Origin of the sequence: Streptomyces sp. NPDC048664 (genome assembly GCF_040650555.1) — a bacterium.
Taxonomy (GTDB): domain Bacteria; phylum Actinomycetota; class Actinomycetes; order Streptomycetales; family Streptomycetaceae; genus Streptomyces.
This window is the reverse complement of sequence record NZ_JBEZHK010000028.1, coordinates 1-57,671: the sequence shown is the minus strand read 5'-3', so window position 1 is coordinate 57,671 and position 57,671 is coordinate 1. Positions and strand designations below refer to the sequence as shown.

Here is a 57,671-nt window from a genome sequence, read left to right as displayed (position 1 = left end):
CGGCGCGGGCGCGCGGGTCACCTCCTCCGACGGGATCAAGGTGTCCGTCCAGGACGCCGACGGCATCACCTGCTCCACCGGGGTCGCCTACGTCGGCCCCACCCAGAGCCCCCATCCCCTCGTCGCCTCCGCCGCCCGCCAGACCGGCCCGGGCACCTACGGCTGCGCGGACGCGGGGACGTACTACGTCGTGGTGGAACGGCGTGCCACGGCCGCTTCCCCGTCCGCCTCCGGCGACTGGGACCTGGAGCTCGGCTATGTGTCCGAACCGGCCCCACGGCAGGCCGGGGCGACGAGCCCGCCGGGGGCCTGGGACTCCGCGAGCCCCGCGCCCGTACAGGGAGAGGCCCGTGAGCGGCCGGGCGGCGCCGGCTTCGCCGCGGCGAGCGCCCTGGGGCAGGGGGTGTGGCGGGACGCGATCGAACCCGGGCAGACCCTCTTCTACAAGGTCCCCGTCGACTGGGGCCAGCGGATCTCCGCCACCGCCGAGCTCGGCAGCTCCACCGGCGCCGGCGGCGCCGGCTATGTGGGCACGGCCCTGGCCGTGTCCCTGTACAACCCGGTGCGCGCCCACGTCGAGGACGCCGGAGCCGGATACGGCGGCGCCCAGGCCTCCGCCGTGCTCGGGCCGCTGCCCCCCGTCGCCTACGCCAACCGCCACTCCGTCAGCGACCGCGTCGGCGCGATGCGGTTCGGGGGCTGGTACTACCTCGCGGTGCACCTCGGCACGCCCGTCGCGGACAGGTTCGGCGACGGCCCCTTCGGGCTGACGCTGCGGGTGCGGGTGAGCGGGACGCCGGCCTCCCCGCCGTCGTACGCCGGACGCCCGGTGCCCGGCGGCGTCTTCGAGGTCACCGCCGCCGACCGGGAGGCGGCCGCGCCGCGGCCGGGGGAGAGGATCGGCGCCGGCGAGGGGACGTCCGCGGTGCCGAGCACGGACACGCGGCGGCGCGGCGACGGGGCGACCGCGGCCGGCCGGGGGGAGGCGGCCGGGGGGAGCGGCCGTGCCATGGAACTGGTCGCCGCGGGCGGTCTCGGCACCGGCGCGGTCCTGGTCCTGTGGCTCGGGCTGTGGACGGCGCTCGCGCGTCGGCGGGCGCGCGGCGGATGGGCCGCACGGCCCTCGCGCGGACGCGCCGGCTGAGCCCTCCGCCTCAGCCGCGTCCGCTGTGGGCCAGCGCCCAGAATCCCACCGCGAAGCACACCAGGGCGAGCAGCAGGACCGGTACGGCGACCCTCGCCGGGGGACCCGGACGCACGGCGGGCCGCCGTGCGTGCCGCACGGCCGGGCGCGGCCGGGTGGGCGTGTGGGGGGACACGGCGGCGTACGCGTGGGCGGAGCGCGGCTCGACGGGGGCCGGAGCCGGGACCGGGGCCGCCGGCTGACCGGCCGTCGGCAGGTACGCGTGCCCCGGGTGCGGCGCCTGCACGGGAGACGCGGGGGCCGGAGGCGTGGGGGAGCCGGGCACGGCCCGAGGCGTTCGCGGCGCGGCGTGGACCGCCTCACGTGCCGGCGGTGGCAGGGGGAAGCCCCCGCTGTCCGACGGGTCGGGTGCTCGCCGGGGCGGCGGTGTCGGATCGGACGGGGGCCTGGGCGGTACGACGAAGGGCACGGGGGTGGGCGGGGGCGAGGCGGGCGGGACCGCCGTGCCGTGGGACGGCGACCGGCCGGTGCCGGACGTCAGGGGCGCGCGCGTGGGCGGCGGCGGCACCGGACCGGTCGCGGGGCGCGGCGGTCCACCGCCCGCCCATGTCCAGGAGCCGCCCGGGTACGGCGCTCCCGGCGTCCCGACTCCTCCCGGCGTCCCGACTCCTCCCGGTGTCCCGGCTCCTCCCGGCGCCGGGGACGGTGTGCCGTCCGGGGGCCGGACCTCGTGTGCCCCGGCGGCCGGCGAGCCTTTCGGGGCCGTCCACGGCGCCTGGCCCGGGGCCCGGTGCGGGGCAGGGCCCGCGACGGCCGGCGGAACGCGCAGCGGCCCCTCGGGTCCGAACCCCTCCGGGAGCGGTCCGAGCTGGTCGAACACCTCCAGCTGCTCGCCGTCGCCGTCCGGCTCGGGCACCAGCTCCCGCGCCGTCGCGAGGGCCTTGCGCGCGCCCGTGGCGCTGCGGAACCGGGCGGTGGGATCCGGTTGCAGCAGGGCCGCCACGACCTCCCACAGCGGATCGGGCACGCCCTGCGGCGCCCCCGGTGTGCCGCCCGCCTCGAAGCGCTCGATCAGGGCCCTGGTGTCCGGCTTCGCGCCCTGGAGCAGATACAGCGCGACCAGCCCGACGGCGAACAGGTCGGCGGCGAAGTCGGGCTCGGCGCCCGACAGTTGCTCGGGAGCCAGATAGCCGGGCGTGCCCACCACGTAGTCGGCCTCCGTCAGCCGCGGCTCGCCCAGGCGCATGGCGATGCCGAAGTCCGACAGCCGCAGGCGCGGCCGGGCGGTGCCGGTGGCGTCGAGGAGCACGTTGGCGGGCTTGACGTCACGGTGCACCACGCCCTCCGCGTGCACGGCGGCGAGCCCGGACAGCAGCTGGTCCAGCAGGGTGCACACGACGGCCGGCGGCAGCGGGCCGTAGTCCTGGACGAGATGGACCAGCGAGCCCCCGGCGACGATGTCCATGGTGAACAGGACCTTGTCGTCGTCAGCCGCCCAGCTCGCGGGCGCGAGCACATGAGGGTGGTCGATCCGCAGAGCCTGCTCGCGCACGAACCTCAACAGCGTGTGGGCGTCGCTCTGCTGGAGGACCTTGGCCGCCACGTACCGCCGTCTGCGGTGGTCCCAGGCGCGCCACACCTCACCGACTCCCCCGCGCCCGATGGGATCGACCAGTTCGTACCGTCCGGCGAAGACCTCACCCATGGTCGTACGTCGCTCCCCCTTGCGTACGGCGGTCAGGACTCCCGCGCATCCCCCGGCGCGAGAGTCCCCGGTGGCAGGTGTCGCCTCAGTTCTGGTGGGACTGGTAGTGGGCGACCGCGTCGGAGGTCCGGCCGGCGCCGTACACCCGAAGGAACTCTGCCAGTTCCGGGTGGCTCGGGGCGAGGGTGTCCGCCGCCTCGATGATGTCCCCCGCCGCGGCCACCGACCGCAGCAGCGACTGGATCTCGCGGACCACCCGCTTGACCGTGGGCACGCCCGAACTGCTCGTCGTCTGCGTGGTGTTGCTGAGCACGGAGCCCCCTTGCGACTTCCTGATCTCGTCCATCCGCTCCGTCGCCTCGGCGGCGCTCACGCTGCCGTCCGCGACCTGTCCGGCGAGGTCCTGCAGCAGCTGCACCCGCTGCACCACAGCGGGATTGCCGATCTTGGCCCGTTGACCGCTCATCAGCTGTGACAGCATCGGTGCGGACAGGCCCAGCACACCGGCGAGCCGGGCCTGGTTGAGCCCGAGGTCCTCGATGAGCCTACGGAAGAGGGCCCCGAGCGGCTCTCCGTACCAGTTCCGCTGCAGCTCCCGCGCTCTCGCGGTGGCTTCTTGCTGTGCGGCGTCCATTGCGTCTCCCCAGCGCTTCCCCAAATACCGTGGTTCGCTCCAGCGAACCACGACGAGCATCTTACGGAGAGTGGTCGCCCACCGGGACCCCCCAATCTTTTGCGAGATACGGGGGGTGACCCGGTACTCTTGTGCGCAGCGCCCGTCGGCACCTGATCCGGTCGGCCGGACGCATCCCTCTCGGGGCCTTAGCTCAGTTGGTAGAGCGCTGTCTTTGCATGGCAGATGTCAGGGGTTCGACTCCCCTAGGCTCCACTCGAACATAAGCCCTCTGAACTGCGGAAACGCTGGTTCGGAGGGCTTTTTTCGTGCCCTCGCCGCAGCCGCCGCGTGCCGCTCGCGGGCCGTCTCGCGCCCGGCGCGCCCCGCTCCCGCCGCTCCCGCGGTCCAGGGGTGGGGCGACTCCGGTTCGGGGTGCTCCTGCCCTCTCCGAGGGTTTACCCGATCATTCCATTTCCAGGGCTCTCCCCATCCGGCCAGGGATGGAAAAGCGCCACCTCGATGCCTTTTCGGCCAGCTCCGCGTGCGGGTGCCGTCGGGGTCGCGCCGACGGTCGGGCCGGGCCTGCCGGGAACGCCGCGACGCATCAAGGGATTTGCAGTCGTTGCATTCGTTTGCACTGCGTCCCGGGCGTGGCCGCGGTTCGTGGCGCGCTGTGCCGGTGTCCGGCTCCGGCGGCGGGGCGTGTAAGGGGATAACGCCGATTTTAGGCCGAGTTGGGTGAGGTGTGGCATACAAGACGGGTAAATGGATCATTGCGCTCCGTAAGTGAAGTCTCCACGGAACTTGCACAGATAGTGCGTTGCAAACGTCATCGCAGGGGATGGTGCGAACGCCCCGCATGGCGCGTTCCACGTGAAACATCACCGCGGGGCGGGAGACATGCTCCCGCCCCGCGGGGCGTCGCTCTCGGGCGGCCGAGGACTCAGGGGATCAGGGGCGGTTGTCGTCGTCCGTGGAGCCTTCCTCGGACTGCTTCGCCTCCACCTCGGGGTCCAGGACGCTCGGTCCGGTGCCGTCGACCGACGCCAGCCGGCCTTCCGGCGGGACCTCGGTCGCGGCGGGGGGCTCGACCAGCCAGTCCGGGTTCGCCTGCTTGTCCCACCACTTCCAGGCGGCGAAGGCCCCGCCGGCCACGACGCCCACCAGCGCCAGGCCCTTGGCGAAGCGGCCCGCCCGGGCCCTGCGCTGCCGCTTGCGCACCAGCTTCTGGATCTGCCGGGGTGAGACCTGGCCGCGCAGTGCGGCCAGCGCCGCCGCGGAGCGGGCCGCCGCCTCCTCGCGCGCCGGACCGGCCGCGGCGACCGCCTGCTCGATCCGGGGGCGGGAGTAGTCGGCCGCCTGACGGGCGGCCTTGCGGGTGTAGGCGGCCGCGCCCTGGGCCGCTTGGTCCACCTTGGGCGGTACATGGGTCCGGGCCTGCTCCAGACGCGGAGCGAGGTGGGCGTCGTACTGGACGCGGGCCTGTTCGGCGGCCTGGGACATCTTGGGCGCGAGGCGGACGCGCGCCTCGTCGGCGGCCTGCGACACCCTGGGTGCGAGGCGGACGCGCGCCTCATGTGCGTAGTGCGCTGCCTTGTCCATGGCCGTGTCGGCGTAGGGCGCCACCACTTCCGCGGCATGCAGCACGCTGTCCTTCGCCGAACCGGTCGCGGCGCGCACGCTGTCGATGCGGGTCACGGGTTCCTCCTCCTCGGTGGCGTACGGTAATTCGACTTTCCCGCCTTTTACGGATCATGCCTCCAGCCGGGTCCCCGGGCATGCGACGACGGGCATCCGGGTCACGTCCCGGTCGGGGCTCGCGGTGGGCGGTGTCCGCGGGGTGGAGGCGGTGGACGACGGGGGGTGAAGAAGGTGTCGAGGAAAGCGGTTGAATACGGGCAACAGGGGCTTGTCGACGACAATGCCACGGATCGCCTCGGCATGCTTCCACGACGGGACGACGCGGCCGGATTTCTGTGCGCCACGAGCACACCCGGGCGGCCGCGACGCCGTACGGGGCGCCGCACCGGGGCTCCGGCGCGTGGGGTGTCCACCGTGCGAGGATCGGGGGGTCACAAAGGACAACGGAAGGCAGAACGTGGCCGAGCAGCTCTACGCCACCCTGAAGACCAACCACGGCGACATCCAGATCCGTCTGCTGCCGAACCACGCGCCGAAGACGGTCGCCAACTTCGTCGAGCTCGCCAAGGGTGAGCGCGAGTGGGTCAACCCGGCCACCGGCGAGAGGTCCACGGACAAGCTCTATGACGGCACGGTCTTCCACCGGGTGATCAGCGGCTTCATGATCCAGGGCGGTGACCCGCTGGGCAACGGCACCGGCGGCCCGGGCTACCAGTTCGAGGACGAGTTCCACCCGGACCTCTCCTTCACCAAGCCGTACCTGCTGGCCATGGCGAACGCCGGCCCGGGCACCAACGGCTCGCAGTTCTTCATCACGGTCGCTCCGACGGCCTGGCTGACCCGCAAGCACACGATCTTCGGCGAGGTCGCCGACGCGGCCAGCCAGAAGGTCGTCGACGAGATCGTCGCCACCCCGACCACGCGCACGGACCGCCCGGTCGACGACGTCGTGATCGAGTCGGTCGTCGTCGAGACCCGCCAGGGCTGAGACCGCGAGGAGACCGTGCCCCGCGAGGACCGTGCCCCGCGGGGCACACCGCACGAGGGAACAAAAGCGCCTCGCCCGTCCGTCCAAGGGAGGGCGGGGCACCCCGTCGTACGGAGAGTGAGGGGACCTCATGGACCAGGCGCCCGGCAGCCCGCCGCAGGGCCCGCCGAACCAGGAGCCGCAGGGCTCGCGTGAGCTTCCGGTCTGCTACCGGCATCCGGAGCGCGAGACCGGCATCCGCTGCACCCGCTGCGAGCGGCCCATCTGCCCGGAGTGCATGGTCGACGCCTCGGTCGGCTTCCAGTGCCCGGACTGCGCCCGGACGGGCGGCCCCGGTGGTGCGGGCGCCCTTGGCCGCTCGGCGGCAGGCGACTCCCGGCCGCGCACGATCGCGGGCGGCACCGTGACCGCCGATCCCCGGCTGATCACCAAGATCCTCATCGGGATCAACCTCGCCGTCTTCCTGGTCCAGCTCTCCGTGGGCGACGACTTCACCAACCGGTTCGACCTGGTCGGACGGGTGCAGTGGACCTACTACGGTCCGCTCGACGGCGTCGCGGAGGGCCAGTGGTACCGGCTGCTGACCGCGATGTTCCTGCACCTCAACTATGTGCACATCCTGTTCAACATGCTCAGCCTGTGGTGGATCGGCGGCCCCCTGGAGGCGGCCCTCGGCCGGGCCCGCTACCTCGCGCTCTACTTCGTCTCGGGGCTGGCCGGCAGCGCGCTCACCTATCTGCTCGCGGGCCCCGCGCAGCCCTCGCTCGGCGCGTCGGGCGCCATCTTCGGGCTCTTCGGGGCCACCGCCGTGCTGATGCGACGGCTGCGCTACGACATGCGCCCCGTCATCGCGCTGCTGGTGATCAACCTGATCTTCACCTTCGGCTGGGGCAACATCGCCTGGCAGGCCCATATCGGCGGACTCGTCGGCGGTGTGGTGGTGGGCTACGCCATGGTCCACGCCCCGCGGGAGCGCCGGGACCTGGTGCAGTACGGGGTGTGCGCGCTGGTCCTCGCCGTCGTCGTGATCATGACGGTGGTCAGAACGTCCCAGCTCACCTGACCGGCACCCCCATCACCTGATCGGCCGATGCGCACAGGCCGTAGCCCAAGGTTTTACCCAGCGTTGTCCACAGTCCTCGGGGCGGGATGTGCATGCACGGGAACACAAACGGGCCCCCTGTCACCGTCTGGAGTTTTCCCAGGTGGGACAGGGGGCGAACAGGTTTGCGGAGGCTGGTGATTCCGTCATACCGGCGTCAACGCCCAACGGGTTATCCACAGATCGTCGTTCTTTTTCCACCGGTTGACGCCTCTGTGGACAAGGCTGTGGATAACTCAGCGTGGAGCCGTGGGCGGAGCCGGCCGCGCAGGGGTGCGGTGCCCTACTTCCACTGGGTGGAGACGCCGAACCCCGCCGCGATGAACCCGAAGCCGACCACGATGTTCCAGTTGCGCAGGGCATGGATCGGCAGCGAGCCGTCGGTCACGTAGAAGGTGACGATCCAGGCGAGCCCGATGACGAACATGGCCAGCATCACGGGCGCGACCCAGCCGCGGCTGTTCAGCTTGATGGCCGTCGCCTGCTTGGACGGCGGCGGCGTGTAGTCGGCCTTCTTGCGGATACGTGACTTCGGCACGAGGGTCTCTCCTGTCGATGCGCTGCGTGGCCGCGCAGGGAACTGGTCGGGCTCCGGGGGCGGAGTGCAAGGGGACACGGAACACTCCCCCGGGCGTCCGTTAGCGTAGTGCTTCCGCGGCGCCGAAGGAGATAAGGGTACGTTGAGCAATACCGCCGACTCCCCCGATGAGGGCTCCGTCACCCCCGAAACCGGGTCCCCCGCGTCCCGTACCAGGCGGTTCAGGCCCGGGCACATCCTCACCGCGGGCGTCTTCGCCCTGGCAGGTCTCCTTTTCATCACGAGCTTCAACACGGCCAAGGGCACCAACATCCGCACGGACTCCTCCCTGCTGAAGCTCTCCGACCTCGTGCACGAGCGCAGCCACAAGAACGCCCTGCTGGACGAGTCCGACGCCGCTCTGCGCGACCAGGTCGACTCCCTGGCCAAGCGCACCGGCGGCGGCATCAGCAAGGCCGACGAGGCCCGTCTGACGGCGCTGGAGCACAACGCGGGCACGCAGAAGCTCACCGGCAGGGCGGTCACCGTCACCCTGGACGACGCCCCGCCGAACGCCACCGCGAAGCTGCCCGGCTACCCCGAGCCGCAGCCCGACTACCTGGTCATCCACCAGCAGGACCTCCAGGCCGTGGTGAACGCGCTGTGGCAGGGCGGCGCCCAGGGGATCAAGGTCATGGACCAGCGGCTGATCGGGACCAGCGCCGTACGCTGCGTGGGCAACACGCTGATCCTCCAGGGCCGCGTCTACTCGCCGCCGTACAAGATCACCGCGGTCGGGGACCCGGACAAGCTCCAGCAGGCGCTCGCCGCCTCCCCCGCCATCCAGAACTACATGGTGTACGTCAACGTCTACGGGCTCGGCTGGAAAGTCACCGACGACGGGACGGTGACTCTTCCCGGCTACTCGGGCACAGTGGATCTGCACTACGCGAAGCCCGTGGAGTAGCCCACCGCCCGCCCAGGAGCCGCCGGTGCGCCTGATCGTCCGAACCGTCAGCGAACTGTGCGTGACCGTGGGCGCCCTGATCGTGCTCTTCGTGGTCTACCTCTTGTTCTGGACCGGTGTGAAGGCCGACAGCGCCATGAACGAGCAGGTCGACCAGCTCCAGCGGCAGTGGGCGCGGGGAACGGTGCGCCAGACGGCTCCGGCCCCGGCCCGGGGCACGAACCAGGTCCCGGCGAGTCCCGGCGGGGCACCGGCGCCCTACGCCGCCGGCCGGCCGTTCGCCGTCATGTACATACCCCGCCTCGGTTTCACGTGGAACAAGCCCGTGCTCCAGGACACGGCCGTCTCGACCCTGCGGAAGGGGCTCGGCCACTACACGGGCACCGCGCGGCTCGGCCAGGTCGGCAACTTCGCGGTCGCCGGGCACCGGCGCACCTACGGCGACCCCTTCGAGGACTTTCCCGAGCTCAGGCCCGGCGACGCGGTCGTCCTCACGGACGGGACCACCTGGTACACGTATCGGATCGACAAAGGCCCATACAAAACCGTGCCCACAGACGTTGAAGTAATCGACGCTGTGCCACGTAAGTCCGGGTATACGCGCCCAGGCCGCTATCTGACGTTGACCACGTGCGATCCCGAGTGGGGGCACAGTCACCGGCTGATCGTCTGGGGGCACCTCGATTCCACACAGCCTGTGGAGGCAGGGAAACCGGCGGCGCTGCGCCGTTAGTCTGGTGGTGTACGGCGGGAGTCCGTGCCGTGGTGAGACGGAAGGGTCAGCATGTACGGCTGGATCTGGCGGCATCTGCCGGGCAACGTGTGGGCGAGGGCCCTGATTTCCGTCCTGCTCGTGCTGGCCGTGGTCTACGCGCTGTTCCAGTACGTCTTCCCGTGGGCCGAACCACTTCTGCCCTTCAACGATGTGACGGTGGACAACCAGTGAGCGCGCGCATTCTCGTCGTCGACAACTACGACAGCTTCGTCTTCAACCTGGTCCAGTACCTGTACCAGCTGGGCGCCGAGTGCGAGGTGCTGCGCAACGACGAGGTCTCGACGGCCCACGCCCAGGACGGCTTCGACGGCGTGCTGCTGTCGCCCGGTCCCGGCGCTCCCGAGAACGCGGGTGTCTGCATCGAGATGGTCCGGCACTGCGCGGGCACCGGCGTCCCGGTGTTCGGCGTGTGTCTGGGCATGCAGTCGATGCAGGTGGCCTACGGCGGTGTGGTCGACCGCGCGCCCGAGCTGCTGCACGGCAAGACCTCCCTGGTCGAACACGAGGGCAAGGGCGTCTTCGCCGGACTGCCCTCGCCCTTCACCGCGACCCGCTACCACTCCCTGGCGGCGGAGCCGGCCACGGTGCCCGCCGAGCTCGAGGTGACGGCGCGCACGCACGACGGGATCGTCATGGGCCTCAGGCACCGCGAACTTCCCGTCGAAGGGGTGCAGTTCCACCCCGAGTCGGTGCTCACCGAGCACGGCCACCGGATGCTGGCGAACTGGCTCACGGAATGCGGCGACCACGGTGCCGTCGCCCGATCGACGGGCCTCGCCCCGGTGGTGGGCAGGGCCACGGCGTGACCGCGCTGCGCCCCGAGCGCGAGAGCGGCGCCGCCCAGCGGGGCGCCGCGGAACCCGGACCCCCTTACGGGCAGCAGCCGTACGGGGACGCGGGCGCGTGGCAGCGGGGGCAGCAGGGGCAGGACTGGTCCGGGCAGATGCCCCGGCCCCGGCAGGCGGGCCGGCCCTCGTACGACACGCCGGCGGCCGTCCCGTACGACCACGGCCAGTACGACCACGTCCCGTACGACGACGGTCGGTACGACGACGGCCAGGGGCACGGCTACGGCTACGGCGACCCCGACGCGTACGCCGGCCGTGGCGCGCACGACGGCCACGAGAGCGCACCGTACGGCGGCGCGGCCCACAACGGCCCCGCCTACGGCGGCCCGGCTCACGACCACACGACCTACGACACGTCCTTCCGCGACGCCGCCTTCCACGGCGTCCCGGCCCCCGCGGACAGCGAGACCGTCGCCCTGCGCGTCGCCGACACCGAGGAGGCGCGGGGAGCCGGGCACCGCGCCGGCGGCGCCGCCTCGGCTCCCGGTGGCCGTGCCGAGCGGCGCAGGGCGGCCCGCAAGCACGGCGGCCGGCGTGGGAGCGGACCGGGGACGGCCGAGAACGCCGCCGGCAGGGCCCAGGAGGCGCCCAGGTCCCGGGTGGAGGCCAGAAGGGCGGCCCGCGCCCGCAAGCCCAGCACAGGCGTCCTGATGAGCCGTGTGATCGGCGAGCTGTTCATCACCGCCGGCGTGGTGATGCTGCTGTTCGTGACCTACCAGCTGTGGTGGTCCAACGTGCGGGCGCACGCGGAGGCCGGCAGCGCCGCGCGGCACCTCCAGCAGGACTGGGCGGACGGCAAGCGGGCGCCGGGCGCCTTCGCGCCGGGGCAGGGCTTCGCCATCCTGCACATCCCGAAGCTGGACGTGGTCGCGCCGATCGCGGAGGGCACCAGCAAGACCCAGGTGCTCGACAAGGGCATGGTCGGGCACTACGGAGAGGGCGGCCTGAAGACGGCGATGCCGGACGCCAAGGCGGGCAACTTCGGGCTCGCGGCCCACCGGAACACCCACGGCGAGCCGTTCCGCTACATCAACCTGCTCAAGCCGGGCGACCCGATCGTGGTGGAGACGCAGGACGAGTACTACGTCTACAAGATGACGTCCACCCTTCCGGTGACCTCGCCCGCGAACACGAGCGTGCTCGACCCGATTCCCCAAGGGTCCGGTTTCACCGAACCGGGCCGTTACATCACACTGACCACCTGCACCCCGGAATTCACCAGTACGTACCGGTTGATCGTCTGGGGCAAGATGGTCGAGGAGCGGCCGCGCAGCAAGGGCAAGCCGGACGCGCTTCTTTAACCGCGCACACCACCTGGAACAGACAGGCAGAAGCAGTGGGAGTGACCACCGACCGGGAAGAGTGGACCGGCGCGCCGTCGCCGGGCCCCGGCTCTTCGCCCCGACCCCCCCGTCGCGGCCGCGGCCGCATGGCACAGGCCGTCAGCGTCTTCGGGGAACTGCTCATCACGGCGGGGCTGGTGCTCGGCCTGTTCGTCGTCTACTCGCTGTGGTGGACGAACGTGATAGCGGACCGCAAGGCCGACCAGCGAGGCGACAAGGTGCGCGACCACTGGGCGGCGGAGAAGAACACCGGGCCGGGCGCGCTGGACACCAAGGACGGCATCGGCTTCCTGCACGTGCCGTCCATGCACAACGGCGAGGTGCTGGTCGAGAAGGGCACGTCCACGGAGGTGCTCAACGACGGTGTGGCGGGCTACTACACCGACCCCGTGAAGTCGGTGCTGCCGATGAAGGGCACGACCGGCAACTTCGCGCTGGCCGCGCACCGCGACGGCCACGGGGCGAAGTTCCACAACATCGACAAGGTGCGCAAGGGCGACCCGGTCGTCTTCGAGACGAAGGACGACTGGTACGTCTACAAGGTCTTCGCGATCCTGCCGCAGACGTCGAAGTACGACGTGAAGGTGCTCACCGCCCAGCCGAAGGAGGCGGGCGTGAGCAAGCCGGGCCACTACATCACGCTCACCACGTGCACCCCCGTCTACACGTCGAGGTACCGCTACGTGGTGTGGGGCGAGCTGGAGCGCGTCCAGAAGGTGGACAGCGAGCGGACCCCGCCGAAGGAGCTGAGCTGAGCCGGCCGAGGCGCCGGTGAGCCGGCGGCGGCCCGACGACTGAGCCCCGGCCCCCTCACGGGGGGCCGGGGCTCAGCTCGTGGCCTGCGGCGTCAGGGCCTGCGGGGGGTCACGGCTTGCGGCCGGTCACCCCGCCGAAGAAGTTGACTCCTCCGTTGTCGCCCCCGCCGTTGCCGTTCCCGCCGTTTCCCCCGTTGCCGCCCCCGCCGGCGGTCAGCAGGTTCACCGCGCTGCCCTGCTGGACCTGCGCGCCCGGAAGCGGGTTGGAGCCCACGACGATCGCGTTCGGGTCCTGGGAACCCTGGACGTTGCCGACCTGCAGACCGGCCTGCTGGAGCAGGTTGCGGACGTCCGAGAGCTTCTGGCCCTGGATGTTCGGCACCTGCACCTGGCTGGGCTGGGCCTGCTTGCCGATCTGGATGGTGACCGTGGAGCCCTTCTTGACCTGGCTGCCCGCCGCCGGCGAGGTCTGGAGGACCTTGCCGACCTGGTTCGGGTCGCTGGTGTCCGCGTCGGAGCAGGCGCCCGTCAGGCCGTTGGCCTGCATCTGCTGCTTCGCCGCGTCACAGGACTGGCCCGTCACGTCCGGCACGGTCGACTGCTCGACGGCCTTGGAGACCGTGAGGGTGATGGTGGAGCCCTTCTCGACCTCCTTGCCGAACTTCGGGTCCGTCTCCAGCACCGTGTTCGGCTCCTGCGAGGACTCCTGGGCCTTCGTGACGACCTTGAACTGGTAGTCGTCGCCCTCGAGCTTCCGCGTGGCGTCGTCCGCCTTCTGGCCCACGACATCCGGGACCGACACCTTCGGCGCACCCGTCGACACCACGAGGTCGATCGCGGTGTTCTTGGCGACCTCGGTCTGGGCGGCGGGGTCCTGGGAGCAGACGTTGCCCTTCTGCTGGTTCTCGCAGGGCTTCCTGCTGACCGTGCCGACCTTGAGCTCGGCGTTGGTCAGCTGCTGCCGCGCGTCGCCCAGGCTCGTCCCGACGAGGTTGGGCACCGGGGCCTTGCCGTTGTCGGCGCCGTGGCCGCTGAACATCCACTTGCCGATGAGGATCGCGCCGAGCAGCACCAGCACACCGGCGATGACCAGCAGCACCGTGGAGGTGTTCGACTTCTTGGGGCGGCGGCGGGCCGACCTGTCGTCGTAGCCGTAGCCGCCGTCGTCCTGGTTCATCGGCGGCAGCATCGTGGTGGCGGCGCCACCGCCGTCCGCGCGCAGGGCCGTCGTCTGCTGGTCGTCCGGGTAGCCGCCGTAACCGCCGTAGCCGACCGAACCCATCGCCGCGGTGGCGGCGACCGGCTGGCCGTCGAGGCAGGCCTCGATGTCGGCGCGCATCTCGTCCGCGCTCTGGTAGCGGTAGTCCGGGTCCTTGACCAGCGCCCTCAGCACGATCGCGTCCATCTCGGGCGTGATCTCGGGGTCGAAGACGCTCGGCGGCTGGGGCTCCTCGCGGACGTGCTGGTAGGCGACCGCGACCGGGGAGTCCCCGACGAACGGCGGGCGCACCGTCAGCAGCTCGTACAGCAGGCAACCCGTCGAGTACAGGTCCGACCGGGCGTCGACCTGCTCGCCCTTCGCCTGCTCCGGCGAGAGGTACTGGGCCGTGCCGATGACCGCCGCGGTCTGCGTCATCGTCATCCCGGAGTCGCCCATGGCGCGGGCGATGCCGAAGTCCATCACCTTGACCTGGCCGTTGCGCGTCAGCATGACGTTGGCCGGCTTGATGTCACGGTGGACGATGCCGCTGCGGTGTGCGTACTCCAGGCCCTGGAGGATGCCGATGGTCATCTCCATGGCCCGCTCCGGCAGCAGCTTGCGGCCGCTGTGGAGAAGCTCACGCAGTGTGGACCCGTCGACGTACTCCATCACGATGTACGGGATGGAGACCCCGTCGATGTAGTCCTCACCCGTGTCGTACACCGCGACGATCGCGGGATGGTTGAGCGAGGCGGCCGACTGGGCCTCCCGGCGGAACCGGGCCTGGAACGACGGGTCGCGTGCGAGGTCCGCCCGCAGCGTCTTCACCGCCACGGTGCGGCCGAGCCGGGTGTCATGTGCGAGGTAGACCTCCGCCATGCCACCACGGCCGAGCACCTGGCCCAGCTCGTACCGGCCGCCGAGGCGACGCGGCTCTTCCATAGCTTCCTACCAGCCCTCTCCGTCGTTCCGGACCACACCCGCGTGTGGTCCGGCGGTGTGCTGTCCGGGCATACGCTACCCGGATCGCCGAGTGTGACCTGGTCGCATCCGCCACCCGATACATGACCGGTATCGCAACGTGCACCGATGGGAAGAGGACGTGACAGGGGTCACTTCTTGCTGTTGATGACCGCCTCCATGACGTCCTTCGCGATGGGGGCGGCGAGCCCGCCACCGGAGATGTCGTCCCGGTTGGCCTTGTCGTCCTCGACCACCACGGCGACCGCGACCGGCGAACTGTTGTCGGGGAGCTTGGCGTAGGAGATGAACCAGGCGTACGGCTTCTCCTTGTTGTTCTCACCGTGCTGCGCGGTGCCCGTCTTGCCGCCGACGACGGCGTTCGGGATCTGCGCGTTGGTGCCCGTACCGCTCTTGACGACCGTCTCCATCATCGACTGGAGGATCTGGGCGTTCTTCTCGGACAGCGGCCGGCTCAGCTCCTCGGGCTGCGTCTGGGTGAGCGTGTCGAGGCTCGACGCCTCCAGCTTGTCGACCAGGTACGGCTTCATCAGCTTGCCGTCGTTGGCGACCGCCGAGGCGACCATCGCCATCTGCAGCGGCGTCGCGGCCGTCTCGAACTGCCCGATCGAGCTCAGGGCCGTGGACGGCTGGTCCATCTTCTCGGGGAAGTTGGAGGCGACGGCGCGCACCGGGACGAACTGCTCGGAGTCGAAGCCGAACTTCTTCGCCTCGGCCAGCATCTTGTCCTTGCCGAGGTCCGCGCCGATCTTGCCGAAGACGCTGTTGCACGAGACCCGCAGCGCCTCCCGCATGTTCACGTTCTTGCAGGCGATGCTGCCCTCGTTGTTCAGCGGGGTCGTGGTGTGCGGGAGGATGTACGGCACCGGCGAGTTCGTCGGCTGGTCGGCGCTCGTGTACAGCCCGTTCTCCAGGGCCGCCGAGGCGGTGACCACCTTGAACGTGGAGCCCGGCGGGTAGGTCTCGCGCAGCGCCCGGTTCAGCATCGGGTTGCTCGGGTCGTTCTCCTTCTGGAGCTTGGACCACGCCTTGGAGTCGGTGGTCGTGGAGTTGCCCGCGAAGGTCGACGGGTCGTACGAGGGGTAGGACGCCAGCGCGAGGATGGCCCCGGTCTGCGGGTCGAGCGCCACCGCGGCGCCCTTGCCGCCGACCTTCTTCAGACCGTCGTAGGCGGCCTTCTGGGCGGCGCCGTTGAGCGTGGTGACGACGTTGCCACCCTGGCGCTCCTTGCCGGTCAGCATGTCCAGGGTGTTGCGGAAGAACAGCCGGTCGTCGTCGCCGGTCAGGATGCCGTCCTCGATGCTCTCCAGCTGGTTGGCGCCGAACGCCTGCGACGCGTAGCCGGTGACCGGCGCCCACATGGCGCCGTCCTTGTACGTGCGCTTGTACGCGAAGTCGTTGAGGCTGTCCGGCGGCGTCTTCACCGACCCGGTGATCGACTTGCCGTCCACGATGATGTCGCCCCGGGGCGCCGCGTAGCGGGCGATCTGCACCCGGCGGTTCTTGGGGTCGGTGCGCAGGCTGTCGGCCTTGACGTACTGGAGCCAGTTGTCGCGGACGAGCAGGGCGAGGACGAGGAGCCCGCAGAAGATCGCGATCCGGCGCAGGGGCTTGTTCACGGGCGGACCACCTGGGTCATCTCGGCGTCGGGGTTGGAGGCGGGGGTGGGGGCGGGCCGTCTCGCGGTGTCGCTGATCCGGATGAGGATGCCGATCAGCGCCCAGTTGGCGATGACCGACGAGCCGCCGTACGCGAGGAACGGCATGGTCATACCGGTCAGCGGGATGAGCCCCATCACACCGCCGGCGACCACGAAGACCTGGAGCGCGAAGGCCCCGGACAGGCCGACGGCGAGCAGCTTGCCGAACGGGTCGCGCGCGGCCAGGGCGGTGCGCACACCGCGCTCCGCGATCAGGGCGTAGATGAGCAGCAGCGCCATGATGCCCGCGAGGCCCATCTCCTCGCCGAAGGTCGCCAGCACGAAGTCGGAGTTGGCCGCGAACCGGATCTGGTCGGAGTGCCCCTGCCCCAGGCCGGTGCCCAGCGTGCCGCCGGAACCGAAGGCCCACAGGGCCTGCATGGCCTGCTCGGAGTGGCCGGCGACGCCCTGCCGGCTCAGCTGGTACTCCTTCACCGGGTCGAGCCAGGCCTGGACACGCTGCTGCACGTGCGGTTCGAAGGAGGCCACACCGACGGCGCCGGCCCCGGACATCAGCAGACCGAACACGATCCAGCTGGTCCGCTCGGTGGCGACGTACAGCATGATGACGAACATTCCGAAGAACAGCAGCGACGTACCGAGGTCGGTCTCGAAGACCAGGATGAGGATCGACATCGCCCAGACGACGAGGATCGGGCCGAGGTCCCGGCCGCGGGGCAGGTAGAGGCCCATGAAGCGGCGGCTGGCGAGGGCGAGCGCGTCCCGCTTGACCATCAGGTAGCCGGCGAAGAAGATCGCGAGGACGATCTTGGCGAACTCACCGGGCTGGATGGAGAAGCTGCCCACGTGGATCCAGATCTTGGCGCCGTAGATGTTGGCGCCGAGGCCCGGGACCAGGGGCAGCAGCAGCAGGACCAGCGCGCCGACCATGGAGATGTAGGTGTAGCGCTGCAGGACCCGGTGATCCTTCAGGAAGACCAGCACGGCGACGAACAGCGCGATGCCCAGGGCGGTGTACATCAGCTGGCGGGGCGCGGCGCTACCGGCCTGCTTGATGGACTGCAGCAGTTTGGACTGGTCCAGGCGCCAGATGACGACCAGGCCCAGCCCGTTCAGCAGCGTGGCCAGCGGCAGCAGCAGCGGGTCGGCGTACGGCGCGAACTTCCGTACGACCAGGTGGGCCACACCGGCCAGCAGGCCGAGTCCGAGGCCGTAGCTCAGCAGGCCGGGCGGCACCGTGCCGTTGATGGCGAGGCCCACGTTGGCGTAGGCGAAGACCGGGATGACGACGGCGAACACCAGCAGGGCAAGCTCGGTGTTGCGGCGGCTCGGCGCGCCGATCGCGCCGATCGTGGACGTGTGATGCGTCGACGTGTTCGTACTGCTGCTCATGGTGTGACAGGGCCCCTCACGGCTTGCTCACTGCTTGCCGCACAGTGGGACGACCTTTTGCTCTTCCTCCGAGAGACGCGGGCCGGGTGTGGGCGAAGGTGCGGTCTGGGTCTTGGACGGGGACGCCGACGGCTTCGGCGACTGTGTGGCCTTTGACGGCGACGAGGTGTTCGTGGTTCCCGTGGCGGGCTTGGAGCTGTTCTTGGCGTCCGCGTCCTGGCGCTCGGTCTCCTTCTTGCACGCCGACGCCTGGACGGCCAGCTCCGCGACCTTCGTCCGGGCCGCGCTCAGGCCGCCCTCCGTGATGGTCGCCTTCACCTGCTTCTGCTGGTACGAGGGCAGGTACTTGAGTTCGATCTCGGGGTGGTCCGTCTCCACCTTCGACAGCGACAGCCAGGCGAGGTCCTGGCTGATGCCCTGGTACAGCGCCACGTGCTCGCCGTTGGCGCCGACGTAGTACTGCGTCTGCGTCCACCGGTAGGCGCCGTAGCAGCCGCCGCCGATCAGGGCGAGCACCAGGACGGCGAAGAAGGATCTCTTCAGCCACCTGCGGCCGCCCCGGGGCTTGACGAAGTCCTCGTCGGTGTACGTGTCGAAGCTGCCCGACGGCACGTAGCCGGTGGTGTCACCGCTGCCGGGCGGTCCGAACTCCCCGCCGCCGCCCTGCTCGGGCACCTGGCGGCCGAGGCCGGAGGCGCGGCCGGCGGGCGTCTGCATGATGCCGTTGTCGTGCAGGTGGTGCTGGTTCTCGGCGACCGCGCCCACCACGACCGGGGTGTCCGACAGATGGGCGGCCAGGGTGTCCCCGGTGTCCAGGTCGAGCACGTCGGCCACGATGACCGTGATGTTGTCGGGGCCGCCGCCGCGCAGCGCGAGCTGGATCAGCTCCTGCACGGTCTCCTGCGGGCCCTGGTAGCTGGCGAGGGTCTCCTCCATCGTCTGGTGGGAGACGACCCCGGACAGCCCGTCGGAGCAGATCAGGTACCGGTCCCCGGCCCGCACCTCGCGGATGGACAGATCGGGCTCCACGTGTTCCCCGCTGCCCAGCGCCCGCATCAGCAGGGAGCGCTGCGGGTGCGTGGTGGCCTCCTCCTCCGTGATGCGGCCCTCGTCCACGAGCCGCTGCACCCAGGTGTGGTCCTGGGTGATCTGGGTGAGGACGCCGTCGCGCAGCAGATACGCGCGGGAGTCGCCGACATGGACGAGGCCGAGCCGCTGACCGGTCCACAGCAGGGCGGTGAGCGTGGTCCCCATGCCTTCGAGCTGGGGGTCCTCCTCGACCATGACCCGCAGCTGGTCGTTGGCGCGCTGCACCGCCGTACCGAGCGAGGTGAGGATGTCGGAACCGGGCACGTCGTCGTCCAGCGCGACGATGGTGGAGATCACCTCGGAGGAGGCGACCTCGCCGGCGGCCTGGCCGCCCATCCCGTCGGCGATCGCGAGCAGCCGCGGACCGGCGTAACCGGAGTCCTCGTTGCCCTCGCGGATCATGCCTTTGTGCGATCCGGCGGCGAAGCGCAGTGACAGACTCATGCGCACCTCGCCTGTCGGCTCCGGGTACATCCGCACGGTGCCCACCCTCCGGTCGGGAGCGCGCCGGGGCCCGGGAGGTGGGCCGCCACTGCGTGCTCGCTCCGCTCGCTCATTGTCGTACTACTTCCGCAGCTCGATGACGGTCTTGCCGATGCGGATCGGCGCACCCAGCGGTACCGGGGTGGGAGTCGTCAGCCGGGTCCGGTCGAGATACGTGCCGTTGGTGGACCCGAGGTCCTCGACGATCCACTGGCCGTCCCGGTCGGGGTAGATCCGGGCGTGCCGACTGGAGGCGTAGTCGTCGTCCAGCACGATCGTCGAGTCGTGGGCGCGGCCCAGCGTGATGGTCTGGCCCTGGAGCGCGACCGTCGTGCCGGTGAGGGAGCCCTCGGACACGACGAGCTTCGAGGGCGCGCCGCGGCGCTGGCGGCCACCGCCGCCGGACTGCTGCCGCTGCGGCGGGGGTGCCGCCTGCTGGCGGGCGGTCTGCTGCGGCCGGGCGGCCTCTCTGCGCGCCCCGCGCTGTGTGACACGTGTTCCGAACAGGTCACTGCGGATGACCTGCACGGCCACGATCACGAACAGCCACAGGACGGCCAGGAAACCCAGCCGCATGACCGTGAGGGTCAGCTCTGACATTGCCCCCGCTTCACCCTTCGGCTTGCCGGTAAATGATGGTGGTGCTGCCCACGACGATCCGCGAGCCGTCGCGGAGCGTAGCGCGGGTGGTGTGCTGCCCGTCCACCACGATGCCGTTGGTGGACCCGAGATCCTGGATCGTCGAGGGCGTGCCGGTCCGGATCTCACAGTGCCGGCGCGAGACGCCGGGGTCGTCGATCCGCACGTCGGCCTCGGTGCTGCGACCCAGCACCAGGGTCGAGCCGGAGATCTGGTGGCGGGTGCCGTTGATCTCGACCCAGTGGCGGGTGTGCGTGCCGCCCGCGGCCGGTCCCGAGGGCCGCCTGCCGTAGGGCGAGGAGGCCCCGCCGGAGGGGGGCGCGCTGGGCATCGGGGGCGCTCCCGCGGGTGCCGCGGCAGGCGGGTAGCCGTAGCCACCGGATCCGGCGCCGGGGCCGCTCTGCCGCCCGGGCGGGGCGGAGGAGGGCGCCTGCTGGCCGGTGGAGGAGGCGAGCGTGCGGCTGCGCACCCGGTACAGACCGGTGTCGAGGTCGTCCGCCTTCTCCAGGTGGACCTTGATGGGGCCCATGAAGGTGTAGCGCTGCTGCTTGGCGTAGTCCCGCACCATGCCCGCGAGCTCGTCGCCGAGCTGGCCCGAGTAGGGGCTCAGCCGCTCGTGGTCGGGCGCGCTCAGTTCCACGATGAAGTCGTTGGGGACGACCGTGCGGTCCCGGTTCCAGATGGTCGCGTTGTTGTCGCACTCGCGCTGGAGCGCGCCGGCGATCTCCACCGGCTGGACCTCGGACTTGAACACCTTGGCGAAGGTGCCGTTGACCAGGCCTTCTAGACGCTGCTCAAATTTCTTCAGGACTCCCATGGGGCACCTCCTCCTTCGCTGCCGTCCTGCGTACCGCTCTGTGTACTGCCCTGTGTGCCGCTCGCCCGATACTGCTTACTGATCGTATCCACGTGCCGGAAAATCGGCTGGTTCCCCCTGTCGGCTCTGTCGACGGGTTGTCGACGCCTGCGGAGTTCCCTGCGGACGGCCTCTTCGAACGCGTCCCCGGCGTACTCCTTCGACGTACTCCTGGCATGGATCGTAGAGGGGGCTGATGACCAGTGTCCCGCACCTGGCTGTGGTCCCCGCCCTCTCCTGTGGAGATGAGCCTGACCGGTACGAGGTTGATACGTGAACAGACACGCGTCGAGACGGTTGTGGCAAGGGACACGTACCGGGCCGGCCGGGTCGGGCAGGGGGTGGCGCGGGGTGGGGGAGCGAGGGGTCGTGGAGGCGGGGGAGGGGACGGGCGGAACGGGCTCCCCGGGTCCGGAGCGGACCCGTCCGCTCCGGGGTCCCGCAGGTCAGGGTCCTGGCTGGTGGGGCCGGGGTTCCAGGGGCCCCGGGGAAAGGGATGTGAAGCCGTCCTCGTCAGCGTGCTAATGTTCTGCATGTCGGAAGGCGCCAGCACCGCAAGGGGCGGGAGTCGGAGGACACACCCAATGCGCGGGTGGCGGAATAGGCAGACGCGCTGGATTCAGGTTCCAGTGCCCGCAAGGGCGTGGGGGTTCAACTCCCCCCTCGCGCACAGAGGGACACCGATGAAGGTGTCCTGATAGCACCGAAGAAACGGGCTGATCGTAATAACGATCAGCCCGTTTCTGCATGCCCCGGCACGTGGGCGGCGCTGTGATGGTTCTTACATGCGTGGCTGCCCGGCGGCGAACGATGAGGCGAGATCCCAGACAGAGCCGCTCAGTGCGGCGAATCGGCTCTCAGGGTGACGGGTAGGCCGGCGGGGACACGGTCAGGCCAAGTTCTCGCAATGCCGATCTCGCGGCATTGTGGCCGCACATGCCGTGCACGCCCGCGCCCGGTGGCGTCGCCGCCGAGCACAGGTAGACGCCGGGGATGCCCGTTGCGTACGGATCGAGGGCGGGGCGTGGGCGGAAGGCGAGCGAGGCGAGGGAGTTGGCGCCGGTGAGGATGTCTCCGCCGACATAGTTGGGGTTGTACGCCTCCAACTGGACAGGGGAGCGGGTGGACAGGCCGACGACGCGGTCGCGCAGTCCAGGGGCGTACTGCTCGATCCGGTCCAGGACGGCGGCCGTCGCGTCTCCGTCGTAGCCGTGTGGGACGTGCGCATATGCCCAGACGGGGTGGATGTCGCCGGCCGACCGTCCGGGGTCAGCGAGGTACTGCTGGGCGACCAGAACGAAGGGGCGCCGGGGCATCCGTCCGCGGGACGCCGCCTGTTCGGCCTCCGCGATCTCCTCCGCGGTTCCGCCGAGGTGGACGGTGCCCGCCTTGCGGCACGCATCGGCACGCCATGGCACGCCGCCCTCCACCGCCAGGTCGACCTTGTACGCGGCGGGCCCGTGCCGGTAGCCGGTGTAGGCGCGTCGGATGCGGGCGGGAAGACGGGGACCGCACACCCCCGCTGCCGCGTGGGGAGCCAGGTCGAGCAGGATCGTGCGGGCGGGGGGAAGGTCTCCCAGGGAACGAACGGGGGTGCCTGTTTCGATGGTGCCGCCCAGTTCAACGAGACGGGCGGCGAGCGCGTGGGCGATGGCCTGAGAGCCCCCACGGGCGACGGGCCAGCCGTGCCGGTGCGCGGCGGCGGTGAGCATGAGTCCGATGGCGGAGCTGCCCGGGGCGGCGAGCGGCTGCAGCGCGTGGGCGGCGATGCCTGCGAACAGGGCACGGGCCGCTTGGCCTCGCCATCGACGCAGGGTCCACTGCGCAGGTTGGGCTGCCACAAGCCCGAACCTGCCCGTCAGGACGGGGTGACGGGGCAGCCGCGCCAGGGGGCGCATGAGGTCTTGGCTCAGGGCGTCGTAGTGAGTGGTCAGGGGTGCGAAGAGACGACGCCAGGCCGGGCCGTCGACGCCGAGACCCCGCACGGTCGCGGCCAGATCGTGCTGGAGCACGGCCGCGTGGCCGCCGTCGAGGGGGTGGGCGAGGGCGGTCTCGGCGTGCTCCCAGCGCAGTCCGTGGCGTTCGAGACCGAGGGTGCGCAGGTAGGGCGATGCGACGGCCATGGGATGCACCGCGGCGCAGTGGTCGTGGAGCAGGCCGGGCACGGTGACCTCGCCGCTGCGTGTCCCGCCGCCGATGGTGGCGGCGGCTTCCAGGACGGTCACGGAAAGGCCCGCCTGGGCGAGCGTGACGGCGCCCGCGAGGCCATTCGGCCCCGCTCCCACGACGATGGCGTCGGCGGTCACCGTAGGGCGCCCTTGGTGTACTGGAACCAGCGCAGGTATCCCGGGGCGGGAGATCCCAGGCCTGTGGCCTCGTCGTAGCCGCGGTGCGCGGGCAGGCCGAAGTCATGGCCGAGCGTGTAGAGGATGTAGCGCTGGGCGCCGGTGGAGGTGTCGGTGTCGGGGCCCTCGTCGCGGACCACGGTGAGGGGCGAGGATCCGGCGTTCGCGGGCCGGTCGGTGACATCGTGGAAGACCTGGGTGCGGGAACCGGAAAGTGCGTACAGGAGCGGGTTGGCGAAGCCGATCCGGTGCCCGGAGGCTTGTTCCGCGTCGGCCTGCAGGGCGGCGAAGGCGGGGGCCGCCGCCGATGTGCCGCCGAATCCGATGAGGTGGAAGGTTCCGGCGTCGGTGAACCCGACCAGTACGGGCAGTGCCCCGTCACCCTCCATCGCGACGTCGGGAGTCGTGCGGTGCCCGGTGTCGCCGGTGCCGCGGTCGCGCTGGTACCAGGGCTGCGGGAAGTCGCTCGCGCCTCCGCCGCCGCCAAAGGCGAAGACGCCCGGGATGGGTCCCCAGGGTCCGTTGCCCTTGTCGGTGCGGATGGACAACTCGTCGCCCATGCTGGTCTCCCAGGCGTAGTCGCCGTGCCGGTCCAGGGCGAGGGTGGTGCCACCGACCGAGGTGACCCACGGGGAGCCGCTGGGGAAGGCGGCCTGGGCGCGGGTGGTCTTCGGGTCGCAGTTGACGCCGGTCAGAGCTGCCTGGGGCGAGGAGTCGCCGCAGTCACCCGCCGCGAAGTAGACCCCGATGCCTTCGGCGGCGGCCTGTTGGAAGAGCAGGTTCCACGCGGCGACCAGGGCAGGGATGAGGTGCCCTGGGGCGGAGTGGATGATCTCGGCCCAGGAGTTCGAGATGACGTCCGCCCGGCGGCCGTCGATGACGTACGACTCGGCGTTCATCAGGTCGTTGTCGAGGCAGGAGTTCGCACCGACGTAGAGGACGTTCGCGTCCGGGGCGAGGCCGTGGGCGAGGTCGATGTCGAGAGCCTGCTCGCCGGCCCAGGTGCGCGGAGGCGCGCACGCGTCGCCGATCTGCCACTGGGAGGGGGTGACCTGCTCGCGGTACTGGCCCGGCCGGAAAGGACGGTCGCCGGTGGCGCGGGCGTAGCGGGCGGTGTCGGCGGCCATGTCCGGCGATCCGTAGGCGTCGACGACGGCGACGGTGGCGCCGCGGCCGGTGGCGCTGCCCCCGCCGCCCGCGCCGTAGGCGTGGCGCAGCTGGGCGGGGGTGTAGGGGCAGGGCGCGTAGGTGGAGGTCCTGCCGTATGCCTCAGGCAAGTTCGTGGCGGGCTTCTGCCCGAAGTGGCCGGAGCAGACGGCACCGTCGGCGGGTACGTCGAGGGCGGCCGCCGGGGTGGACAGCGGGCGGGCCGCGCCGGGGAGGGACAGGCCGGTGACACCGAGTACGGCGGAGCCGAGGGAGGCGGGCACGCTGAGGTCGGCCGAGGGAGCGTCGATGGTGTCGCGTCCGGTGCGGTAGCGATGCAGGCTCGTGCCGAAGGCCTGCCGGACGGCGCGGGCGGGGCCCCCGATCCTCAGATAGTGGGGGGTGCGGCCGGTGACGGTGAACCCGGACCTGGCCAGCCATGCCGTGACGGTCTGGATCTGACGGTCGGCCGGGCCGAAGCGGCGCTGGTACTGCGCGGGGGTGAGGAAGTGCCGGTAGTGCGGGCTGCGGGGGTCGGTGACATCGCGCAGGAACGCCGCCAGGCCTCGCGGGTCACGGGAGTTGAGGTAGAGCCGTGCGCTGACGCGGCGGTCGCCGGGCACTGATCCCGCGTCGGCGGTCGGCGTCGCGTAGGCGGGCCGGGATCCCATGAGCGGATGCCGGTCGGCGGCGTGGGCGGTGGGCAGGAACCCGGCGGTGCACAGCAGGGCGGCACAGGAAGCCGCGACCACCGAGCCGCGCAGACGGCGCAGCGGGCGTATGGGGGCATGGAGGGGCACAGGTAAGACCTTCTGGTGAGGGGGATGCCGAGGACGCGCAGGACGTGACGAGGCGGCCGGCCCCGGGCACGTCGTCCGTGCGGGCCGGAGGGCTGCCTGCCGTGATGAAGGGCGTGGTGTGGTCTACGAGCGGACGGTCCGGCCCCGGCACAGCGGGCCCGGGACCCCCTCGAACTCCAGGTCGAGGCCGACGCCGTCGCGTTCGGCGTGGATGTGCAGGTGCGGCTCGGTGCTGTTGCCCGAGTTGCCGACCTCGCCGAGCACCTGCCCGGCGCGCACGGTGTCGCCCTTGGCTACGGTCACGGTGCCGGGGCGCAGGTGGGCGAGCTTGACGAGCTCGGCGCCGGTATCGATCCACACGTGGTTGCCGTAGGCGGGCTGGTAGCGGATGGTGCCGGGTTCCTGGTCGTCGATGTGGCCGGCGGCGGCGACGACCGTACCGTCGCAGGGGGCGTGCACGGGCTGCCCGTACACGAGGTAGCTCTCGTTCACGCCCCGGGAGCGCCCCCGCGTACCGCCGGGGCCGACCTGGACCACGTCCAGGGCGCCACGCTGCTCGGGGAAGGCGAAATGGTGGTTGAGGCCGCGCCCTCCGCCCTGCGCGATGTACCAACTACCGCCCCGCAACGGGAAGACGAGCGGCCGGGAGACGGCTGTTCCCCAGCGGTGGCGTCGCGCCCGGACCAGCAGCACGCCGACGACGGCGACCAGGCAGGCCCCCACGACCAGCTCGCCGGCGCCGCCCGGCGCGGGCAGCTCCGGCAGCCGCCAGGCGGAGGCGAGGGCGACGAGGGCCCCCGCCTCCAGCGGCCGGCGGGCCCACCACGGCATCAGGGCGGGGGCACGCCAGCCCTCGACGACCAGGTACCCGACCGCGACGACGAGCAGGCGCCCGCACCAGGCGACCTGTGAGGGGGCCTCCCAGCAGGCGTCGATCCGCACGACGAACAGTGCCACCAGCACGGTCCACAGCAGGGCCGGGCGCAGCCGGGCGAGGCCCGGGAGTGAGGGGCGGTACGTGCCGGGGGCGATCAGGAGATGGTCGAGGGTTCGGCCGTCCGCGGTGGCGGCGAAGGCGAGGGCGCGCCCCCGAGTGCCGCCGATCACCAGTCCGTCGGGGCTGTCGTGCACGCCGGTGACCTCGCCCACGCGTGCGAGGGCGGCGTCCACGATCTCGTCGAGCCGCTCGCGTCCCACGGCGGCGACCACGCGCGGCGCGAGGCGCTCCCGGTCGGCGCGCCCGGCGGTGAGGAACCGGTACAGGGCATCCGCTGCCGCGCCTTGCGAGCCGGTGCCGCCCGTCGGTTCCATGACGGTGTCACGCATCGGCCACCCCGTCCTGTCCGGTCGCGATCGCCACGGGGCTCATGCCGCGCGCGGGCAGTGGTGACCAACCACGGGGCAGCAGGCGCTCCTTGAGGGTCCGCAGGCGCCGGGCGAGCGACCGGTAGTCGTCGTCGCGCAGGCAGGTGCAGTCCGCGCCGATCATCAGCAGGCCGAAGCACACCAGTCCCATGCAGACCATGATGCCCACGTGCATGGCCTCCAGGGCCAGGGTGTTGGCCTTCCGGACCCATGGGCGGGCGGACAGGATCGCGAAGGGCAGCGCGAGTTCGACGGCGATCGTGAAGTAGCAGACGGCGGTGCCCACGTAGGCATTGCTCATCAGGTGCGTGTACGCCGCCGACATCTGGAAGCCGGTGATCCGGCTGATGTAGTACATCGCCACGCCGTCCTGCCACATCTTCCCGGTGATCTTCCAGTAGCCGGCGGCGAGGTACAGCACCGCGGTCTGGAAGACGATCAGGAAGGCGGCCAGGTTGTGCAGCACGGTGGAGACCGTCGGCTGCTCCCGCTCCCTCAGCCGCGCGCGCCGCCGCTTGGCGCCGGGCGCGAAGTAGGCGTCGGAGACGGTGAAGACCATGAACAGGATGAGGATCTGGGCGAGGTTGTCGCCGCCTTCGAGCACGTCCTGGTTGCGGTTGTGCAGCGACCACATCATCACGGCCTGGGCCAGTGTGAGCCATCGGCCGCCGAAGATCATGAAGGCGAGGGCGACCACGATCACGGCGTGGAAGACGACCTCGAACCAGAGCGTCGAATGGCTCCACAGGAAGAGCGAGAAGCCCCAGCGCGGCAGCGCGCCCTTCGCCGTGGAGAGGGAGTTGTAGGAGTCCGGCCCCCACAGGAAGCGGCGCCTGGAGTAGTCGGACAGGCAGTACAGGACCGTGGCGAAGCCTATGACGACACGGAGCGCCGCGATGCCGATGAGCCGGTGCCTGCGGGTCGCGAGGCGCAGCAGCGCCGTGTCCAGCCGTGCCCTACCGGTTCGCCATGCCCTGGCTGTCAGAGCGGACACGCCGGTCACTGGGCCACCTCCGGAGCGTAGGTCATCCATGACGTCGCCAGCAGCCCCTGCTCGTGCTCCTTCGGCTTGGGCACCGCGTACCGGGCCGAGAACGGGACGATGGGACGGTTCTTGAAGGTTGCCTGGACGGCGATGATCTGGGCGTCCGGGTAGAGGGCCTTCGCCTGGACGGAGAAGAACCGCCGCATTTCCTCGAAGTCCGACGCGAACTGGCGGTCGAGGCGTGTCCGGGCGTCCTTGCGGTCGGCTGCGGGCAGTTTGTCGAACTTGGTCGCGATGCTCGCGTAGTGGTTGGCCGCGGCGTCGAACGCGAGCAGGACGCCGGGAAGTTTGGTGGGGTTCACGGGGAAGTCCTGCGGCGCTCTGTCGATGGCCTGCTCGATCTCGACGGGGCTCGACTCCACGGTCCTGCCCGAGGGAAGCCTCATCCGGGCACGCAGGTAGATGAGGTCGTCGCTGCTGCCGGGCGTGGGCCCGAAGAGCTGCCAGTCCTGCCAGAAGTACGGCTCCATCACGGCCGTGGCGGGTTCCTTGACGCGGTCTTTCAACGGGGAGGCGGGGGCGTTGTACACCAGGCAGCACAGGCAGTACACCGCCACGGCCGCGAGGGCTGCCAACGCACTGATCCGTACGGTCGGTGGGAGGGGTGCACCCGCCGCCGGGGGTGCACCCTCCGATGCGCGCGAGCGCGCGGGAACTCTCATCGCTGTCCACATCCAGGTGGGTCGACGTCCAGGTCGGGTCGATTCGGAAACGGTGGTGGATCCGCGCGAGACTGCGTGCCGGGGCGGGGCGCCCCGCCCCGGCACCGGGGGTCGATCGGCATCGGTGGGCACACGACACCACATGTCACTTCGCACCGCTGGTCCTGCGGTGGCTCACGTCACCGGCACCGGCGGTCGGTCGATGCCGTATGCCACGCGGCTCCGCCTGCCGGGCAGTGCCGTGGGTCTTCCCCCTTGCGCCGGATGTCCGCCGGCGCCACAGGTCACGCGGCGCCGGTGGTCGGCCGACGCCAGTGGATCTCTCGATGCCGCACGTCGTGCGGCGGTACGGAACTGCTCGACGCCGAGGGTCAGTGGGCGTCGTAGGCGGTGTCGCCCAGGATCACCCCGTGCGCCGTCGCGCCACTGAGGGCGGGACCGCCGCTGGACGAGGACGACGACTCGCTGGAGGACGAGGACTCGCTCGACTTCAGCTTGGTGGAGACCTTCACCGCCGCCTCGGACGCCTTGACGACCGTCGCCGCGGCGACGCTCTGCGCGATCGCGTGCCAGAACTGCGGCTGCGCGCCCTTGCTGAGGACCTGGGCGGTGGCGACCGAGTGCTGGGCGGCGGCCTTGTGCTGCGGCAGGGAGGCAGCCGAGGCGCTGGACGTGGTGAGACCCGCGGTGCCGACCGCGGCGAGAGCCGCGATGACCGCACCGGCGACGGCACGCTTGCCGTTCATGGTGGTTCCCTTCGAGTAGTGAGAATTCAAGAGGATGCGCGAATCGATTCGCAGACAAGTGCGCACTTTCTCCCAAGGCTCGGCATGGCACGTTTAATGCCTTGAGCGACCGGGGAGTGGCTTCACTCTAGCCATGACCCCACGGGACGCTCAACGGATTTCGCGCCCCTCAAACGGAGTTGCATGCTCCAAGCTCAGTAAAAGCTCAAATCCGGGGGGTTTACTCATGGTTCTTCCAGTTCATTGGGCTTCAGGTGCTACTTCGGATCGCGCAACCTTTACCTTCGGGTGGGATTTTCGAGAGGAAACTAAACCCGCGCTAACGCATCTCGAAATGGGCAGACAAGAGAGGGGCTTTCGTCCTTTCCGGCCTCTAGGGTTGCACTATGAACGAGCGTTATCGGAACGGACGGCCATGGGTTCCGGCGGTGGCGGGCCATGTCTGCAGACTGATCGGTGTCCTGGATCTGGTGAGTGCCCTCTTTCCCGGCTTCCGGCACTCCCGGGTGCACGGCTGGCTCGGTGAGCTTCCCGGCGGGGTGACCACACTGGCCGCGGTGGGCCAGCTGACCGGCGGACTGCTGCTGATCCTGCTGGCCCACGCGCTGCGCCGCCGCAAGCGCCGGGCCTGGCGCGCGGTGGTCGTGCTGCTTCCGGTGAGCGCGGCGCTTCACCTGCTGCACCGCCACCAGCTGGTCACGGCGGTCATCGCGCTGGTGCTGCTGGGGGCGATCGTGGTCCACCGGCGCGAGTTCTACGCCAAGGCCGACCCGCGCACCCGGCTGCGGGCGCTCGTCGGCCTGCTCGGCCTCGGCGGTGTCAGCGTGCTGCTCGGCCTGCTCGTCGTCAGCGTCCACCCGTCGAGCGAGCGCCGGCCGTACGCCTTCCCGCAGCGGCTGGAGCACGTGCTGTACGGCCTGTTCGGCTTCGAGGGGCCGGTCCGGTACACGTCGGCCCGGATCGCCGACCTGGTGGGTTACTCGCTGGGTGCCCTCGGCCTGCTGACCGCGCTGACCACCGTCTGGCTCGCGCTGCGCCCGGAGACGCCGAAACCGGAGCTGACGGCGGAGGACGAGTCGCGGGTGCGAGCGCTGCTCGACCGCTACGGTGCCCGCGATTCCCTGGGCTACTTCGCGCTGCGGCACGACAAGAGCGTGGTGTTCTCCCCCTCGGGAAAGGCCGCGATCGCCTACCGGGTGGTCTCGGGGGTCATGCTGGCCTCCGGCGACCCGCTCGGCGACGTCGAAGCCTGGCCGGGCGCCATCCATGCCTTTATGGCCGAGGCCCGCGAGCACGCCTGGGTGCCCGCCGTCGTGGGCTGCAGTGAGACCGGCGGGGAGATCTGGGCCAGGGAGGCCGGACTCGACGCTCTGGAGCTGGGCGACGAGGCGGTGGTCGACACGGCCGACTTCTCGCTGTCGGGCCGGGCCATGCGCAACGTCCGGCAGATGGTGAAGAGGATCGAACGGGCCGGCTACGTCTGCCGGGTGCGCCGGGTCGCCGAACTGGACGCGAAGGAGCGACAGCGGATCGGCGACGCCGCGGCACAGTGGCGGGGCACCACCGTCGAACGCGGATTCTCCACCGCACTGGGCCGGTTCGGTGATCCCGCGGACGGCGAGTGCGTCGTCGTCACCGCCCACAGGGCACCCGACGAGGCAACCGGGCAGGAGCCGTCCGGTGACGATCTGAAGGCGCTCCTGCACTTCGTGCCCTGGGGGCCCGAGGGCATCTCGCTGGACCTGATGCGGCGCGACCGCTCCGCCGACCCTGGTCTCAACGAACTGCTGATCGTCGCGGCACTGCAGGCGGCGCAGCAGATGGGCGTGCGCCGCGTGTCACTGAACTTCGCGGTGTTCCGCTCGGCCCTGGCCAGGGGGGAGCGGCTCGGAGCAGGACCGGTGCTGCGCGTGTGGCGCGGACTGCTGGTATTTTCCTCGCGCTGGTTCCAGATCGAGTCGCTCTACAAGTTCAACGCCAAATTCCAGCCGGACTGGGAGCCGCGTTTCCTGGTGTATCCACGGGCGCGTGATCTGCCCCGGATCGGGCTCGCCATCATGCGGGCCGAGGCATTCATCACCCTTGAACTGCCCCGGCCCGGACGTGCCGGGCGACGGACCACCCTGGCGCCGGCCCTGGCCGAGGACGGCCGTTCCGCCGTTTGAGGCGGGGACGGACGTCCTCGGGACACATATCTAGGACACCAGCGGAAGGGCGGCCCCGTCCTCCAGCCAGGAGGCCCGGGAGAGAATGGCGCGCTGCACCTGCCGGAGCCGCAGACTCGGTTCCATGCCCAGCCCTTCGACGAGTTTGTTCCGCAGGGTGTTGTAGACGCCGAGTGCATCGGCGGTGCGGCCGCTCCGATAGAGAGCCACCAGCAGATAGAGATAGAGGTTCTCCCATAGCGGCTGGTCCGCGATCAGACCGTAGGTCTCGCTGATCACCCAGGAGTTATGGCCGAGCCGGAGTTCCGTTTCCACCCGCAGTTCGTGGGCGGAATTCCGTTTCTCGTCCAGCTGGCGGCCAAGGTCGTCCAGCATGGGCAGGCCGCGGACGTCGGCGAGCGCCGGCCCGCGCCACAGGGCGATGGCGGAGGCCAGTAGTTCCGAGGCCTCCGCCATCCGCCCGACGGTTCTCAGCCCGTGGGCCCTGGCCACCGTCGACTCGAAGCGATGCAGGTCAAGTTCATGGCGCTGCCCCAGGTCGAGGAGGTAGCCGGGGGCCCGCGTTGTCAGGACGCCCGGGTCCGCGCCCAGCGCTGACAGGTGTTTGCGCAGCCTGGACACGTAGACCTGCAGAGCGGTGGCCGCGGTGCGTGGTGGGCTGTCCGGCCAGACGAGGCCGGTCAACTGCTGGGCGGAGACGACTCGCTCGGCGTTCAGACACAGCAGTGCCAACAGCGCTCGCTGTTTGAGGGCGCCTGGGCCCGGAGAGGTCGAGCCGTCGGCCGCCGAAATCTCGATTGGACCGAGAATGTGGAATTTCAATTGCGCCCCCCGTGACGTTCTTCCGTGACGGCGAGATGGTCAGTCCCGCCAACGGCTGATCTTCCACAGCACGCCGGGCCCCACGCAAGGTCACAACGTTCCTTTTGCCGAGATTTGGCGCTTCTCTCACCTTGATTTGAGCCCCTGCGCGACGGGCCGATCGTGTGTGACGTATGCCATAAGTGTGGCAAATGCGCTGTCCGTCGCATGAAGTGCGAACGGTCCGGCGTATGGGGCAGTTTAGTGGTGCCGTCTATTCTTTGAGTTATCCGCACAACGTGATTTACGGGGGGAAAAGATTGGACGGCACTCGTCTGCCGCTTTCGGTTGCCCAGCACGAGATATGGCTCGCCGAGCAGCTGAACCCAAAAGAGCGGCAGTCTCGTATCGGTGAGTATCTGGAGATTCGTGGCCCCATCGACACGGAAAGATTCGAAGCCGCACTCCGGCGGACCATCGCCGAGGCCGAACCCTTCCGGGTCCGGTTCGGTGAAAGCGAAGGCGTGCCCTGGCAGACCCCCGACCTCGGCGACGACTGGATCTTCCCCGTTCTCGACGTCAGCGCCGAGGACGATCCCACGGCGGCGGCCAAGGCATGGATGCACGCAGACCTTTCCCGCCGGCTGTCACTGTCCACCGGGCCCCTCTTCTCGTACGCCCTGTTCCGGATCGGTCCCGAACACTTCGTCTGGTACCTGAGCGCTCATCACATCGTGGCTGACGGGCACAGCGGCGCACTGATCTCCCTCAGGGTCGCCGAGCTCTACAGCGCCGCCGTCAAGGGCCGCGACCCGGTTCCGGAAGCGTATGGCAGCCTGCGCACCCTTCTGGAGAACGAGCGTCGGTACGAGCGGTCGGACGCGTGTGCGGCCGACCAGGCCCACTGGGCCGGCCGGTCCGCCGAGCAACTCAGGCCGACCAGGCTGGCCGGAACCCCGTCCGGCACACCGGACCGCAACTTGACCGAGACGGGGCGGCTCGCCCCGGCAGAGACGACCCTGCTCCGTACCGCGGCGCGGCAGGCGCGCACACACTGGTCGGTGCTGTTGATCGCCGCCACCGCCACTTACCTGCACAAGATGACAGGGGAGCGGCACGTGGTCCTCACCCTGCCGGTGACGGCCCGGCCCGACGCCGAACTCCGCACGGTGCCGGTCATGCTCTCCAACGCCCTGCCGCTGCACGTGGAAGTGCGCCCGGAGGAGTCGGTACTCGACCTGATACGCAAGGTCTCCAGGGAGTTCCGCCTGCTGCTTCGGCACCAGCGCCACCGGGGGGAGTCCCTCTCCCGTTCCTTCGGGCTCCAGCCCCAGGAGAGCTTCCTGACGGCCCCCCAAGTCAACATCATGTCCTTCGACTACGACCTGGAGTTCGCCGGGCACCGGGCCCACGCGCACAACCTCACCCAGGGGCTGGTCGACGACCTCTCCGTCACGGCCTACGACCGCTCCGACGGCCGCGGACTGCGGATCGACCTGGTCGGCAATCCCGAGCTGTACCGGCCTCAAGAGCTGGCTGCCCACCACCGCCGCTTCCTTGCGCTGCTCAGGGAATTCACCGCGCCCAACACCCAGCAGAGAGCAGTCGGTCTGATCGACCTGGCCACCGAGGAGGAGCGCGCCGAACTGCTCGCCGAGTCCCGTGCCAACCGCGTCAAGTATCACGCATCCACGCTGCCCGAACTGTTCGCCGCCCAGGTGGCACGCACCCCCACGGCGACAGCCGTGCTGGACTGCGACAGGCGTGCCGTGACCTACCGGGACCTCGACCTCGCGTCGAACCGCCTCGCCCGGCTGCTGATCGCCGAAGGCGCCGGTCCGGACCGAATCGTGGCCCTGGCGGCGTCCCGGTCGGCTGACATGGTCGTTGCCTTGCTGGCCATCCTGAAGGCCGGAGCCGGCTACCTTCCCGTCGACCCGGAGTACCCGGCGGAGCGGATCGCCTTCATGCTGCAGGACTCCGCGCCCGCGCTGCTGCTCACCACCACACAGGTTCTCCCCGGCCTGCCCGAGACGGGCGTCCGCACCCTGGTGCTCGACGGACCCGAGACCTTCGAGGCACTCCGTCGCCAGTCCGGCGCCGCGGTGCGCGACCAGGACAGGCTCGGCCGGCTGAAGCCGTGGCACACCGCGTACGTCATCTACACGTCGGGCACCACAGGGACCCCCAAGGGTGTGGTGATGCCCACCAGCTCCCTGGTCAACCTGCTCAGGTGGCATGACGACGACCTCCCGCACGTCCCCGGCACCAGGACGGCCCAGTTCACCGCACTCAGCTTCGACGTGTCAGTGCAGGAGGTCACCTCGGCCCTGCTCTTCGGCAAGACCCTGGTCATCCCGGACGACGACGTCCGACGCGACCCGGACCGCCTGGTGGAGTGGCTGGACGAACAGCAAATCAACGAACTCTTCGCACCCCACTTGGTGATTGAGGCCGTCTGCGAGGCCGCAGGCGCACGGGATCGTGACCTGCCCGCGCTGCGGGTGCTCGCCCAGGGAGGCGAGGCCCTCGTGCCGAGCCGCGCCATCCGGGAGTTCTGCCGCCGGGTACCGAACCGGCGACTGCACAACCACTACGGCCCCTCCGAGACCCACCTGGCCACCGCCCACACCCTGGCGGCCGACCCCGCCGACTGGCCCGACCCGGTGCCGATCGGGCGGCCCATCCCCAACGTGTCCGGGTATGTCCTGGACAGCGGTCTGCGTCCGACGCCACCAGGCGTTGCGGGTGAGCTGTACCTGGCCGGCTCGGCACTCGCCCACGGTTACCTCAACCGCCCGGCTCTGACGGCCGAACGCTTCGTGGCCGATCCCTTCGGCGAGCCCGGAAGCCGGATGTACCGCACGGGCGACCTTGTCCGCCGCCTCCCCGGCGGCGATCTGGAGTACCTGGGCCGTACCGACCACCAGGTCAAGATCAGGGGCATCCGGATCGAGCCGGGGGAGGTCAGGAACGCCGTGGCGGGCTGTCCGGGCGTCGACCAGGCCGAGGTCGTCGTCCGTGAAGATCCCTCGGGGGCCGCTTGTCTGGTCGCCTATGTGGTGGCGCGGGGCAGGGAAGCACCGGCTCCGGCGGCCGTCCACGCGCATGTGGCAGAGCGGCTGCCCAGGCACATGGTGCCCGCCGCCGTGGTTGTGCTCGACACCTTCCCGCTGACCCCCAACGGCAAGCTCGACCGCCGGGCCCTGCCCCGACCCGACTTCACCGCGGCCGCCTCCACCCGTGCCCCGCGCACCGCGCGGGAGAAGGTCCTGGCGACGCACTTCGCCGAGGTGCTGGGAGTGGCCCGGGTCGGCGTGGAGGACGACTTCTTCCGACTCGGCGGTCACTCGATGCTGGCGGCCCGGCTGCTAGCCCGAATCCGAGCCGACTTCCGGGTGGAACTGAGCGTCCGGGACCTGTTCGAGGCCCCGACGGTGGCGGCGCTGGACAACCGGATGACCGCTGCGGCACCGGACGAGGGATCTCTGGCGCCGCTGCTGCCACTGCGCCGGCAGGGGGGCCGCCCGCCGCTGTTCTGCTTCCCTCCCGCCGCCGGCATCAGCTGGTCCTACCAGGGCCTGCTCCGCCACCTCGGCCCCGATCAGCCGGTGTACGGGCTCCAGGCGCACGGGCTCACGGACCTTGGCCGGATGCCCGGCAGCGTCCAGGAGATGGCCTCCGCCTATCTGGAGCAGATCCGCGCCGTACAGCCCACCGGGCCCTACCACCTTCTCGGCTGGTCCTTCGGCGGGCTCGTGGCGCATGCCGCGGCGACCGCCCTCCAGACCGTGGGCGAACGGGTCGCGCTGCTTTCCGTCCTGGACTCCTACCCCTGCCCCAGCGGCACGGGACCGGCGCCCGAGATCGACGAACGCACCTTCGTCAGCCTCGTGTTCGGCGGCGCCGACCAGATGCCGGACGGGGTGCCGGCCGGGCGTCTGCACGAGATCTTCCTGCACGACCTGCATCTGATGACCTCCTTCACACCCGGCCGCTTCCAGGGCGACCTGCTCTTCTTCACCGCCGCGCTGTCCGACCCGGCCGACCCCTACGAGGCCGGGCGCACCTCCCCCCGTGCCTGGCAGGCGTACGTGGACGGCGAGATCCACACGCATGACGTGACCGTGACCCATCACCGCATGACCGCGCCCGAAGCCCTCGCGCAACTAGGGCCCGTACTCGCCGACCACCTGCACAAAACCTCCCTCGGCCGCGACTTCGTGGGGAGCTGAACCGTGCCGAACCCCTTCGACGACCCGAACGGGACCTACCTGGTCCTGGCAGACGGGAAAGGCCACCGCTCGCTGTGGCCGGCCTTCGCCGACGTGCCCGCCGGCTGGGCCGTCGTCCGCCACGCCGGCACCCGCAAGGAGTGCCTGGACCACATCGACCATCACCCGACCGACAGACCGATCGGAGCAGAAACCACATGAGCACCAAGCTGAGCGACGAAGCAGCGAAGGACGTCCAGGAAGAACTGGCACGCATCCGCGCGCTGGTGCGGCACGGAATCGACGGCCGCGAGGACCACCACGGGCCGAGGTCGCTCCGGCGCCTCGCCGAAGTCCGGCAGGGCGGACCGTCCCGGCTCTTCTCGGTGCGCCCCCACGGCCCACTGCTGGGTGCTGAGATCGAGGGGCTGGACCTGTCCGAACCGCTGACCCCCGAGCTCTTCGAGGAACTGGACCGCGCCCTGCTGGAGTGGAAGGTCCTGTTCTTCCGCGGGCAGGAACTCACCCACGAGCAGCAGCGGGCCTTCGCCGCCAACTGGGGCGAGATCGACCAGCATCCGTTCCTGCCCAAGGGTGCCTCCCAGGACGTCGTCCGTCTGGAGAAGGGGGCTGCCAACCCCGGCTTCGAGAACGTCTGGCACCACGACTTCCCCTGGATCCCCCGCCCGCCGCTCGGTGCGGTGCTGCGGATGGTGGAGATGCCCGAGGCCGGGGGCGACACGCTCTTCGCCGACACCGGCGCCGCCTACGACAACCTGCCCGACGAGGTGAAGAGCCGTCTGGAGGGTCTGCGGGCGGTGCACGACTTCACACCGTCGGCGAACTACCGCGACCTGCTGACGGACGAACAGCGCAGTCACTTCCAGGAGTTGTTCCCGCCTGTCGCGCATCCCGTGGTACGGACCCACCCGCGGACAGGGCGCAAGAGCCTCTTCGTCACTTCCATCTTCACCACACACATCGAGGGGCTGGAGCCCGCGGAGAGCGAGGAACTGCTGCGCTACCTGTTCCGGCAGGTCCAGTACCCCGAGTATCAGGTTCGTTTCCGCTGGCAGCCGGGAGACGTGGTGTTCTGGGACAACCGCGCGGTGCAGCACTACGCCACCTCCGACTACTACCCCCACCGTCGTGTCGTGGACCGTGCGGCCATCGCCGGTGACCGGCCGTTCTGAGATGGCCGCCCGTACGGCAGTGGTGAGCGGCGGCACCCGCGGCATCGGACTGGAGCTGTCCAGGCGGCTCAGCGCCCTCGGCCACCACGTCCTCGCCCTCTACCGGGGCGATGAGCGGGCGGCCCGCGCGGCCGCCGGGCAGGGCGGGGACGGCATAGAAGCCGTACGGATCGACCTGACCCGTCCGGCCGAGGTCCGGGCGGGCTGCGAGCGCATCCTCGCCGCCCACGGCGCACCGCACGTCCTGGTGAACAACGCCGGTGTCAACCGGGACCGGCCCTTCTCGGAGCTGACCGACGAGGACTGGGACCAAGTGATCGCCACCAACCTGTCCGGGCCGTTCCACCTCACCAAGGCGCTGGCCCCGGCGATGATGGCCGCAGGGCGCGGATCGATCGTGAACATCGGGGCGACCACTGCCATCCGACCGCGTCCGAACGGGGCCAACTACTGCGCCAGCAAGGCCGGGCTGCTTCAGCTCACCCGGTGTCTGGCGCTGGAACTCGCGCCGGCGGTCCGGGTCAATGCGCTGATCCCCGGCTTCACCGACACACCCGAGGTCGTCGAGCGCTACCGGCTGGACGAACCGGAGCCACGCAGGCGCGTCCAGAGCCAGATTCCGCTCGGCCGGATCGGCACGGTGACGGACGTCGCCGACGCCCTCGAATTCCTGGTGACCGACCGCAGCCGCTATCTCACCGGCCAGCAACTGATCGTCGACGGCGGCAACTTCATGGGCTGAGTGCCCACTGCGCCGGATACATTCGTCACACAGCGAGAGAAGCAAAGAATTGATTAGCGAGGAACAGCTCAACCGCTACCACGAGGACGGTTTCCTCCTGGTGGAGTCTGCCCTGACCGCCGCCGAAGTGGCGGCCCTGTGTCTGGCGTTCGAGCGTGACTGCGAGGTCCCCGGACCTCAGCGGATCACCGAGGACGACGGTCTCGCGGTGCGGGCCGTCTACGCCTCCCATCAGCGCCAGCCGGAGTACGCCGCGCTGCTCCGCGACCCCCGGGTCCTGGGACCGGTCAGACGGCTGCTGACCGGGGACGTCTACCCGTACCAGTTCAAGATCAACGCCAAGCCGGCCTTCGGTGGCGAGCGATGGTCGTGGCACCAGGACTACGTCGCCTGGCGGATCGCCGACAATCTGCCTGCCCCGCGCCAGATCAACGTCGGCGTCTTCCTCGATGACGTGGACGAGTTCAACGGCCCGGTCATCTTCATCCCCGGCTCCCACTGCGCCGGCCTGGTGCGTGACGACCGCCGCGAGGGGGCCAAGTCCGAGCTGCACCTCGACCCGGACGACATCGCGCTCACCGCAGAGCAACTCGCCCACCTGGTGGGCACCCAGGGCATGACCAGCCCCAAGGGCCCGGCCGGCTCGCTGGTCTTCTTCTCCCCGGAGATCGTGCACGGTTCGGCTCCGAACATGTCCCCGTTTCCGCGCCGGCTGCTCATCGCGACCTACAACGACACGACGAACCTGCCGAGCTGGGCCGGTGTACCACGCCCGGAACACGTGGTCCTGCGCGACACCCGGCCGCTGGTGCCCCTTGAGGAACCGTTCCTCGCATCCCTCGACGGAGCCGTACGGTGACCGCGCGACCCGTACGGGGGTCCCGTGCCCTGGTCCTGGAGGAGTTCGAGCAGCCCCTGAAACTAAGGGAGTTCGACCTCCCGCAGGCCCCTGCGGGCGGGCTGGTGGTGGCCTGCAGTTACGGCGGGGTGTGCGGAACCGACCTGCACCTTCAGAAAGGCCACCTGGCGGTGCCCATTCCGCTGGTGCTCGGCCACGAAGGTCTGGGCGTGGTGCACGAGCTGGATCCCGGCACCAGCGTGGACGCAGCCGGCCTGCCGCTGCGGGTGGGTGATGCGGTGATGTGGGCGTCCTCCATCGCCTGCGGCGTCTGCGGGCCCTGCCGGCAGTACCGGGAGCCGACGCTGTGCGAGCAGCGCCGCACCTACGGCGTGAACCGCTCCACGACGGAGGAGCCGGCCCTTTCCGGGGCCTGGGCCGAGCACATCGTGCTGCGCCCGGGGACCACGGTCGTCAGACTCGACCCGCGGGTCGATCAGCTGGCCGCGATGTCCCTGGCGTGTGCCGGTCCGACGGTGGTGCACGCGCTCCACGAGCGCCGGCCGGTCCGGCTGGGCGAGACGGTCGTGGTCCAGGGCAGCGGGCCCGTTGGCCTCGCCGCCGCGGCACTGGCCCAGCTCTCCGGCGCTGGCAAGGTGATCATCATGGGCGGCCCGGCCGAGCGGCTGCGGCTGGCGGCCGAGGCCGGCATCGGCGACGTGCACATCGACATCGCCGGCGCGGCAGCGCCCCAGGATGCGCTGGCCGAGGTGCTGGAGGCGACCGGTGGCCAGGGCGCCGATCTGGTGATCGAATGCGCGGGAGTGCCCGCAGCGGTGGCCCAGGGGCTGTCCCTGGCCCGGCGCGGGGGCTCCTACCTGGTGATCGGCCAGTACACGGACGCCGGTGACACGGTGCTCAACCCGCACCAGATCGTCTACCGGCAGCTGGACGTGATCGGCTCCTGGGCGTTCTCCGGAGCCCACCTGGTCGAGTACGTGAGGCTTCTGCCGGCATTGACGGCGCGCTTCGAACTTGCCCGGCTGGTGACGGTGTTCCCGCTGAGCGACCATGCCGAGGCGCTGGCCCGGGTGTCCGACGGGTCGGTGATGAAGGCGGTCTTCACCTCCGCCTGACTGGTGGGAGTGTCACGCTGAAGGGGTTCCTCCCGGGCCACCGGGAGGAACCCCTTCAACCTGTCTCAGCCGTGCAGGACGGGCGCTGTCGTCTTCTCCGTGTCGGCCGCGGCGGATGGGTCGGCGTCCTGGTTGGGACTTTGGATGAGGGTGAAGGCTGCCAGCGCGGCGATGCCGAGGATCGACACGGCCCACCAGCTCGCGACCGTGTACCCGTGGACGGCGGCATGGTTGGCGTAGCCCGCTTTGCCGAGGGACCTGGCCTGCTGAAGATGCCGGGCGGCCCAGTGGTGGCCCGCACTGCTCGCGACGGTGTTCAGCAGCGCGGTCCCGATCGATCCGCCGACCTGCTGCGAGGTGGAGACCATGGCGGATGCCACACCGGCGTCCCGCGGCTGCACGCGGTGCGTGGCCAGACTCGTCGCGGGCATGAAGGCCGTGCCCATGCCGAGCCCGAGCAGGACCTGTGCGGGCAGCACCACGGCGGCGTAGGAGCTTTCGACCTTGAGCTGAGTCAGGAGCAGGATGCCGAGGGCGGAGACCAGGAAACCGGTCCCCATCAGCAGCCGGGGCGGAAGCACGTTCATCAGCCGGGAGCCGATCTGGGTGGACCCGGTGACCATGCCCAGGATCATCGGGAGGAAGGCGAGCCCGGTGACGAGGGGCGTGTACCCCTTCACGACCTGCAGGTAGTAGGTCAGGAAGAGGAAGAGGCCGAACATTCCGATGACCGACAGGCCGAGCGAGAGGTAGACCCCGCCGCGGTTGCGGTCGGTGACGACCCGCAGGGGGAGCAGCGGCGTAGCGACCCTGCTCTCGACCAGGACGAAGACGGCGAGCAGGAGCACCGCGCCGACCAGCAGCAGCACGGTGTCGTGCGCGCGCCACCCGTGTGTCTCGGCCCGTGAGAAGCCGAGGACGAGCAGGACCAGGCCACCGGTCGCCAGCAGGACTCCGGGGATGTCCAGCCGGGACCGCTGGGGCCGCTCATCGGGTTCGCGGACCACTGTCAGGGCGCCGACGATCCCCGCGACCGCGAAGGGGATGTTGACGTACAGCGCCCAGCGCCAGCTCAGATACTGGGTGAGTACTCCGCCGAGGATCAGCCCGAGGGCGCCGCCGCCACCGGAGACGGCGCCGTAGATGCCGAACGCCTTGGCACGCTCTTTCGGTTCGCTGAACGTCACGGACAGCAGGGACAGGGCGGCCGGCGCCAGCAGAGCCCCGAACACCCCCTGCAGCGCGCGTGCCGCCAGCAGGGTGGCTGTGCCGACCGCCGCACCGCCCAGCGCGGAGGCTCCCGCGAAGCCGATGAGGCCGATGACGAACATACGGCGCCGCCCGGCAAGGTCGGCAATGCGGCCGCCGAACAGCAGCAGTCCGCCGAACGCCAGCGAGTAGGCGGTGATGACCCACTGGCGGTTGCCGTCGGAGATGCCGAGATCGTGCTGTGCCGACGGCAGGGAGATGTTGACGACCGTGGTGTCGAGGACGACCATCAGCTGAGCCAGCGCGATGACTATCAGCGCTTTCCAGCGCCGGGAATCTGCCCGCCGGGCGTCCGGATGGGGAGGCGTGCCGTGCATGATGTGATCCCTCGCGGAAGGTGGGGGAACCGGGCGCCGGCCCGTGACCGGTGCCCCTGACGCAAATCCGTGTGCAGGGCGATGCCCGCGTGTCCTATGACTCCGGCTCCGGGGCCGCGGGGGTCAGCACGATGCCGAGTGCGGGCAGAATCGCCGAGAGCGTCGCGACAGCGGCGTCCAGCGCTTCCGGCGCACCCGGTCCCTCACCCGCCGTCCGCGCGAGGATGCCCTCACGGACGGCCAGCAGGGTGGCCGCGACACCGCCGACGGGCGCGACCCCTCGGGCCACCGCGGGACAGCACCGCTGGAGCAGCTCCGCCAGTGAGTCCCGGAGGGCTCGGTCGTGTTCATCCAGCTCGGCGGCGAGCCGCGGATCGCGGGCGGCGTGGATGCGGAACTCCAGGAACAGCAGGATCCAGTTCCGCTCCAGCGGGTTGACCTCCAGCAACGCCCGGGCCACCCCTTCGGCCGAGGCTGCCCCGGGCCCTTCGAGCAGCCGCTCCAACTGGTCGAGACGGTCTGCCGAGTGGCTGTCGAAGAGCGCGAGTACCAGGTCGTCCTTGCTGCGGAAGTTGGAGTAGAACGCGCCTCGCGTGTACCCCGCCGCGGTACAGAGGTCCTCGATCGTCGTCTGGGCGTAGCCGCGCTCCACGATGACGCGTTCAGCCGACGCCAGCAGCCGCGCACGGGTGTGCGCCCGGTGGCGGGGTGGGCGGGTCTCTGGTCCGGGCACGGCGTCTGGTGGACTCACGGACTCACGATACACAGTGTATTGAATGCACTGTGTACTGAATCCATCGCGTACTGAACTTGGGTGCCTGGCCTGCGGAGGTCGGCTCCCGGTGTAGGCCTGCAGGGCGGGGCATGGGCGGTGGCCGAACTGGGGCTACGACGCCGGCCACGTCGCCCATGAGCGTTCATCTGCGGTCCCGCCCAGGCCCTCCCCCTCAACCGGCAGGCTCTGGCAGAACAGGAAGTCCACCCGAGGCGGGGGTAGTTGCGCCACCCCGTCCCGGCTCGTGAGTGGAGAGACCAACCGGCTTGCAGCTCTTCGGTCCTGTCGATGGTCTCGCACCTCATCAACGTGAACGAGGGAGGCGCCAGCCTGCTGCCTCGCATCGCCATGTGGGGAAGCCGGCTCGTCCTCGCCGGGTCCTGGGCCGATGCGGCGCCGACCAGGGCGGTGGGAAATAATCGCTCCGAGCGGGGGAAACGATCTTCAGTAACCCTCGCTGTGCTCGAAGTCGCGGGGATCACACGGACCTCGGACGGTACGGCCGACCTGGTCCGTGAGTGATGTCACGGGCCGGGCGAGGGAGGAACGGCAGCATGAGCGGCACCCCGTCGCCCTTTCCCGAGCGGATCGAGCTCACCGGAGAAGGCCTCGTCCTGCGCGACTGGACGGAGGCCGACCTGGCCGCCATGCCGGCCCTGTTCGACCATCCCGACATCGCGTACTGGACGCCGATCGTCTCGCCCTTCGACGAGGCGGCCGCTCGCGCCCGCCTGGACCGGGACCGGCGGTTGCGGGCGGAGGGCACGGCCCTCCTGCTCGCCGTCACCGTGGACGGCCGCGCGCCACTCGGCGAGGTGATGCTGCGGCGCGCCCCCCAGGGCGCGGAGATCGGCTACGCGATCGGCCCGGCGCACCGCGGCCGGGGGCTGGCCGTCCGGGCGGTGCGCGTGATGGCCGCCCACGCCTTCGGGCAACTGGGCGCCGCGCAGGCGGTCCTGGAGCTGGAGGCCGAGAACGCCGCGAGCGTCGCCGTGGCCACCAGGGCGGGATTCAGACTGCTGGACGTGCCCCTGATCGAGGGGGAGGAGAAGGGGCGGCCCTTCGCCCTGCAGACATGGGGTCTGCGGGCCCCGGCTCAGCGGCCGATGGTGCTGCCCCGGGCGCACCCGGCGTCCGGTGCGCCCGGGGCAGGTCTCACTGGAAGGCCGGCAGGTGGCGGGCGACCCACTCGGTGAAGGGGCGGGCCGGACGGCCCAGGACCTTCTCGATGTCCCCGCTGACCTTCTGCTCCTCGGGCAGCGGAGCGCCGAGGATGTCCAGGGTGCCGTCGAGGACGGCCTCGGGCATGAACCGGGACAGGTGGGCGCGGGCCTGCTCACGGGTGAGCTCGGTGAACTCCACCTCCTCGCCCAGCACCTCGGCGATCGCCGCGGTCTGCTGCCGCGGGCTGACCGCCTCCGGGCCGGTGAGCTGGTAGGTGCGGCCCGAGTGGCCGTCCTCGCGCAGCGCCGCCGCGGCCATCTCCGCGACGTCGGCCGGGTCCACGACGGGCAGCGCCACATCGCCGAACGGCGCCATCACCGCGCGCTGGGAGCGGATCGACTCCGCCCAGGCGAAGGCGTTGGAGGCGAAGGCGCCCGGCCGCAGGACGGTGTGGTCGAGGCCGGAGGAGCGGACGGCCGCCTCGAACTCGCCCAGCCGGACGTGCGAGAGGGCGTCCGGGCGGGTTCCGTTGATCTGGGAGGACAGCAGGACGACGCGCTTGATCCCGGCGTCCCGGGCGACGTCCAGCAGGGTCGTCGCGCTCTGTCCGGGGCCGTTGAGCTCGCCCGCCAGCAGGAGGAAGAGGGCGTCGGCGCCCTTCAGGACGGGGCCCATGTTCGCGAAGTCGGCCAGGTCGGCCTGCGCGTGGCGCACGCCCTCCGGATAGCTGGAGGACAGGGGGCGCCGTGAGACGGCCACGACCTCCTCGCCCGCGGCGGCCAGTGCGGCGATCAGCGGTCGACCCACGTTTCCGGTGGCTCCGGTGACAGCGATCATGATCAGCTCCTCCAGTGGTTCTCGGTGATCTGGGTGGTACTCGGTGGTCTCGGTGGTTCTGCGCGGTCGACGCCGGGTCGTCGGGACGTCGGGTGGGGCGGGGCGCAGAGTCAGGTCGTTCGGGCGGTCGCGTGCGCTGTCGAAGCCGTCTCCCCCGTTCCGTCGGCGACGCTAGCATCTTCGGAATAGTAGGTACCTAGAAGAAAGTGACTCTCCTCGTGGTACTCACTGTCGTGTGCCGAGGACAGCGCCCGGCCGAGGCGCGCGAGGGACCGCCTGGCCTCAGGCGGGCCGAGCACCTCCACCTGGCCGCCGAAGCCGGCCAACTGCCCGACCAGCGCCGGTAAGGAAGACCCAGCGGCGATGAACTCGACCTTGTCGCCGGGCAGTTCTGCGCCCACGCGCAGGCGGCCGCCGAACAGCCTGCGTAGCGAGGGCAGTACGTCCGAGGTGGCCCGGGCGTGGACCGTGACGGCCGCCATCCGCCGCTCCTCGCGCGCCACCAACTCCCGCCAGGCCGCGGCCAGGTCGAATCCCTCCGGGCGGATCGCCGGCTGCCCGGTCGGCTCCACCCGCGCGATCCGGCTCAGCCGGTACGCGCACAGCGTGCCCTCGTCCGTGCCGGCGACGAGATACCAGCGGCCCGCCTTGGCGGCCAGGCCCAGCGGATGCACCGTCCGCTCGGTCGCGCCCAGCCCCAGGCGGACCCGCTCGCCGTCCAGGACCGCCCGCTCCAGTACATGCCGGTGCGGCCCCCCGGTGTCCGCCTCGGTGCGCGACCAGTCCACCGGGTCGACCGCCACCGCCCGGGCCGCGGCCTCCGCGTGCGGCCGCATCGGTGCGGGGACCGCCCGGGTCAACTTGCGCAGCGCCGAACGCAGTTCGGGGGAGGCCGAGAGCGGTCCCGCCGCCAGGAACAGCGCCCCGATCTCACGGGAGGTGAAACCGGTCAGGTCGGTGCGCGCACCGCCCACCAGGCTCCAGCCGCCGCCCCGGCCGCGCTGGGAGTAGACGGGCACCCCGGCGGTGGCCAGGGCCTCCAGATCGCGGCGGGCGGTCCTCTCGGACACCTCCAGCTCCCGCGCCACCTCACGTACCGTCACCCGCCCGCGCGCCTGGATCAGCAGCAGGGCGGCAACCAGTCGGTCAGCCTTCATTTCTCGTCGTTCTCTGTAATAGGCCACAAGATGGCCTCTTTGATCGGGAAGCTGGTGACATGACTGCGAATGAGAACATCGCCTCTCCCGGACCCGCCGGAAACGACCCGCGCGCGGGATTCTTCAAGGCCGTCGAGCTCGTCGGCACCACCCTCGCCGGGGTGCGCCCCGACCAGTACGACGTCACGACGCCCTGCCCCGACTACTCGGTCCGCGACATGGCCAACCACCTGGTGTCGGTGCTGCGCCGGCTCACCGTGCTGGGCGCGGGCGGCTCCTTCATGAGCGTTCCGCACTTCGCCGACGACGTCGCCGACGGCGACTGGGCCGCCGCGTGGGCCCGGTCGACGAAGGAGTTCGACACCGTGTGGTCGGACCCCGCGGTCCTCGGCCGCATGATCCAGCTGCCCTGGGGCCCGGTCCCGGGCGCCGTCGCCGCCGTGATCTACACCAACGAGTTCGTGCTCCACACCTGGGACCTGGCCAAGGCCACCGGCCAGTCCCCGGAGTGGGACCCCGCGATGCTGGCCGCGCCGCTCGCCAACATGAAGCGGGCGGTGCCCGCCGAACCCCGTGGCGGACAGGTGCCGTTCGGGCCCGTGGTCGAGGTGCCCGAGGACGCCCCGGCCATCGACCGCCTGGTGGGCTGGTACGGCCGCCGGCCCTGACGGACCGCCGCCGAGGGGCAGCCGGCGCTCGGCGCGGCGGCCCCTCGGCGGCGGGGCGTCCATCGCGTCAGGCACCGACGCCCTGGGCGAAGCGGAAGGTGCGGTGCGGGTCGTACTTCGACTTGACCGCGACCAGGCGGGCGTAGTTCTCGGCGTAGTAGGCCCTGCGCCAGTCCGGGAGCTGCGGGTCCATCCAGTTCTGGTAGGTCTCGCCGTTGGACAGCGGGTCGATGACCGAGAAGCCGTTGTTCACCCAGCTGGTCGCGGCGGCCGTGTTCTCCGCGGTGGCCTGCGCCGGGTCGTTGACCAGGGCCCGGTAGTTCACGGAGAACAGCGAGTCCCGGTGGACGTAGGCGGTGTCCGTGCGGGCCGGGTCGTTGGCCGCGCCGCCGAAGAAGTGGAAGTCGAGGTAGCGGGACTGGCCGGTCCTGCGCGCGGCGTCGAACGCGGTCATCACGTCCGCCCAGCCGCTCGCCGAGTACGGCACGCGGCCCAGCCGGGTGCGCTCCAGGCCGAAGGCGGGCCGGGTCAGCACCCCGCTCGGGGACTTGCCCTCGCGCTGGCACTGGTCCTGGGTCAGGGTGCTGCAACCGAAGATCATCATCATCAGCTGCTGGTACGTCAGCACCGCGTCCTGCCGGGCACTCGCCGCGCCGGTCAGCGACAGCAGCCGCGCGGCCTCCGCGTCCCGCTCGGCGGGTGTGCCGCGTGAGGCCAGCATGACGTTGAGCGCCGGCACGGTGCCGGGGGCCGCGTCGGGCTGGACCAGGTAGGCGCCGCCGCCGATGGTGCGCGGCGCGTCCACCAGCCACTGGTTGACCCCGTGCAGCACGTCGGCCGCGCGGTCGTAGGGGAAGATCAGGTTGCTGATGGCCATCTGGTCGCCGGCGTGCGGGGTGACCGTGTAGCGGGTGACGACGCCGAAGTTGCCGCCGCCACCGCCGCGCAGCGCCCAGAACAGGTCGCAGTGGGAGTTCGCCGACGCGGTGACCACCCGGCCGTCCGCGAGCACGACCTCGGCCGAGGTGAGCGCGTCGCACGCCATGCCGAGCGGGCGGGTGAGGAAGCCGAAGCCACCGCCCTGGAGGAAGCCGCCCGCCGAGACGGTGGGGCAGCCGCCCTCGCTGACCACGAGTCCGTGCGGGGCGAGCGCGTTGAGGATCTCCACGTTCTTGGCGCCCGGGCCCATGTCGACGGTGCCGTTGCCGACGGTGACGGCGTTGAGCCGGGAGACGTCGATGACCAGGCCGGAGGTGGTGGAGTAGCCGCCGTAGCTGTGGCCGCCGCTGCGCACCGCGATGCGTACGCCGTTGTCCTGGGCGAAGCGCAGGGCCGTGGCGACGTCGGCGGAGCTCGTGCAGTACGCGATGGCGCGCGGGTTGGCGGAGTCGAACTGGCCGAGCTCCAGCTGCTTGGCCACGGCGTAGCCCGCGTCGCTGGGCTGCACCAGTCGGCCCTTGAGGCCGCCCGCGAGCTTGTTCCACGGCACGCTCGCCGTGGCGGCTGCGGGGATGTCGGTCGCGGTCTCGGCCGCGACGGGGGTGGTGCGCAGGACGGCGGCGCCGATGGCCGCGGTGCCCGCGCCTATCAGGGTTCGGCGATTGATCACGGTGGTCCCATGCGTGAGAAGAAGGGTGGGCAACGGTGCGGTGCCGGGCCCCGAGGGGGGTGTGGGCCCGGCACCGGGTTCGAGGGGTGTCGGGCTACGACACCTTGCGGCCCTGCAGGCCCTGCTTGACCGCGCCCTTGAGGAAGGCCCGGCCCAGGTCCCGCATCTCCTTGGGGCCGCTCGTGTTGGCCCACCACATGAACTTCATCATCGTGGGGGTGGTGGCCCGGTAGAAGCGGTGCTCCTCGCCGTCCTTCCAGCCGAACGGCGTGTTCACCGACTCGCAGTCGCGGATGGCGTCGAAGACGATGTCGGCGGCCTTGTCGCCGTCGATCTCGCCCGCCTCGTAGCGCTCGCAGGTCTCGGTGGTGAGCTCGAACAGGTGCTTGAAGCTGTGGCTGTCCGGCCACCACAGGCCCGGGTAGGGGGCGTTCTCCATCTCCTTGAAGTGGCGGTCGTCCCCGTCGATCTGGAAGTTCTGCCGGGCCATGATCTGCCGCATGGTGGCCGGCGTGGTGAAGCAGGCCCAGACCCGGAACACCGCGTTCCACAGCCGGAAGTGGCTGAAGGCGATGTACGAGCTGTTGACGATCTTGTCGTTGTGGTCGAGCAGACCCTGCTCCAGCTGCTCGACGTAGGCGAAGCGCTCCTGGGAGAAGTCGTTCTCGCGCAGGGCGTCCAGCAGGCGCCAGGCCAGCGCGTCCACGACCTCGAAGGTGTTGGACAGACCGCGGGAGTACAGCGGGTCGACGAATCCCGCGGCGTGCGACATCAGGCACCAGCGGTCGCCGACGGTGCGCTTGGAGGAGTACTGGATGCGGTCCGTCGACACCCACTCCCGGACCCGCTTGGCCCCCTCGAACTGGCGCTTCACCGCCGGGTACATGTCGAGGTACTTGTTGAACTCCTCCTCCGGCGTCATGTCCTTCGGCTTGGGGTACAGCCGCTCGTCGAAGGTGAGGCCGACGCTGCAGACCGGGTTCCTGGAGTCCTTGTAGTTGTCGAAGGGGATGATCCAGAACCAGCCGCGCTCGATGCAGTGGTGCAGGGTGCCGCCGTGGAAGGGCGACTCGGCCGGGGGCTTGAGCGCCTCCGGGTAGTTGCACACCTCGTCGTACGGCTTGACGCCGACGTAGTGCGTGAAGAGCGAGCGCGCGTGGTGCTTGAGCCGCGAGGGGCTCTCCCGCAGGTCGAACTTCTCGGCGAGCGGGGAGCGGAAGCCGCTGGCGTCGATGAGGTACTTGCCGCGGAACACCTCGCCGTTCCTGCCGGTGACCGTGACACCGTCGTCGTCGAAGTCGAGGTCGGTCGCGAACCAGTTCTGGCGCAGGGTGCAGCCGTACTTGGCGGCGACGTTCAGGTAGTACGAGTCGGTGTCCTGGCGGTAGAGGTGGATGGCCTCGGTGAGCATCTTCGGGATGACGAACATCGTCGCCTCCCTCGGGTCCGGCTCGCGGTTCGGCCGGTGGGTGACGAAACCGAAGCTCTGCTTGCGGCCGTGGTGCGGGCCCATGTGCTCGGTGATCGCCTTGACGTCCAGCATGTGCTTGATCTCGGGGACGTCGTAGCGGACGGCCAGGATGTGCAGCCACTCGACGAGCTGCGGGTTCTGGGACTCGCCGACCGCGAACCGGGGATGCTGGCCGGCGTCTATGAGCACCACGTCGACGCCCTGACGCGCCAGTATCGATCCCATGATCGAGCCGGCGAGGCCCGATCCGAGGATGACGACGTCGCACTCGGTCGGCTCAGCGGCCTTGGGGGCCTCTTTCACTGCCTCAGCCTTGGTGGGCAAGACCGCGCTCCTTCTCTTGTGACCATTTCTGACGTGCTTGCGGACGTCTGGCGGATGGACGGACGACGGGCTTCAGCGGCCCTGGCGCGGGGCGCCGAACCACTGGGTGAGGGCCTCGGTCACGTCGGCGGGGGAGCCGTCGGCGCTCGCCCAGGCGACGTAGCCGTCGGGGCGGACCAGGAGGGAGGCCGAGGGGGCGTCCGCGTCGGCGCGGCGGGCGGTGACGATGTCGACCCGGTCCGCCCAGCCGGCCGCGGCCTCACGCAGGGCGGCGTCGTCGTGCAGGTCGAGCAGGAGCGGACGGCCGGTGCGCAGGAGTTCGTACGTCGTGGTGCCCGAGTCGCCGACGACGAGCTCCTGGTCGGGCAGCCGGTGGCCGAGCAGCGGGTGGTCGCCGGGCGCGGCGCCGTAGGTGATGTCGAGGCCGGTGACCAGGCCGACGAGGTGCAGCCGCACCTCCTCGATCTGGACCAGCTCGGCGAACAGGTCGCGCAGCGGCTGGGCCTCGGGGCCGCCGAGGTAGAGGGTGCGCTGGACGAGGGTGTTGAAGACGATCCGGGCGCCGACCGGGTGGCGTTCGGCGTGGTAGGTGTCCAGCAGGCCCTCGGGCGCGTGGCCCCGCAGTGCGGCGGCCAGCTTCCAGCCGAGGTTGACCACGTCGCCCACGCCCGCGCTGATGCCCTGGGCGCCGATCGGCAGATGGATGTGGGCGGCGTCGCCGGCGAGGAAGACCCGGCCGGCGCGGTAGGAGGCGGCCTGGCGGCTGGCGTCGGTGAAGTAGCTGGTCCACAGCGGGGTGGCGCCGGAGATGTCCTCGCCGGTGACGCGCTGGAAGGCGGAGGCCACCTCGTCGAAGGTGGGCGGCTCCTGGGTGGGGCGGACGCCGGCACCGCGCTCGAAGACGACCACGCGGGTGGCGCCCGGGCCGAGCGGCAGCACGACCACCATGCCGGACTCGCCGACCTCCCCGGTCGGACGCAGCCTCAGCTGCACTCCGGCGACGTCGGCCATCTTCATCTCGATGGTGGCGCTCGCCCCGGGGAAGTCGATGCCGGCCAGCCGCCGCACGGTGCTGCGCGCGCCGTCGCAGCCGACCAGGTAGGCGGCGCGCAGCGTGCGGACGCCGTCCGGCTCCGCGACCTCGACCCGTACGCCGTCCTCGTCCTGGGCCATGCCCACGAGTTCGTGGCCGCGGCGGATGTCGGCGCCGAGGCCGGTGGCCCACTTGTCGATGATGGCCTCGGTCCGCGACTGCGGAACTCCGCGGACACCGAAATTGCCGCCCTCGATGATGCGGTAGTCGATGGGCAGTCCGCCGAAATGACCGACCGGAATAGTCTCCATGTCGCCGAATTCCGAGAGCAGGCCGCGCTGACCGAATTCCTCGATCGTACGGGCCGAGAATCCCAGGGCGCGCGACTGCTGCATCGGCTCGGCGAGCCGGTCGAGTACGATGACGGAAATACCCTGGAGACGAAGTTCTCCGGCGAGCATGAGCCCCGAGGGGCCTGCCCCGGAAATAATCACATCGGCATCGAACGTGTCCATGTTCCCTCTCCCGCTGGCGTTTCTCTCATTATTCCGAGGGGGCTGGGGATACTGAACGGCCGCGAATACAGGACTCTGACAAGTTCGTCAATGCTTGGGTGGCTCGACGGGCGCAGTGCAAAGAGGGTGCCGGAAGCGTTCCGGCACCCTCTTTGCGGCTGGCCGCTCGATCGCGGCGGGCTCAGTACAGGCCCATGACCCGTTCGACGCGGATCTCGACGACGGCGAGACCGGGCGGCTGCGGCGGCGGGGACCAGTACCGCTTGGCGTAGCGGCGGACGCCCTCCGCCACCCGGGCCGGATCGGTCACGACGGCCGCCGGCCCCTCCAGGGTGATCCAGCGCCCGCCGACCACCTGGCAGACGGCGGCCCGGCCGGCACCGCCCCCGGCCAGCAGGTTGCGCGCCTTGCGGCGCGTCACCGTGGTCATGACCCGGGCCAGGCCCGCCTCGCCGTCCCAGGTGAAGCGGACGGGCGCGACGTGCGGGGTGCCGTCCGGGCGCAGGGTGGTCAGGGTGCACAGGTGGTTCTCGGCGAGGAAGTCCTCGGCCGTGGCGGACAGGAGCAGCGGCTGGGTCATGACCGGGTCCGTTCTTTCAGGCCTTGGCCGTGTCGGCCGCGGGCTGCTCGGCGGGCTTGGTCATCGGCAGCAGGACCAGGGTGACCAGGAAGCCCGCCGCGGCGAACAGGCCGCCGGTGAGGAAGGCGTCGTGGAAGACCTTGGTGCGGGCGATCACGACCAGGTTCGGGTCGCCGTGCGCCCAGGCCGTGAGCTCGGGGATGCGGCGGAAGGCGAAGGTGGCTGCGACGGCGAGGCCGAGCGCGCCGCCCATCTCCTGGGCGGTGTTGATGAGACCGGCCGCCAGGCCCTGCTCCCGCTCCTCGCTGCCCGCGAAGGCGGACACCTGCACCGGCACGAAGGAGGCGCCGAGACCGAGGCCCATCAGGGCGAAGGCGGGCAGCACGTCCGTGAGGTAGGACGCGTCGTGCGGGGCGCGCCACAGCAGCAGCATGCCGGCGGTGGCGAGCGCGAGACCGACCATCAGCACCGGCTTGGCGGCGACCTTGGTGACGACCTGGGAGGCGACACCGGCGCCCACGGCGGTGAGCACGGCCAGCGGCACGTAGGCGAAGCCGGTCTTCACCGCGGAGTAGTTCAGCACCTGCTGCATGAAGAGGCTGGCGAAGAAGAACAGGGTGACGCAGGTGCCCAGCAACAGGACGGCGATGACGTTCGCGGCGCGCAGCGAGGGGCGGCGGAAGATGCCGAGCGGGACCAGCGGGTTCTGGGTGCGGCGCTCGATCAGGATGAACGAGGCGATCAGCACGGCGGCCAGGGCGAAGCCCCCGTAGACCCGGACGGCGGGGATGTCGCCGTCGGAGACCGTCTCACCGAGGCTGAAGATCAGCAGGACGAGGCCCGCGGTGAGGACGACGGCACCGGCGACGTCGAAGGACCGGCGCTGCTCGCTGGAGCGGGACTCGGCGACGACGAGCGGGGCGGTCAGGGCGAGGATCAGGCCGATCGGCACGTTGATGAAGAAGATCCAGCGCCAGCCGGGCCCGTCGGTGAGCAGACCGCCGAGGGTGACACCGGCGACGGCGGCGAGACCGCTGAGCGCGCCCCAGGCTCCGAGCGCCTTGTTGCGGGCGGCGCCCTCCTCGAAGTTGTTGGTCAGCAGGCTGAGGGCGGCCGTGGCGATGAAGGCCGCGCCCAGACCCTGGGCACCGCGGGTGACGATCAGCATGACCGCGTCCTGGGCCACACCGGCGACCAGCGAGGACAGGGCGAACAGGACCAGACCGGTCTGGAGCATCCGGCGGCGGCCGAAGGAGTCCGCGAGGCGGCCCGTCAGCAGCAGGAAGCCGCCCAGGACCATGCCGTAGGTCGTGACCACGTACTGCAGGGCGGTCTGGGAGATGCCGAGTTCGTTCTCGATGGTCGGCAGGGCGACGTTGACGATCGAGACGTCGAGGAAGGTCATGAAGCCGGCCAGGCACAGGAAGGCCAGGATGAGCCCGGGTCGCTGGGGGGCGGTGCCCGGCGGCGTGCCCGCCGACGCGTTCTTGAGGGGGGACTCGTGGATGGACATGCCACTCCTATGAGCACGAGGTGGAAGAGACGGGGTGGTGGAGCGGAAGGAGCGATGCAGCGGACGGGAGCCGGATCGAGCGGGTCGTGCTGGCTTCCAGGAAGCTAGCATCCTGGGTAAAGTAGGTACCTAGAGGAAAGTGACTATCGGGAAGGGGAGCGCACTGATGAGGAGCGCTGTGGACAGGGACAGGAGTCCCGCCGTGGGCGGGGGCGCGACGGCTCTCGCACATCCGGCGGCCGGTGAGGCGGAGCAGGCGTGTCCGATCGCGCCCGTCCTGGACATCGTGTTCAGCCGCTGGACGACCCCGATCCTGTGGACGCTCCACGAGTTCGGCAGGCAGCGCTTCGTCGAGCTGCACCGCAACATCGGCAGCATCACGGCCAAGGTGCTGACGCAGCGTCTGCGCCAGCTGGAGCGGGACGGGCTGGTGATCCGCACGTACTACCCCGAGGTGCCGCCCCGGGTGGAGTACGAGATCAGCGAGCTGGGCCGCAGCCTGGCGCCGATCTTCGCCCAGCTCTCCGAATGGTCGCTGGGCCACCTTCCCCTGGTGGAGGAGGCGCGCCAGGCCTTCGACGCCGGCGAGGACCAGGCGGTCGGGCGCCGGGCCTGACACCGCGCCGCCTCAACCACGGCGGCCCGCCGGGGACTCGTCCAGTTCGCGCATGGCGCCCTGGAAGAAGATCAGCGGGTTCTCTTCGGCCGTCGGGGTGCCGAGCCCGACGACCTCGCCTATCAGGATGCTGTGGTCACCGCCGTCGTACTCGGCGGACAGCCTGCACTCCAGGTGGGCGAGGGCCTCGCTGAGCACCGGCAGGCCCTGGACGGAGCGGTGGTGCGGTATCTCGTCCAGGCGCGCGGTCTGCCGGCCGGAGAACGCCCAGGCGACGGACTCCTGGCGTTTCGTCAGGAAGTTCACGACGAAGCCCCGGGCGTCCCGCACCACCGGCAGCAGCCGGGACTTCTCGTGCAGGCAGACGAGCACCAGCGGCGGATCCAGGGAGACCGAGGTGAAGGAGTTCACCGTGGTCCCCGCGTCCTCCACGCCGTCGCCGGAGGTGATGACGGTGACGCCGGTGGCGAAGTAGCCGCACGCGGTGCGCAGCGCGCGTCCGTCGATCGGCTCCGGCGGCCGCAGGTGTTCCATGGACGTGGTCGGGGTGTCCTGTGAGGTGGGGAGCACGACGGCCTCCTGGTCAGGTGCCCGGCCGGCCGGCGCCGGCGACGGGACCGGTGGTCTGGGCAGCAGGCTCCACGCCGGTGGACGCGGCGTCCTCGACGGCCTCGGCGGCCTGAGGTCGGCGCGAGCGCGAGGAGAGCAGCGGACCCGCCATCGCCGTGGTGACCAGGGCCATGATCACCAGCATGGTGAACATCCGGCCGTCCAGGACGCCCAGGCTGACGGCGGCGTTGAGGATGATGAGCTCGGTCAGGCCCCGGGTGTTCATCAGCAGGCCCAGGTCCTTGGCCTCGCGCCAGGACAGACCGGCCAGCCGGGCGGGCACGATGGCGCCGATCAGCTTTCCGGCGCAGGCGACGACGACGATCGCGCCGAGCGCCAGGTAGTCGGTGCCGCTGAGCGCACCGAGGTCCACCCCGAGCCCGGTGATGATGAAGAAGACCGGCAGCAGCACGGCGCTGATGTTGTCCAGGGGCTTGCGCACGTGCTGGGCCAGCACCATGGCCGGTTCCCTGGGCATGACGAAGCCGAAGAAGAACGCACCGAAGATGGCGTGGATGCCGATCCAGGTCGTCAGCCACGCCGAGCCCAGGGCGCCCGCGCACAGCACGGACAGCAGCGCGGGCCAGCGCTCGGCGGCGGCCCATCGCCACATCAGCCTGGCCACCAGGGGCCTGACGACCAGCAGCATCCCGGCGACGTAGAGCACGCTCCAGGCGCCGATGGCGGCGAGGTCGGAGTAGTCGCCGTGCGCGCTGACCAGGGCCGACACATAGGCGAGCAGGCACCAGGCGAGCAGGTCGTCGATGGCGGCGCTGGCCAGGGACAGCGAGCCGACCCGGCTCCCCAGCAGCTTGTGCTCGGTCAGGATGCGGGCCAGGACGGGGAAGGCGGTCACCGACATGGCGGTGCCCAGGAAGGTGGCGAACGCCGAGAACGGGATGTGGTGTCCGCCCACCGAGGAGTGCTCGGGGTACAGGACGGTGGCGAGCGCGACCCCGAGCCCGAAGGCCACGGCGATCGAGGACAGGGAGACCCCCGCGGCGAGCCGGGCGTGCGGGCGGACCAGCCGCTTCTCGAACTCCCAGCCGACCACGAACATGAACAGGACCAGGCCGACCTGCGAGACCGCGGACAGCAGCGTCCTGACCTCGGGCGGGAACACCCGGGGCGTCAGATGGCCCGGCAGCAGGCCCAGCACGCTGGGGCCGAGCAGGATGCCCGCGAGGATCTCACCGACCACGACGGGCTGCTTCACCCGCTGGGCGAGCCTGCCCAGACCGGCGCCCACGAGCAGCACCAGGGCGATGTCGGCGAACATCACCGCCAGGTTCATGTCCTGCTTCGACACGGCCGCGAGCGTGGTCACGCCGCCGCCTCCCCCGACCGGGGCGGGGCGCCGCGGGTCCACAGGACGCGCAGTGCGAGCGACGACAGCCGCCAGCCCTCGGCGGTGCGCCGGGCCTGACCGGTGGCCAGGGTCCCCGCCTGGAAGAGCGGTTCGGCGGCCGAGGCGTCGTGGTGCACGTGCGTGGAGACCAGGTTCGCGCGCAGCACCGCGCGCTCGCCGTCCTCGTCGATCTCGACGACCGCCGGTGAGCCCAGGTGCTGGGTGGCGGCGAAGGCGGACAGCGCCTCGCGGTGGTAGTCCGCGAGCCCGTCGAGGCCCTCGTGCACGCTCATCGGGAACTCGACCCGGGCGTCCTTGGTGAACAGCCCCCGCGCCCAGGTGTCGTTGACGTCGTCGTCGTCGAGACCGACGAGATAACGATCCAGCAGGGCGCTTATCTCACGTGGTTCCGGTACTGGATGCATTGCTTGAGCATGCGTTCGCGGGAGCCGCCGGCCATAGGCGCTTTTCACATCCCTGACAAAGTTTGCGGGAGGCTCTGACGCGCCCCTCGAATCCTTGTCGAAGACGCCGTAAGTCATGAACAGAGGGGGTCTTCATATCCCCGCACCGCGTTGTCAGGATCTTCAGGTATCGCACTTTCCCTCAATGGACCGAATGGAAGAGACGAGCGAATGCCGAAGATCGCAGCCGACGGCGAGCACCTGACCGTCCTCAACCTGTTCACGACCGACGCTCCCGAGAAGCAGGAGAAGCTGCTGGCCGCCATGCGCGAGATCGTCGACTCCGCGGCCTACGAGGGCTGGATCTCCAGCACCGTCCACGCCGGACAGGACAAGCCGGGCACCGCCAACTTCATCCAGTGGCGCAGCACCGAGGACCTGGAGGTCCGCTACGCCGGCGAGGAGTTCAAGCACCGCACCCTTCCCCTGTTCGGGGAGATCACCACCTCCATCCGGCTGCTGCAGAACGAGATCGCGTTCACCCAGCAGAAGGACGCCGACGCCACCGAGATCTCGCCGAAGCGCGACGACTACACCTCCATCGAGCTCTTCGGTGTGCAGGAGGCGGACCAGGAGGACCTGGTCGACGCGCTCGGCACCGGTCAGGAGTGGCTCGTCGACGTCCCCGGCTACCGCACCCACACCGTCCTGCGCGGCCTGCGCGCCCGCGGCATCGAGGGCAAGTTCGTCGTCGTCTACTCCCAGTGGGACAGCAAGGAGGCCTACGACGCCTTCCGCGCCCAGCCGGACGCCGAGCGCAGCGAGGAGCGCCGCAAGGTGGACGCGCGGGTCGCCGCCCTGCAGACCTGGCAGGACGAGAACACCTACCGCGTCGTCCACACCCGCGCCGCGGGCGAGTGACCTCGCACCCCAGGTCGTAGCGCCCACGAGGCACACCACCCACACCCGCACACGAGGGCCGCTGCCGGGATTCCCCCACCGGCAGCGGCCCTTTCGTCCCATGAACACGTTCGTCGACGAGGAGACAGCAGACATGCGAGATTCCGGACAGCGCCAGGTCGCGCACGAGACCGAGATCAAGGCACCGGCGGACACCGTCCACCGGCTGCTCGCCGAGGTGGACAACTGGCCGCGGATCTTCGACTCCGTCATCGCCGTCGACCACGAGCCCGCCCCCGAGGGCGAGCAGCGCCTGCGGATCGACTGCGTCGAGGACGGCGTGCCGCGCAGCCGGCCGCTGCGCCGGATCGTCGAGCCGGCCGCGCTGCGCATCAACTTCCAGGAGCTGCACACCGAGCCGCCGCTCGCCGGCCTCGGCGGCGCCTGGATCGTCGAGCCGCTCGGTGAGGACTCCTCCCGGGTGCGGCTGCTGCACGAGTACCGGGCCGTGGACGACGACCCCGCGGCGCTGGAGCGGATCGGGGAGTCGGTCGACGCGAGCAGCCACAGGGAGTTGGCGGCGCTCAAGGAGAACGTCGAGTTCGCCCACGCGGCCGCGGAACGCACCTTCTCCTTCGAGGACACCCTCACCCTGGACGGTG

The 57,671-nt window shown here is 70.7% G+C and carries 50 protein-coding genes and 2 tRNA genes (1 of these 52 running past the window's edge); 23 read left to right on the top strand and 29 right to left on the bottom strand.

Features of this window, described 5'->3' with window-relative positions:
* Window positions 1–1,144 carry the 3' portion of a hypothetical protein gene (locus AB0C59_RS26535; protein WP_363008808.1) on the top strand. Its footprint begins 338 nt before the window's first position, so 1,144 of the gene's 1,482 nt are visible here — the last part of the coding sequence; the start codon falls outside the window, past its left edge; the stop codon is at window positions 1,142–1,144.
* A 10-nt stretch (window positions 1,145–1,154) separates the two neighbouring features.
* Here the strand turns inward: AB0C59_RS26535 and AB0C59_RS26530 are convergent, their stop codons facing one another.
* Window positions 1,155–2,849, bottom strand: coding sequence for a protein kinase (locus AB0C59_RS26530; RefSeq protein ID WP_363008806.1), 1,695 nt, complete (start codon window positions 2,847–2,849; stop codon window positions 1,155–1,157).
* An 85-nt stretch (window positions 2,850–2,934) separates the two neighbouring features.
* Window positions 2,935–3,483 (bottom strand): DNA-binding protein, encoded by a 549-nt coding sequence (locus AB0C59_RS26525; RefSeq protein ID WP_363008804.1) that lies wholly within the window; start codon window positions 3,481–3,483, stop codon window positions 2,935–2,937.
* Between the two features lie 182 nt (window positions 3,484–3,665).
* Between AB0C59_RS26525 and AB0C59_RS26520 the strand changes: the two genes are divergently transcribed.
* A tRNA-Ala gene (locus AB0C59_RS26520) sits at window positions 3,666–3,738 on the top strand.
* A 678-nt stretch (window positions 3,739–4,416) separates the two neighbouring features.
* Here the strand turns inward: AB0C59_RS26520 and AB0C59_RS26515 are convergent.
* Window positions 4,417–5,163, bottom strand: a complete 747-nt coding sequence (locus tag AB0C59_RS26515) for a DUF5324 family protein (RefSeq protein ID WP_363008802.1) — start codon at window positions 5,161–5,163, stop codon at window positions 4,417–4,419.
* 400 nt (window positions 5,164–5,563) lie between these two features.
* On the opposite strand from AB0C59_RS26515, the gene AB0C59_RS26510 reads away from it, so the two are divergent.
* Window positions 5,564–6,094 carry a peptidylprolyl isomerase gene (locus AB0C59_RS26510; RefSeq protein ID WP_363008800.1) on the top strand — a complete coding sequence of 177 codons (531 nt, stop codon included), beginning with the start codon at window positions 5,564–5,566 and terminating at the stop codon, window positions 6,092–6,094.
* Window positions 6,095–6,224: 130 nt separating this feature from the next.
* Complete coding sequence (locus AB0C59_RS26505) at window positions 6,225–7,157, top strand: rhomboid family intramembrane serine protease (RefSeq protein WP_363008798.1); 933 nt, start codon at window positions 6,225–6,227, stop codon at window positions 7,155–7,157.
* Between the two features lie 322 nt (window positions 7,158–7,479).
* Here the strand turns inward: AB0C59_RS26505 and crgA are convergent, their stop codons facing one another.
* Complete coding sequence (gene crgA, locus AB0C59_RS26500; protein WP_363008796.1) at window positions 7,480–7,734, bottom strand: cell division protein CrgA; 255 nt, start codon at window positions 7,732–7,734, stop codon at window positions 7,480–7,482.
* A 142-nt stretch (window positions 7,735–7,876) separates the two neighbouring features.
* Here crgA and AB0C59_RS26495 point away from each other — a divergent pair, with 142 nt between their 5' ends.
* Genes AB0C59_RS26495 through AB0C59_RS26470 form a run of 6 tightly spaced genes read left to right on the top strand, consistent with a single transcriptional unit; the run spans window position 7,877 to window position 12,401 of the window.
* Window positions 7,877–8,680: a DUF881 domain-containing protein gene (locus tag AB0C59_RS26495; RefSeq protein ID WP_363008794.1), complete on the top strand. Its 804-nt coding sequence runs from the start codon at window positions 7,877–7,879 to the stop codon at window positions 8,678–8,680.
* Window positions 8,681–8,705: 25 nt separating this feature from the next.
* Window positions 8,706–9,413 (top strand): class E sortase, encoded by a 708-nt coding sequence (locus tag AB0C59_RS26490; RefSeq protein ID WP_363008792.1) that lies wholly within the window; start codon window positions 8,706–8,708, stop codon window positions 9,411–9,413.
* A 51-nt stretch (window positions 9,414–9,464) separates the two neighbouring features.
* On the top strand, window positions 9,465–9,626 hold the full coding sequence (locus AB0C59_RS26485; RefSeq protein WP_363008790.1) for a hypothetical protein: 162 nt from the start codon (window positions 9,465–9,467) through the stop codon (window positions 9,624–9,626).
* On the top strand, window positions 9,623–10,261 hold the full coding sequence (locus tag AB0C59_RS26480; RefSeq protein WP_363008788.1) for an aminodeoxychorismate/anthranilate synthase component II: 639 nt from the start codon (window positions 9,623–9,625) through the stop codon (window positions 10,259–10,261). Before AB0C59_RS26485 ends, AB0C59_RS26480 begins: the two co-directional genes overlap by 4 nt.
* Complete coding sequence (locus AB0C59_RS26475; protein ID WP_363008786.1) at window positions 10,258–11,604, top strand: class E sortase; 1,347 nt, start codon at window positions 10,258–10,260, stop codon at window positions 11,602–11,604. The genes AB0C59_RS26480 and AB0C59_RS26475 overlap by 4 nt, the downstream gene beginning before the upstream one ends.
* A 35-nt stretch (window positions 11,605–11,639) precedes the next feature.
* Window positions 11,640–12,401: a class E sortase gene (locus AB0C59_RS26470; RefSeq protein ID WP_363008784.1), complete on the top strand. Its 762-nt coding sequence runs from the start codon at window positions 11,640–11,642 to the stop codon at window positions 12,399–12,401.
* A 109-nt stretch (window positions 12,402–12,510) separates the two neighbouring features.
* On the opposite strand, the gene pknB is transcribed toward AB0C59_RS26470, so the two are convergent.
* The 6 genes from pknB to AB0C59_RS26440 all read right to left on the bottom strand — a co-directional run bounded on the left by pknB (window position 12,511) and on the right by AB0C59_RS26440 (window position 20,663).
* Complete coding sequence (pknB, locus tag AB0C59_RS26465) at window positions 12,511–14,544, bottom strand: Stk1 family PASTA domain-containing Ser/Thr kinase (protein WP_363008782.1); 2,034 nt, start codon at window positions 14,542–14,544, stop codon at window positions 12,511–12,513.
* Between the two features lie 170 nt (window positions 14,545–14,714).
* A complete protein-coding gene (locus AB0C59_RS26460; protein ID WP_363008780.1) occupies window positions 14,715–16,202 on the bottom strand; it encodes a penicillin-binding protein 2 in 1,488 nt (495 codons plus the stop codon).
* Entirely contained in the window at window positions 16,199–17,635 is a 1,437-nt protein-coding gene (locus tag AB0C59_RS26455) for an FtsW/RodA/SpoVE family cell cycle protein (protein WP_363008778.1), read from the bottom strand. Before AB0C59_RS26455 ends, AB0C59_RS26460 begins: the two co-directional genes overlap by 4 nt.
* Before the next feature lie 27 nt (window positions 17,636–17,662).
* Window positions 17,663–19,168 carry a Stp1/IreP family PP2C-type Ser/Thr phosphatase gene (locus AB0C59_RS26450; protein ID WP_363008776.1) on the bottom strand — a complete coding sequence of 502 codons (1,506 nt, stop codon included), beginning with the start codon at window positions 19,166–19,168 and terminating at the stop codon, window positions 17,663–17,665.
* 120 nt (window positions 19,169–19,288) lie between these two features.
* Entirely contained in the window at window positions 19,289–19,807 is a 519-nt protein-coding gene (locus AB0C59_RS26445) for an FHA domain-containing protein (RefSeq protein WP_363008774.1), read from the bottom strand.
* Window positions 19,808–19,817: 10 nt separating this feature from the next.
* Entirely contained in the window at window positions 19,818–20,663 is an 846-nt protein-coding gene (locus AB0C59_RS26440) for a DUF3662 and FHA domain-containing protein (protein WP_363008772.1), read from the bottom strand.
* 625 nt (window positions 20,664–21,288) lie between these two features.
* On the opposite strand from AB0C59_RS26440, the gene AB0C59_RS26435 reads away from it, so the two are divergent.
* A tRNA-Leu gene (locus tag AB0C59_RS26435) sits at window positions 21,289–21,372 on the top strand.
* A 187-nt stretch (window positions 21,373–21,559) separates the two neighbouring features.
* On the opposite strand, the gene AB0C59_RS26430 is transcribed toward AB0C59_RS26435, so the two are convergent.
* From AB0C59_RS26430 to AB0C59_RS26405, 6 genes are all read right to left on the bottom strand, one after another.
* On the bottom strand, window positions 21,560–23,008 hold the full coding sequence (locus AB0C59_RS26430) for an NAD(P)/FAD-dependent oxidoreductase (RefSeq protein WP_363008770.1): 1,449 nt from the start codon (window positions 23,006–23,008) through the stop codon (window positions 21,560–21,562).
* Window positions 23,005–24,993: a protease pro-enzyme activation domain-containing protein gene (locus tag AB0C59_RS26425; protein ID WP_363008768.1), complete on the bottom strand. Its 1,989-nt coding sequence runs from the start codon at window positions 24,991–24,993 to the stop codon at window positions 23,005–23,007. The genes AB0C59_RS26430 and AB0C59_RS26425 overlap by 4 nt, the downstream gene beginning before the upstream one ends.
* Before the next feature lie 123 nt (window positions 24,994–25,116).
* On the bottom strand, window positions 25,117–26,319 hold the full coding sequence (locus AB0C59_RS26420) for a M23 family metallopeptidase (protein WP_363008766.1): 1,203 nt from the start codon (window positions 26,317–26,319) through the stop codon (window positions 25,117–25,119).
* A complete protein-coding gene (locus AB0C59_RS26415; protein WP_363008764.1) occupies window positions 26,312–27,352 on the bottom strand; it encodes a hypothetical protein in 1,041 nt (346 codons plus the stop codon). The genes AB0C59_RS26420 and AB0C59_RS26415 overlap by 8 nt, the downstream gene beginning before the upstream one ends.
* Window positions 27,353–27,357: 5 nt before the next feature.
* Window positions 27,358–27,978, bottom strand: coding sequence for a DUF5819 family protein (locus AB0C59_RS26410; protein WP_363008762.1), 621 nt, complete (start codon window positions 27,976–27,978; stop codon window positions 27,358–27,360).
* Window positions 27,979–28,436: 458 nt separating this feature from the next.
* Window positions 28,437–28,811, bottom strand: coding sequence for a hypothetical protein (locus AB0C59_RS26405; protein WP_363008760.1), 375 nt, complete (start codon window positions 28,809–28,811; stop codon window positions 28,437–28,439).
* A 386-nt stretch (window positions 28,812–29,197) separates the two neighbouring features.
* Here AB0C59_RS26405 and AB0C59_RS26400 point away from each other — a divergent pair, with 386 nt between their 5' ends.
* The gene (locus AB0C59_RS26400) at window positions 29,198–30,976 is read left to right on the top strand and encodes a phosphatidylglycerol lysyltransferase domain-containing protein (protein WP_363008758.1); all 1,779 of its coding nucleotides are present in this window, start codon (window positions 29,198–29,200) and stop codon (window positions 30,974–30,976) included.
* Window positions 30,977–31,006: 30 nt separating this feature from the next.
* On the opposite strand, the gene AB0C59_RS26395 is transcribed toward AB0C59_RS26400, so the two are convergent.
* On the bottom strand, window positions 31,007–31,798 hold the full coding sequence (locus tag AB0C59_RS26395; protein WP_363008756.1) for an AfsR/SARP family transcriptional regulator: 792 nt from the start codon (window positions 31,796–31,798) through the stop codon (window positions 31,007–31,009).
* A gap of 278 nt (window positions 31,799–32,076) precedes the next feature.
* Here AB0C59_RS26395 and AB0C59_RS26390 point away from each other — a divergent pair, with 278 nt between their 5' ends.
* Genes AB0C59_RS26390 through AB0C59_RS26365 form a run of 6 tightly spaced genes read left to right on the top strand, consistent with a single transcriptional unit; the run spans window position 32,077 to window position 39,900 of the window.
* A complete protein-coding gene (locus tag AB0C59_RS26390) occupies window positions 32,077–36,012 on the top strand; it encodes an amino acid adenylation domain-containing protein (protein WP_363008754.1) in 3,936 nt (1,311 codons plus the stop codon).
* Window positions 36,013–36,015: 3 nt separating this feature from the next.
* Entirely contained in the window at window positions 36,016–36,213 is a 198-nt protein-coding gene (locus tag AB0C59_RS26385; RefSeq protein ID WP_363008752.1) for an MbtH family protein, read from the top strand.
* Window positions 36,210–37,184 (top strand): TauD/TfdA family dioxygenase, encoded by a 975-nt coding sequence (locus AB0C59_RS26380; protein ID WP_363008750.1) that lies wholly within the window; start codon window positions 36,210–36,212, stop codon window positions 37,182–37,184. Before AB0C59_RS26385 ends, AB0C59_RS26380 begins: the two co-directional genes overlap by 4 nt.
* Window positions 37,168–37,926 carry an SDR family NAD(P)-dependent oxidoreductase gene (locus AB0C59_RS26375; RefSeq protein ID WP_363008748.1) on the top strand — a complete coding sequence of 253 codons (759 nt, stop codon included), beginning with the start codon at window positions 37,168–37,170 and terminating at the stop codon, window positions 37,924–37,926. Before AB0C59_RS26380 ends, AB0C59_RS26375 begins: the two co-directional genes overlap by 17 nt.
* 49 nt (window positions 37,927–37,975) lie before the next feature.
* Complete coding sequence (locus tag AB0C59_RS26370; protein WP_363008746.1) at window positions 37,976–38,785, top strand: phytanoyl-CoA dioxygenase family protein; 810 nt, start codon at window positions 37,976–37,978, stop codon at window positions 38,783–38,785.
* Entirely contained in the window at window positions 38,782–39,900 is a 1,119-nt protein-coding gene (locus tag AB0C59_RS26365) for a zinc-binding dehydrogenase (RefSeq protein WP_363008744.1), read from the top strand. Before AB0C59_RS26370 ends, AB0C59_RS26365 begins: the two co-directional genes overlap by 4 nt.
* Before the next feature lie 65 nt (window positions 39,901–39,965).
* On the opposite strand, the gene AB0C59_RS26360 is transcribed toward AB0C59_RS26365, so the two are convergent.
* Complete coding sequence (locus AB0C59_RS26360; RefSeq protein ID WP_363008742.1) at window positions 39,966–41,486, bottom strand: MFS transporter; 1,521 nt, start codon at window positions 41,484–41,486, stop codon at window positions 39,966–39,968.
* A 94-nt stretch (window positions 41,487–41,580) separates the two neighbouring features.
* Window positions 41,581–42,237, bottom strand: a complete 657-nt coding sequence (locus AB0C59_RS26355) for a TetR/AcrR family transcriptional regulator (protein WP_363008740.1) — start codon at window positions 42,235–42,237, stop codon at window positions 41,581–41,583.
* A 578-nt stretch (window positions 42,238–42,815) separates the two neighbouring features.
* Between AB0C59_RS26355 and AB0C59_RS26350 the strand changes: the two genes are divergently transcribed.
* Window positions 42,816–43,457 (top strand): GNAT family N-acetyltransferase, encoded by a 642-nt coding sequence (locus tag AB0C59_RS26350; protein WP_363008738.1) that lies wholly within the window; start codon window positions 42,816–42,818, stop codon window positions 43,455–43,457.
* Here AB0C59_RS26350 and AB0C59_RS26345 read toward each other — a convergent pair.
* Complete coding sequence (locus AB0C59_RS26345; RefSeq protein WP_363008736.1) at window positions 43,417–44,262, bottom strand: NAD(P)H-binding protein; 846 nt, start codon at window positions 44,260–44,262, stop codon at window positions 43,417–43,419. The genes AB0C59_RS26350 and AB0C59_RS26345 overlap by 41 nt on opposite strands.
* Window positions 44,263–44,372: 110 nt before the next feature.
* The gene (locus AB0C59_RS26340) at window positions 44,373–45,419 is read right to left on the bottom strand and encodes a WYL domain-containing protein (protein ID WP_363008734.1); all 1,047 of its coding nucleotides are present in this window, start codon (window positions 45,417–45,419) and stop codon (window positions 44,373–44,375) included.
* Between the two features lie 59 nt (window positions 45,420–45,478).
* On the opposite strand from AB0C59_RS26340, the gene AB0C59_RS26335 reads away from it, so the two are divergent.
* Window positions 45,479–46,087, top strand: coding sequence for a TIGR03086 family metal-binding protein (locus AB0C59_RS26335; protein WP_363008732.1), 609 nt, complete (start codon window positions 45,479–45,481; stop codon window positions 46,085–46,087).
* 67 nt (window positions 46,088–46,154) lie between these two features.
* On the opposite strand, the gene AB0C59_RS26330 is transcribed toward AB0C59_RS26335, so the two are convergent.
* The 5 genes from AB0C59_RS26330 to AB0C59_RS26310 form a co-directional block, all read right to left on the bottom strand.
* Complete coding sequence (locus AB0C59_RS26330) at window positions 46,155–47,696, bottom strand: FAD-dependent oxidoreductase (protein ID WP_363008730.1); 1,542 nt, start codon at window positions 47,694–47,696, stop codon at window positions 46,155–46,157.
* Window positions 47,697–47,790: 94 nt separating this feature from the next.
* Window positions 47,791–49,491, bottom strand: a complete 1,701-nt coding sequence (locus AB0C59_RS26325; RefSeq protein ID WP_363008728.1) for a tryptophan 7-halogenase — start codon at window positions 49,489–49,491, stop codon at window positions 47,791–47,793.
* Between the two features lie 72 nt (window positions 49,492–49,563).
* On the bottom strand, window positions 49,564–51,039 hold the full coding sequence (locus AB0C59_RS26320; RefSeq protein ID WP_363008726.1) for an FAD-dependent monooxygenase: 1,476 nt from the start codon (window positions 51,037–51,039) through the stop codon (window positions 49,564–49,566).
* 181 nt (window positions 51,040–51,220) lie between these two features.
* Window positions 51,221–51,619, bottom strand: coding sequence for a TIGR03618 family F420-dependent PPOX class oxidoreductase (locus AB0C59_RS26315; protein WP_363008724.1), 399 nt, complete (start codon window positions 51,617–51,619; stop codon window positions 51,221–51,223).
* 16 nt (window positions 51,620–51,635) lie between these two features.
* Complete coding sequence (locus AB0C59_RS26310) at window positions 51,636–53,132, bottom strand: MFS transporter (protein ID WP_363008722.1); 1,497 nt, start codon at window positions 53,130–53,132, stop codon at window positions 51,636–51,638.
* Window positions 53,133–53,298: 166 nt separating this feature from the next.
* Between AB0C59_RS26310 and AB0C59_RS26305 the strand changes: the two genes are divergently transcribed.
* Window positions 53,299–53,748 carry a helix-turn-helix domain-containing protein gene (locus tag AB0C59_RS26305; protein WP_363008720.1) on the top strand — a complete coding sequence of 150 codons (450 nt, stop codon included), beginning with the start codon at window positions 53,299–53,301 and terminating at the stop codon, window positions 53,746–53,748.
* A gap of 12 nt (window positions 53,749–53,760) precedes the next feature.
* On the opposite strand, the gene AB0C59_RS26300 is transcribed toward AB0C59_RS26305, so the two are convergent.
* The 3 genes from AB0C59_RS26300 to AB0C59_RS26290 are packed head-to-tail and all read right to left on the bottom strand — an operon-like array spanning window position 53,761 to window position 56,130.
* Window positions 53,761–54,318 (bottom strand): flavin reductase family protein, encoded by a 558-nt coding sequence (locus AB0C59_RS26300; protein WP_363008718.1) that lies wholly within the window; start codon window positions 54,316–54,318, stop codon window positions 53,761–53,763.
* 13 nt (window positions 54,319–54,331) lie between these two features.
* Window positions 54,332–55,684: a cation:proton antiporter gene (locus AB0C59_RS26295; RefSeq protein WP_363008716.1), complete on the bottom strand. Its 1,353-nt coding sequence runs from the start codon at window positions 55,682–55,684 to the stop codon at window positions 54,332–54,334.
* Complete coding sequence (locus AB0C59_RS26290; RefSeq protein WP_363008714.1) at window positions 55,681–56,130, bottom strand: nuclear transport factor 2 family protein; 450 nt, start codon at window positions 56,128–56,130, stop codon at window positions 55,681–55,683. The genes AB0C59_RS26295 and AB0C59_RS26290 overlap by 4 nt, the downstream gene beginning before the upstream one ends.
* 210 nt (window positions 56,131–56,340) lie before the next feature.
* Here AB0C59_RS26290 and AB0C59_RS26285 point away from each other — a divergent pair, with 210 nt between their 5' ends.
* The gene (locus AB0C59_RS26285; RefSeq protein WP_363008712.1) at window positions 56,341–57,030 is read left to right on the top strand and encodes an antibiotic biosynthesis monooxygenase; all 690 of its coding nucleotides are present in this window, start codon (window positions 56,341–56,343) and stop codon (window positions 57,028–57,030) included.
* 133 nt (window positions 57,031–57,163) lie between these two features.
* Window positions 57,164–57,671 (top strand): aromatase/cyclase (locus tag AB0C59_RS26280; RefSeq protein ID WP_363008710.1); only part of this gene is annotated, 508 nt, incomplete at its 3' end.

What these genes read in the sequence shown, in the direction of transcription:
- AB0C59_RS26530 (WP_363008806.1), bottom strand. Translation starts at nt 2,849, where the DNA reads ATGGGTGAGGTCTTCGCCGGACGGTACGAACTGGTCGATCCCATCGGG.
- AB0C59_RS26525 (WP_363008804.1), bottom strand. Translation starts at nt 3,483, where the DNA reads ATGGACGCCGCACAGCAAGAAGCCACCGCGAGAGCGCGGGAGCTGCAG.
- AB0C59_RS26505 (WP_363008798.1), top strand. Translation starts at nt 6,225, where the DNA reads ATGGACCAGGCGCCCGGCAGCCCGCCGCAGGGCCCGCCGAACCAGGAG.
- AB0C59_RS26485 (WP_363008790.1), top strand. Translation starts at nt 9,465, where the DNA reads ATGTACGGCTGGATCTGGCGGCATCTGCCGGGCAACGTGTGGGCGAGG.
- pknB (WP_363008782.1), bottom strand. Translation starts at nt 14,544, where the DNA reads ATGGAAGAGCCGCGTCGCCTCGGCGGCCGGTACGAGCTGGGCCAGGTG.
- AB0C59_RS26455 (WP_363008778.1), bottom strand. Translation starts at nt 17,635, where the DNA reads ATGAGCAGCAGTACGAACACGTCGACGCATCACACGTCCACGATCGGC.
- AB0C59_RS26450 (WP_363008776.1), bottom strand. Translation starts at nt 19,168, where the DNA reads ATGAGTCTGTCACTGCGCTTCGCCGCCGGATCGCACAAAGGCATGATC.
- AB0C59_RS26445 (WP_363008774.1), bottom strand. Translation starts at nt 19,807, where the DNA reads ATGTCAGAGCTGACCCTCACGGTCATGCGGCTGGGTTTCCTGGCCGTC.
- AB0C59_RS26440 (WP_363008772.1), bottom strand. Translation starts at nt 20,663, where the DNA reads ATGGGAGTCCTGAAGAAATTTGAGCAGCGTCTAGAAGGCCTGGTCAAC.
- AB0C59_RS26420 (WP_363008766.1), bottom strand. Translation starts at nt 26,319, where the DNA reads ATGCGTGACACCGTCATGGAACCGACGGGCGGCACCGGCTCGCAAGGC.
- AB0C59_RS26405 (WP_363008760.1), bottom strand. Translation starts at nt 28,811, where the DNA reads ATGAACGGCAAGCGTGCCGTCGCCGGTGCGGTCATCGCGGCTCTCGCC.
- AB0C59_RS26400 (WP_363008758.1), top strand. Translation starts at nt 29,198, where the DNA reads ATGAACGAGCGTTATCGGAACGGACGGCCATGGGTTCCGGCGGTGGCG.
- AB0C59_RS26380 (WP_363008750.1), top strand. Translation starts at nt 36,210, where the DNA reads ATGAGCACCAAGCTGAGCGACGAAGCAGCGAAGGACGTCCAGGAAGAA.
- AB0C59_RS26360 (WP_363008742.1), bottom strand. Translation starts at nt 41,486, where the DNA reads ATGCACGGCACGCCTCCCCATCCGGACGCCCGGCGGGCAGATTCCCGG.
- AB0C59_RS26350 (WP_363008738.1), top strand. Translation starts at nt 42,816, where the DNA reads ATGAGCGGCACCCCGTCGCCCTTTCCCGAGCGGATCGAGCTCACCGGA.
- AB0C59_RS26345 (WP_363008736.1), bottom strand. Translation starts at nt 44,262, where the DNA reads ATGATCGCTGTCACCGGAGCCACCGGAAACGTGGGTCGACCGCTGATC.
- AB0C59_RS26340 (WP_363008734.1), bottom strand. Translation starts at nt 45,419, where the DNA reads ATGAAGGCTGACCGACTGGTTGCCGCCCTGCTGCTGATCCAGGCGCGC.
- AB0C59_RS26335 (WP_363008732.1), top strand. Translation starts at nt 45,479, where the DNA reads ATGACTGCGAATGAGAACATCGCCTCTCCCGGACCCGCCGGAAACGAC.
- AB0C59_RS26320 (WP_363008726.1), bottom strand. Translation starts at nt 51,039, where the DNA reads ATGGACACGTTCGATGCCGATGTGATTATTTCCGGGGCAGGCCCCTCG.
- AB0C59_RS26315 (WP_363008724.1), bottom strand. Translation starts at nt 51,619, where the DNA reads ATGACCCAGCCGCTGCTCCTGTCCGCCACGGCCGAGGACTTCCTCGCC.
- AB0C59_RS26310 (WP_363008722.1), bottom strand. Translation starts at nt 53,132, where the DNA reads ATGTCCATCCACGAGTCCCCCCTCAAGAACGCGTCGGCGGGCACGCCG.
- AB0C59_RS26305 (WP_363008720.1), top strand. Translation starts at nt 53,299, where the DNA reads ATGAGGAGCGCTGTGGACAGGGACAGGAGTCCCGCCGTGGGCGGGGGC.
- AB0C59_RS26290 (WP_363008714.1), bottom strand. Translation starts at nt 56,130, where the DNA reads ATGCATCCAGTACCGGAACCACGTGAGATAAGCGCCCTGCTGGATCGT.
- AB0C59_RS26285 (WP_363008712.1), top strand. Translation starts at nt 56,341, where the DNA reads ATGCCGAAGATCGCAGCCGACGGCGAGCACCTGACCGTCCTCAACCTG.